This window comes from Anaerotaenia torta, from assembly GCF_050433395.1.
GTDB lineage: Bacteria > Bacillota > Clostridia > Lachnospirales > Lachnospiraceae > Mobilitalea > Mobilitalea torta.
This window is the reverse complement of record NZ_JBNPXH010000018.1, coordinates 1-57,671: the sequence shown is the minus strand read 5'-3', so window position 1 is coordinate 57,671 and position 57,671 is coordinate 1. Positions and strand designations below refer to the sequence as shown.

Here is a 57,671-nt window from a genome sequence, read left to right as displayed (position 1 = left end):
TTACTTCTATGTTTTATTAAATGTGGAAGGGTGGATAATTGATTTCACATTAGTAACAGGTTGAGAATGTGCATAAAATCAAGGAATCAGCAAAAAAATAAAAAAAATATATTTGTTTTATCCACGAATCTATTCAGATTATCCACAATTTTTGTTAACTCCCATATAAGATAAGAAGAAACAGATTGAAATAAGGGTTATAAAACAGGGGAAAGCAAAATATTTACTTGACGAAGCGATTGATTGCGCATATAATAAACGTGATATTCCAAAATGTCATAAGTGTCTCAAGGTAGAGCGACGGTACGGGTAAGAAGGAGGTGCAGCGCAATGAAGATGACATTCCAACCGAAGAAGAGATCCCACGCAAGGGTTCACGGATTTAGAGCAAGAATGGCTACTGCTGGAGGCAGAAAGGTATTATCTGCCAGAAGAGCAAAGGGAAGAAAGCAGTTGTCTGCATAGGTCGCAATTTTGTGACCTTTTCTTCTATTTAGAGGGAATTTATATTTTGAAGGTAATCTAGGATGAAATTTTCGGATTCAATTAAAAGCAATGGAGATTTTAGAGAAATATACAGTACCGGGAAATCATATGCAAACAAATATCTGATTATGTATGTCAAAAGCAATGATACGGATTATAATCGAATTGGAATATCGGTGAGTAAAAAAGTTGGTAATAGTGTTGTTCGGCATAGAATAACAAGATTGATCAGAGAAAGCTATCGACTGTCGGAGGATAGCTTTTTGAGAGGATTGGACATTGTCGTTGTAGCCAGAGAGGGTGCGAGAGACAGAAGCTATAGTGAGATTGAAAGCGCATTGTTACATTTAAGGAAACTCCATAAAATTGGAAATCATTCGGTACTATCTGATCAAATATAGAGAAGTATGGCTGTAGGGGTATAGAAGTGAACAAAGGGATCAAATTTAGGAATTTATTTATTTTTGTAATTAAGCTTTATCGAAAATATATATCGCCTCTTAAAAGAACGCCCAGTTGTATCTATACACCTACCTGCTCTTTATATGCAATTGAAGCATTGGAAAAGTATGGAGTTTTTAAGGGAACATACCTGGCGGTAAGACGGGTATTGCGTTGTCATCCCTTTCATAAGGGAGGGTATGACCCGGTACCATAATCATTGCTGTCGGCAGGACAGCAGCTCTAAGGAGGAAAAATAATTGGTGGTTACATTATTGACGGCAAGCGGCGGACTGCTGAGTCCGATTTCGACGGTGCTGGGCTGGATCATGAATGCAATTTATGAATTTTTTCATTTATTCGGCATTCAGAATATTGCGTTATCCATTATCTTTTTTACGTTTATTGTAAGAACCTTAATGCTTCCTTTAACAATTAAACAGCAGAAATTTACGAAGCTCTCATCCCGTATGAACCCTGAATTGCAGAAGATACAGGCGAAGTATAAGGGAAAGAAGGATGAGGTTTCTTTAAGAAAACAGCAGGAGGAATCACAGGCTTTATATCAGAAGTACGGCGCTAACCCGGCTTCCGGATGCTTGCCGATGCTGATTACCCTGCCGGTGATGTTTGCTCTGTATTCGGTAATTAATAATATTCCGGCTTATGTATCCTCCGTAAAGGATTTATATGATACGGTTGCAGTGGGAATACAGGCTACAGCGGGTTATGCGGAGAAATTGAAGGAAATTATTACCGGTGCAACCAATATAAGAATGGCCGGCAATAATGATCTCTCTACAATTAATTATATTATTGATGTTCTGGCCAAATTCCAGCAGGCCCAGTGGGATGCCCTGAAGGATGTATTTCCGTCCTTACAGGCTGAAATTGCAAGCTCCTATGAGAACATCAAGCATGTGAATAATTTCCTTGGATTAAATATTGCGGAAAAGCCGGGCTGGGCATTTCCGGGGATTATAGTGCCGATTCTTGCTATGGCACTGCAGTTTATACAGGGAAAGCAGATTGAAGTCAAGAATAAACCGGGCAATACGGATCCCTCGGCTAATGCCATGAAGTCCATGAATGTAGTTATGCCGGTGATGTCCGGTATCTTCTGTGTCACCCTGCCTACCGGTATCGGTATCTACTGGATTGCTACAAGCGTATATGCAATTATACAGCAGTTCTTTGTAAATAAATATATGGACAAGGTCGATGTTGACGAGCTGATTGCAAAGAATGTGGCAAAGGCATCAAAGAGAAGAAAAATGATCACTACCGCTGCTTCTGCGCCGAACGCTCCGGAATCCATTCAGAGATTGGCCAGAATGCAGACAAAATCAATTGAAAGCTCCATACAGGACAATGAAAAACAGACAGAAGCCTCTGAACCAGACAAAGGACAGGAGAAATCTTCCGGCAGTAAGGAACAGAATACGGCTTCCTCTCCTAAGAGCATCTCAGATATAGCAAACCTTCTTAAGAATAGGAATGAAAAGGGGGATAAATAGCAATGGATTGGATGGAAATCACCGGTAAAACAGTGGATGAAGCTTTAACAAATGCCATGCTTGCACTTGAAACTACCATTGATCATATGGAGTATGAGGTAATTGAGAAGGAAACAAGCGGTTTTCTTGGAATGTTCGGAAAGCCGGCAAAAATCCGGGCAAGAGTTAAGGCTACGATCGAAGGAACTGCAAAGAAATTTTTGACGGATGTGTTCCGTACCATGGGTATGGAGACTTCCATTGAGGTTACTTATGACGAAGAGAATACTACGGTAGAGGCCAATATTGACGGCGATGATATGGGTGTGTTAATTGGCAAAAGAGGACAAACCCTGGACTCCCTTCAGTATCTGGTAAGCCTGGTAGTGAATAAGAACAGCGAAAATTATATTAAGGTTAAACTGGATACGGAGAATTACAGGGCCAGAAGAAAAGAAACCCTGGAGAATCTTGCAAAGAATATTGCATATAAGGTAAAGAGAACCAGAAAGCCGGTTTCTCTTGAGCCTATGAATCCCTATGAGAGAAGGATTATTCATTCTGCCCTGCAAAATGATAAATATGTGGAGACTTACTCCGAGGGGGAAGAACCTTATCGTAAAGTGGTCATTAATGTGAAGAAATCCTATCGTGACCAGAAGCCGGTAAAATCATCCGGAAATTATCGAAAGGATGATTATTACAAGGGAGTTACCAATAAGAGCTATAATAAGCCCTATAATACCAGCAAGAGCGGTTATAATAAGAATTACAGCGCAGATTACAAGAAGGATTACGAGAAATACAAGGAAAGTAAAAAAGAGGCAGCGGCAAAGGAAGAAGTATAAGCTACTTTGTATGTTGAAAATGGGTGTCTTGAAGGGGAAGCATACTTTAAGGCACCTTTTTATTCGTGGCAGGAGGGGAAGAGTTTATGAGAACGGATACGATTGCAGCTATTGCTACCGGTTTGAGCAATGCGGGCATCAGTATTGTAAGGGTTAGCGGAGATACGGCCTTTCAAATTATAGATCGTATTTATAAACTGAAATCCGGGCATAAGAAATTATCCGAAGAAAAGAGTCATACGATTCATTACGGCTATATCTATGACGGGGAAGAGCCGGTGGACGAAGTGATGGTTGCAATCATGCGCGCTCCTGCTACCTATACCAGAGAGAATACGGTGGAGATCAATTGTCATGGCGGAATTGTGGTTACCCGCAGGATTCTTAAGACGGTATTAAAATACGGAGCCAGGATCGCGGAGCCGGGGGAATTCACAAAGCGGGCCTTCTTAAACGGAAGAATTGATTTATCCCAGGCGGAGGCAGTGTCTGATATTATCTCTGCCAGGAACGAGCTGGCCTTGAAGAATTCTTTCAATCAGTTAAGAGGGAAAGAGAAGCAGCTGATCATAGAATTAAGAGAGAGAATTCTAAGGGATATTGCCTTTATTGAGGCAGCATTGGATGATCCGGAGCATATCAGTCTGGAAGGCTTTGATCGGAATCTCATGAAGAATCTGGACTATGAGTGTAAAAAGATTGAGCTGCTGCTGAAGGAAGCAGGGAATGGCAAGCTGATTAAGGAAGGAATACGAACGGTTATTATCGGAAAACCCAATGCGGGAAAATCAAGCCTGTTAAATACCCTGGTGGGGGAAGAACGGGCAATCGTAACAGATATTGCCGGAACCACCAGGGATACCCTGGAGGAAATGATTTATTTTAATGGTATTATGTTAAATGTCATTGATACGGCAGGCATCCGGGAGACAAAGGATGTCATTGAGCGGATCGGAGTTGAGAAGGCTATCAGGATGGCTTCCGAATCGGATCTTATCCTGTATGTTCTGGATTCCTCCACCGCCCTGGATGAAAATGATGAAGCTATTTTAAATCTGATTCAGGATAAGAAGGCCATTCTTTTGCTAAATAAATCAGATCTGGAGCAGAAGATTTCCATGGAGGAGATTCAAAACAGAACGGCTCATCCGGTGGTTAGTATCTCCGTTAAGGAATCTACCGGATTAAAGGAGTTTGAAAAAACCATCAAGGATATGTTTTTTGGCGGCGAATTGTCCTTTAATGAGGATATTTATATTACCAATGAGAGGCACAGGGAAGCCTTTCTCCAGGCGCTGGAGAGTTTAAAACAGGTAGTTCAGAGTGTGGAGGCAGGGATGCCGGAGGATTTTTACTCCATTGATCTCATGGCGGCTTATGAGGTTTTAGGCAGAATTATAGGTGAAAACGTTGAGGAAGATCTGGTTAATATGATATTCAAGGAATTTTGTATGGGTAAATAATCGGATGCCGGTAAGAGGCAGCAGCTTAAATTTTAATTTTTATGTTTACTAAGAAGGGAATGGAAGGAATATGTCATACGTATACGGAAGCTATGACGTAGCAGTAGTTGGCGCCGGTCATGCGGGCTGTGAGGCGGCATTGGCTGCGGCAAGATTATCTTTAAATACAATTTTATTTACAATCAGCACGGACAGCATTGCGTTAATGCCTTGTAATCCTAATATCGGGGGGACCTCAAAAGGGCATCTGGTGAGAGAAATCGATGCTCTGGGGGGCGAGATGGGCAGGAATATTGATAAAACCTATATTCAGTCTAAGATGCTCAATGTATCCAAGGGACCGGCAGTTCATTCCCTGCGTGCGCAGGCGGATAAGCAGGAATATTCGAATTCCATGCGAAGAGTGCTGGAAAACACACCAAATCTGACTTTAAAACAGGCGGAGGTTGTGAAGATAATTACAGAGGATCATAAGGTTACCGGTGTTATGACTTATTCGGGAGCTGTGTATCCTTGTAAGGCAGTGATTCTGTGTACGGGAACCTATTTGAATGCCAGATGCATTTACGGTGAGACAGTGAATCATACCGGGCCGGGGGGATTACAGGCAGCAACCCATCTGACGGATTCCCTGAAGGAGCTGGGAATTGAGATGTTTCGTTTTAAGACCGGGACTCCCGCAAGAATTGACAAACGGTCTATCGATTTTAGTAAGATGCAGGAGCAGCTTGGAGATGAAAAGGTAATTCCCTTTTCTTTTATTACAAAGCGGGAGGATCTTCAGAAGGAGCAGATATCCTGCTGGCTTACCTATACCAATGAGAAGACCCATGAGATTATCCGTGCCAATATAGACCGATCCCCTCTCTTTAGCGGAGATATCAAAGGAACCGGTGCCAGATACTGTCCCTCCATTGAGGATAAAGTGGTGAAATTCGCCGATAAGGATAGGCACCAGGTATTTATTGAGCCGGAGGGGCTGTATACCAATGAGATGTATATAGCGGGAATGTCCAGCTCCCTGCCGGAGGATGTGCAATGCAGGATGTACCGTTCGGTGCCGGGCTTGGAGAATGCCAGGATTGTGCGGAATGCATATGCCATAGAATATGATTGTATTAATCCCATGCAGCTGAAGCCGTCCCTGGAATTTAAGGCGGTGGAGGGTCTGTTCAGCGGAGGGCAGTTCAACGGAAGCTCCGGATATGAGGAAGCCGCTGCCCAGGGACTGGTTGCCGGTATCAATGCGGCTTTAAAGGTATTAGGCCGGGAGCCATTGATTATCGACCGCTCGGAGGCCTATATCGGAGTGCTGATTGATGATCTTGTGACCAAGGAGACCAATGAACCCTACCGCATGATGACTTCCAGAGCGGAGTATCGCTTGCTGCTGCGCCAGGATAATGCGGATATTCGTCTGACAGAGAAGGGTTATCGAATTGGCTTGATTGATGAGGAGCGTTATCAGCATACCCTGGATAAGATAAATCAGATACAGGAAGAGATTAACCGTCTGGAGAATACAATGGTGGGAGCCAATAGGGAGGTTCAGGAATTATTGCAGCAGTGCGGCAGCACTCCTTTGGGAACGGCAGCCACCATGGCGGAATTAATTCGCAGGCCGGAATTATCCTATGAGCTCTTGCAGCCTATTGACCGGGAAAGAAAAGCTTTGCCGGAGGAAGTGATTGAGCAGGTTAATATTAATATAAAATATGACGGGTACATCCGGCGCCAATTACATCAGATTGAGCAATTTAAAAAGCTGGAAAACCGGATTATTCCCGAAACCATCGACTATACGGCGGTACCCAGCCTGCGGATTGAAGCAAGGCAGAAGCTGATCAAATTCCTGCCCAGATCCATAGGCCAGGCATCCAGAATCTCGGGCGTATCACCGGCGGATATCTCTGTATTGCTGGTCTACCTTACTCAGTTAAACTATCGCAATAAGAAAGAACAAGGAACGGAAGAATAGATACCTAGGAGAAAAGTGGGTCTTTATCACGAATATGGAGGGCGGATATGGAGTATGGGCTTTATCCCGGGATGGAGCGATTCGAGCAAGGCATAAAGGAGATAGGAATTGAGCTGGCAGATCATCAGAAGCAGCAATTTGTTGATTATTATGAAATGTTGATTGAGAAGAACAAGGTAATGAATCTCACTTCAATTACTGAATTTTCTGAAGTGATTACAAAGCATTTCCTGGATAGCCTGATGCTGGTAAAGGCAGTTGATCTGAAGAATCAAAAATTGCTGGATGTGGGAACTGGTGCCGGCTTTCCGGGGCTTCCATTAAAAATCGCATTCCCCGATCTGGAAATTGTCCTGTTGGATTCTCTGAATAAGCGATTGAAGTTTTTATCGGAAGTGATAGAACAATTAAAGCTGCAGAAAATAACGACCCTGCATGGACGTGCCGAGGATTACGGAAAGCATCCGGATTACAGGGAGCAGTTTGATCTGTGTGTGTCGAGGGCCGTTGCAAAACTGTCGTCATTATCTGAATATTGTATTCCTTATGTGAAAAAAGGCGGATTTTTTATTTCATATAAGTCTGGTATAATTAATGAGGAGATTGTTGCATCTGAAAGAGCAATTCATATTTTAGGTTCCAGAATAGAGAAGATAGCAGGATTTGTTTTGCCGGATACGGATATTGAGAGGACTTTGGTGATGGTAAGAAAAGTAAGCCAGACACCAAGGATTTATCCGAGAAGTGCGGGAAAACCATCTAAGGAACCGCTGTAAAAATAAGGAGAAATTATGTTAATACAGGGAAAGTTGCTTTCTTATGGCGATGATTTATCAGAAGCATATTGGATCAGGAAAAAGGTGTTTCTGGAGGAGTATGGGGTACCGGAGGAAAAGGTATTTGATGGCCTTGATGAAATGGCCATGCAGGTTATTGTTTATGAAACGGATTCTGCAGTGCCCGGAAGATCAGACTCTATGGAAAAGGGTACAAGCTCCGGTATGGAGTTCCGGCATTCAGAGAGAAAGAATCCGGTAGCAACGGGAAGGATCCAATTCGATGGTTCAAGGTGTGAGATAGGACAGGTGGCTGTTTTACAGGAATATCGCAGACTTGGATATGGAGATTTTACTGTAAGAATGCTAATAAATAAAGCTTTTACAGCAGGAATTTATAATGTAGAGTGCAGGGCGGGGGAAAAATCCAGGGGGTTTTTTGAGAAAATAGGGTTTTCTGTAATCCACGAGGAGCAGGAAGGAAATCATAGTTTCTATAGGATGGAAATTAACGAAAGCCGGGTAACAAGGGAATGCAGAAAAAATCGGTTGAGTGATGCAAGAATTAGGGGAAAAGACCCAAAAAATCATAAAATATACTAAAAAATACTTTAAAAATTCACTACCATGTTATATGATATTAACATAGATATTTCATGGCCTAAGCATAGAAAGGGTGCATACATTATGTATGAAAGCAATGAAATGAAAGAAAATACAGAAAACAATGCAGCAAAGGAAAACTATGCTTCCAGCCTATTATTAAAAGAAATGATTATTGAAAATGAAGAACGTTTGTATTCTATTAAATCCCAGATAAAGGTTCATCAGCATTTATTGAAGCAAAAAGAAGATGAATTGTCAGAAAGGGAGAGAACGAAGCTTCATAACGTTGATTTGTTTTCTCCTCTTTATAATAAATTGAAGGAAGAAGATGAATTAAAGGGAACAATCCAGCAGATAGAATCAGAAGTTGGAAAATTGATTCGTGAGCAGGACAACCTGATAGATAAGAATAACAAATTAAAGAATGCGGTAGCTGTCATTGATGGGTATGAAGAACTTATCAAGCGGGAGAAGGATGATACTGCGGAGCAGGCAGAACAGGATGTTTCACAGTTCAATGATAAGGGATTGAGTATCTTGGAAGCCCAGGAGGTGGAACGGCAGCGTATAGCCAGGGATTTGCATGATTCTACAGTTCAAAATCTCACAAGTCTGGTTCATAAGGCAGAGCTGTGTATTAAACTGATTGATATTGATCCGATACGGGCAAAGCTTGAACTGAAAGCAATGTCAAATACAATCAAATCGGTAATCAATGATATGAGAGGCATTATCTATAATCTGAAACCCATGTCCCTGGATGACATTGGATTGCTGGTTACCATTGAACGGTTTGCCGGAAGACTGATGGATTTAAATAATATTAATGTCATTGTCCATTCCAATGCGGAAACCATGGAAATACATCCTGTTATAAAGCTAACCCTTTTCAGAATTATACAGGAAGCATGTAATAATGTAATAAAGCATGCCCAAGCTACGGAGATCTGTATTAATATTAATTTTGAAGAACATAGGGTAACAGTTGCAATCATCGATAATGGAACAGGATTTTTAATGAAGGAAGATTCACCGGAAGAAAAAGGACATTCATCCAGCTTTGGCTTGTCCATTATGAAGGAGCGGATTTCATTATTGTCAGGGAAGGTTGAAATTAAGTCAGAGAGGGGACTGGGAACAACAGTAACTGTTTCTGCACCATTAACTATATACGAGGGGGATAAGGATGAACAAACCAGTTAACATTATGATTGCTGATGATCACTCCATGGTGAGAGAAGGGATAAAGCAGCTGCTTGAATTGGACGGAGATATTGTAGTTGTCGCAGAAGCCAGCAATGGTAAGCAATGCATTGAGTTATTAGATGCAAACAAAACCGATGTTCTTTTGCTAGATATTAATATGCCGATGATGAATGGTCTGCAGGTATTGCAGTATATTAAAGAGAATAAGGCGAAGATAAAGGTAAAGGTACTGATTTTAACAATTCATAATGAAGTTGAATATCTGGTACGGGCTGTTGAACTTGGTGTAGACGGATATGTATTAAAAGATTCGGATTCAACTGTATTAAAGAAGGCAATCTTTTGTGTGAATCGGGGAGAGAACTTTATACAGCCGGAACTGGCCCCGGTGTTGAAGCTGAAGTTGGAGGAGAAAGGCAGTCAGGCAGATAACACAGATACTTTGACGAAAAGAGAAATTGAGGTATTAAAGTTATTAGCAGAAGGATTGTTTAATAAAGAGATTGCATATATGCTGTCCATTAGTGAAAAGACGGTAAAGAATCATGTTTCCAATATATTTAAAAAGATAGATGTATCAGATCGGACACAAGCCGCTGTTTATGCGATTAGAAATAATTTTGTCGAATTATATTAAAATAGGCTTCATGGAAGCTTCATGGGAAAAAGATAAAATGGCAGATGAAAGGGAAGGCCTTTCATCTGCTTTATTTACTGTATGAATGTTTCACGTGAAACATTTTCTTTTTATCCTATAGGTAATCGGGATTAAATATGAAAATAGTATAGATATTCGTTTTTAAAAATGTTATAATAAGGGCTATTGGAGGCTATGGAAAAATAGAGATAAAAGTGAGGATTCATATATAGAAGGGCGGGAGTTTATGGCAAGAATAATTGCGATTGCAAATCAGAAGGGCGGGGTAGGAAAAACTACGACTGCAATTAATCTCTCTGCCTGTTTGGCGGAAAAGAGAAAAAAAATACTGGTGATTGATATAGATCCCCAAGGTAACACGTCCAGTGGTTTGGGAATCGAAAAAAACAAACTGAAAAATACGGTTTACCAGATGATTATAAGTGAAGCTTCTTTTGAGGAATGCAGAATTCATACTGGAATTACCAATCTTGATATTCTTCCTTCCAATGTTAATTTGGCCGGTGCAGAGATTGAATTAATCGGTATAAAGGATAGAGAGTTTCTTTTAAAAGCACATATAGATCGGATTCGTGATGAATATGACTTCATTATTATTGATTGTCCCCCTTCTTTGAATACGTTGACAGTAAATGCTATGACTACGGCGGATACCGTATTAGTTCCAATCCAATGCGAGTTTTACGCTTTAGAAGGATTGACGCAGTTAATACATACCATTAATCTGGTAAAGCAAAGGCTAAATCCAATGTTGGAATTAGAAGGTGTTGTCTTCACCATGTTTGATGCCAGAACAAATCTTTCGCTCCAGGTAGTAGAGAATGTGAAGGAAAATTTAAAACAGAATATTTATAAAACAATTATTCCGAGAAATGTTCGTTTGGCAGAAGCACCAAGTCATGGATTGCCAATCAATTTGTACGATCCGAAATCAGCAGGAGCAGATGGGTACAGACAACTGGCTTTGGAGGTCATTGAGAAAGAGGAAGCAGACGCCTTTGCTAAAAATGAAATAAATGAGATTAAGTTTAGGAATGGCAGGAAATAGTCCGGAAGAGAACGAGAGCGAAAGGTGTAGATTTATGAGAAAGGAAGGTTATTAAAATGGCGATGAAAAAGGGACTGGGAAAAGGCCTGGACATCATGATTCCTGAAAAGATTGAGAGAGTCGATGAAAAAATGGATCATGTTTCACGTGAAACATTGATACATATAAACGACATTGAACCAAATAAATTACAGCCCAGAAAGAAATTTGATGAAGATGCCCTGCAGGAATTAGCGGACTCCATTAAACAGTACGGAGTGATCCAGCCGTTAATTCTTCAGAAAAGGGATAAGCTTTATGAAATTATTGCAGGAGAACGAAGATGGAGAGCGGCAAGACTTGCCGGTCTTAAGGAAGTTCCTGCTATTATAAAGGATTATACCTCTCAGGAGATTGTTGAAATAGCATTAATTGAAAACATCCAGAGAGAGGACCTTAATCCGATTGAAGAAGCTCTGGCTTATCAAAGATTAATACAGGAATTTCAGCTGAAACAGGATGAGGTAGCGGAACGTGTCTCTAAAAGCCGTGCTGCGGTAACCAATTCCATGAGACTCCTTAAACTTGAGGAAAGAGTTCAGCAAATGGTTATCGATGATATGATATCCAGCGGTCATGCGCGGGCACTGATACCGATTGAAGATGGGGAGAAGCAATATTATACCGCATGCAGGGTATTTGATGAAAAATTAAGTGTGCGTGAAACAGAAAAGCTGGTAAAGAATATTTTAAGTGATAAACCCAATAAAGAAAGTGCTGCCACCAGAGAGGATGATTTTATTTATCGTGATTTGGAGGATAGAATCAGGAGCATTATTGGCACGAAAGTATCAATTCATAGAAAAAATAATAATAAAGGATCGATTGAAATAGATTACTACTCATCAGAGGAGCTGGAGAGGATAGTAGAGATGTTTCACAGTATGACGAATTAGGAAAGGATACAATACGGAGGATGATTTTATGAATGCAACAAGAGGAATTACAGAAATAATAGAGGGTAACCAGGGCCTAATAGTATTGAGTCTGGCGGGTATATCACTGATACTGCTGACCCTTTTTATTGTAGTATTGGCTATGCAGGGAAAGCTGAATAAAAAATATAAAAAGTTTATGACAGGCTCCACCGGAGAAAATCTAGAAGCTCAGTTCTTGAGTCGTTTTGCAGATCTTGATAGATTAAAATCGGATGCGGAATCATTAAAAGCAGAGCTTGCCAAAGTAAAAGAGAATCTTTTGATTACTTATCAAAAGGTTGGCATAGTAAAATATGATGCTTTCAGAGAAATGGGAGGCAAGCTCAGTTTTGTTTTGGTTTTGTTGGATAGAAATAATAATGGAATTCTTATGAACTCCGTACACAGCAGCAGAGAGGGCTGTTATACCTATCTAAAAGAGATTATAAGAGGAGAATCTTTTCTGGAGCTGTCCGAGGATGAGAAGAAAGCATTGAATCAAGCACTCAACACGAATAATTATATGGAATGATTCGAAGGGATCTATGATAGAATTTGTATGCAAGGACTGCTTTACATAAAAAACAAAAACAATATAGATATAAGTAATCATAGAGAGTGTGGAGGGAAACAGGGATGAGACATGCAGGAACTGTAAGAATTGAGACGGAGCGGCTGATACTTCGCAGATTTCAGTTATCGGATGCTCAGGCTATGTACCATAATTGGGCGAAGGATGACGAGGTGACCAAATATCTCACCTGGCCGAGCCACTCCGATATAGAGATAACTGAGAAAATAATAGAGAGCTGGATAAATAATTACGAGGATGAAAGCTATTACCAGTGGTGCATTGAATTAAAAGCCATCGGTGAGGCGATCGGAAGCATCAGTGTTGTGAATAGAGATGAAAAGGTAGATTCTGTGGAGATCGGATATTGTATCGGGAAAGCTTTCTGGAACCAGGGAATTACATCGGAAGCCCTGGGCGCAGTGGTCAAATTCATGTTTGATGAGATAGGTGTTAAACGGGTTGAAGCAAGACATGATACGAATAACCCCAATTCGGGAAGAGTAATGCTGAAATGCGGTTTCACATATGAAGGAACTAAGAGGAAGGCAGATATCAATAATCAAGGTATTTGTGATGCGGCAATCTATGGAATCCTGAAGGAAGAGTATAATTCTGGGAAAAATTTATGATTAGGAAGAAGGATATCCTGTAAATGTGGAAAAGACCAACGATGAACCGCTGGTCTTTTCTATTATTTACAGTAACTTTTGATTTGCAGTAAGCTCTTATTTCTCCGTCTTAGAAGAATGATCTTTGCCATAATAAGCCTGGAGATAGATCTCTTCCAGTTCCGATACCAGAGGAAGTCTGGGATTGGCAGTAGTACACTGATCGCCGAAGGCAAGATCAGCAAGCATAGGGAGCTTGAGGAGGAATTCCTTCTCGTCAACTCCGTACTCCTGTAAGGTTGCAGGAATTCCAAGGTGCTGATTGAGCGCTTCCACTTCCTTTGCCAACATCTCTACCGCATCCGCATTATTCTTGGGATTCTTGCCCAACTTCTTCATTAACTCAAAGATTTTATCTCCTACGATATAGCTTTCATATTTCGGGAAGGAGGCAACCTTAGTGGGGCATTCCACGCCATTATAGCGGATTACATGGGGCAATAAGATTGCATTTGCACAGCCGTGAGGAATATGATACTCACCGCCCAGCTTATGGGCCAGGGAGTGATTAATTCCAAGGAAGGCGTTGGTGAATGCCATTCCTGCGATGGTGGAGGCATTATGCATCTTTTCTCTGGCAATGGGGCTTTCCGCTCCCTTATCATAGGATTCCCGGAGATACTTGAATACCAGATCAATGGCATGGATTGCCAGAGCGTCGGTGTAATCGGAGGCCAGTATTGAGATATATGCTTCAATGGCATGAGTCAGTACATCCATACCGGTCCAGGCAGTTGATTTCTTCGGAACGCTCATTACGAAATCAGGATCAATAATTGCTACGTCCGGTGTTAATTCATAGTCAGCCAGGGGGTACTTCTTGTTTTCATGCTTATCGGAAATAACCGCAAAGGAAGTAACCTCGGAACCCGTTCCGGAGGTGGTAGGAATGGCTACAAATTGAGTTTTATTTCCAAGGGTAGGGAACTTGTAGGTACGCTTCCGGATGTCCAGGAACTTCAGGGACATGTTCTTGAAATCTGCAGTAGGATTTTCATAGAACAGCCACATACCCTTTGCGGCATCAATTGCAGAGCCGCCGCCTAAAGCGATAATAACATCAGGCTTAAACTTATTCATTTCCTCTACACCTTTAAGGATCGTGTCAAGGCTGGGATCGGGCTCAACCTGGTCAAAGATCTCGGAGTGTACATAATCGCTGCGTTTTCTTAACTGATACAGCACCTTGCTGACATAGCCTAACTGGGTCATGGAAGGATCGGTTACAATGAATGCTCTGCTGATATTGGGCATTTTCGATAAATACGAAGTTGAACCGGACTCAAAATAAATTTTGCCAGGTACCTTGAACCACTGCATATTATTCCTCCTCTTTGCAACACGCTTATAGTTAACCAGATCCACTGCAGATACATTGTGTGTGGTGGAGTTGCCGCCGTAGGAACCGCAGCCAAGGGTCAGAGATGGCATATTGGTATTATATAAATCACCGATTGCACCATGGGTGGAAGGTGAGTTCACAAGAATACGGCCGGTTCTCATTCTGGCGGAGAAGGTGTTAATTACGGTATCATCATTGGAATGAATGACGGAGGAGTGACCAAGGCCGCCCAGCTCAATCATTTTCTCGCAGAGCTGATAGCCCTTTTCCAGGGTCTGCGCCTTAATAACAGCAAGTACGGGAGAAAGCTTCTCCTTGGAAAGAGGATACTCCGGTCCGACGCCATCTAATTCGGTACACAGAATCTTTGTGGCGGCGGGAATGGTAATCCCGGCAAGGGCAGCAATTGCAGCCGGAGACTGACCAACAATGGCCGGGTTCACCGCACCGGTCGCAGCATTGATTACTACCGGCTCCAGAAGCTTAATCTCTTCCTTGGATGCAAAATAGCAGCCGTCCTTCTTCATCAGACTTACCACTTCGTTATATACGGGAGCTTCGATAATAGCAGCCTGCTCGGATGCGCAGATCATACCGTTATCAAAGGATTTGGATAGTACCAGGTCTGTTACGGCACGCTTCAGATTAGCCGTCTTCTCAATGAAGCAGGGCACATTGCCGGGGCCCACGCCCAAGGCCGGCTTACCGCAGGAGTAGGCCTGCTTTACCATACCTGAACCGCCGGTAGCTAAAATCATGGATACATGGGGGTGATTCATTAATTCTCTGGTAGCGTCAATGGAAGGATACTCAATCCACTGAATGCAGTTCTTGGGCGCGCCGGCTTTTACCGCTGCCTCGTAGAGTGTTTTAGCGGCTTCTGTGGAGCACTGCTGCGCGCTGGGATGGAACCCGAAGATAATAGGATTTCTGGTTTTAATACAAGTCAGGCATTTGAACATGGTGGTAGAAGTGGGGTTGGTAACCGGAGTAACGCCGGCAACGATTCCAACGGGCTCGGCTACGATCATGTAATCCTCTTCCTCGTTATCTTCAATGATTCCGACGGTCTTCTGATCCTTAATGGAATGCCATACATACTCCGTGGCAAAGATGTTTTTTGTAATTTTATCCTCGTAAATACCTCTTTTCGTTTCATCGATTGCCATTTTTGCAAGTACCTGCTGCTTGGCAAGACCGGCAAGGGCCATTTCGTGAACTATATTATCAACTGTATCCTGATCAAGGGATTGAAAATCATTTAATGCAGAAAGAGCGTTTTTTACTAATTGATCTACATGCTCTTTGGGGCTGGGTTGTTGTAATTCCTTTGACATAAGTATCCTCCTTTTAGATTGTTAAAAAATTAACATTAGGTTATGAGATGAATATAACAGAAAAAAACGGGTTTGTAAATAGTATTGTTAAATAAATAACAATCAAAGTTTTCATAAATTATCCTCTTAAAATATAAAATTTATACAATAAGCTTCAGTATGCCAAAAAGTTGCTGTAAAAATGCATAATTATCATTATGGATATAATTGAATTTTATGCTATAATTCTTAATGATTTATTAATATGAAGCAATTCCTAAACAGGTTGGAGTGAAATGCCGAAATATAAGATTATACCATGTCCGCAAGCGTCCATGATATGGCACTTCGTGCCAGGATGCGTCCTACGCTTCGGCGCGGTATAGCAGGTACAAGTTCCTGTAGTCATGGTGAACGGTGCAAGAGCGGCACGAATGAGCAAACTGCTTCAGGATGGCAGCGTGGAGGTTAGTTAAAATGAGAATTATCTCTTTGGAATCCGTAAAAGGAGACGAGGTGTTAGCAAGAGATTTATTGAGCTCCGGGGATTCTTTATTATTGCCTGCAGGAACAGTAATAAGGAAGGAATATGTAAAGAGGCTGAAGGAGCTGGAAATTGAATATATTTATATAGAAGATGAACTGTCCGCGGGAGTGGATCTGGCGGGCAGTCTGGAATTTCAGATAAAGGAACAGTGTCAGGAAGCAATAAGGAATATTTTGGTTAAGTATTCCTGTCAGGATGAGAGAGAGCTTCAGGATATCAAGGTTGTGGCGGATGAGATCATTTATGATATTATGAAGGAGCCGGATGTGATCTATAACCTTGTCAGTATTCGGGGAAAGAGTGACCGAGCTTATTCCCATTCACTCAATGTCTGTGCTCTTTCTGTAATTCTGGCTCTTAAGCTGAAGCTTACGAAGACGAAGATAAGAAATATCGCCATAGGATGCTTACTGCATGATATTGGTTTTACCTATATCAGTCCCGAATATTACGGAGTTAATCTGGATCATTGTTCAGAGAAGGAAATGAAAGAAATTAAAAAGCATGTTATCTATGGCTATTCTGCAGTTGAGAAGATGGATTGGCTGTCCAGGGCGGCGAAGGATATTATTATCAACCATCATGAAAGGCTGGACGGCAGCGGCTACCCCTTCCGCATAAAGGGAGAACGCATGAAAATCGGAAGTAAAATAGCCTCTCTCTGTGACGATTTTGACAGCAGGGTCTATGGGAATTATGTAACCAGGATGAAGGTGCATGATGCCATTGATTATATCGTAAGTAAGACGGGGGTTTTATTTGACTTTCAGGTGGTAAAAGCATTTGTTGATTCTGTGGCGGCGTATCCTACAGGCTCGTTAGTGAAAACGAATGAAGGAGAGACAGGAATTGTACTGAGGCAGAATCCACAATGTCCGACGAGACCGGTAATCCGCATTGTGGAAGACCGGGAAGGGCGAAGGCCGACGCAATGGATTGAAAAAGATCTGACAAAGGAGCTGACCTTGTTCATTGAAGATACCGTGGTATAGGTGAGCTCCCGTTTATTTGAACCAATTGTGGATAAATCCGAGAAACGGTGGAATTCAGCCGGGATTTTGCGAAGGGGCGTGGATTACAGCTCTGCCTGCGGCATACAAATCCAATCACATTTCTTCCATACAGTGCATTATGGGAGTACCATGTTCTCCTTCCCGCCGCAGGCAGAGCTGTAATCCGCGGTAGTGGAAGAAACTTCGAATATATGCTACTTGCGAACTGCAGCAAAATATGTTATAAATAATTATTACATGTAATGCGGCAGGGCTACGTAGAATATAATACAGAACCAAACTGTAACTCTGTGATTTGATATTTGCCTTAGCCCGTGTTTGTATCGATAGAATGGAAGGAAGATATGCATAGCTACTTAAAAGCAATTGGATTTAGTAATATTAATAATAGAATGGATTTAGATCAACTAGTTGATCACATTTTAAGAAATTCAGAGAAAAGACATACGGTAAAATTAAAACATACGAACCTTTCCGAAATCACCATGGAATTTGGAGATGGGATAGGAATTACTGTCCGCGGAGAGCTGGATGAGAATAATCAGTTTCATATGGAGCACTATTTCCCCAGTCTGAGCGGCCAGGTTGTCAGTACCCGGGAAGAGGTGGGAATTAATAAAAGAGTGGATTCCGAGGCTTATACGGGAATGTGTGATGATTTCCGGATCGGAGTATCACTGATTTTCTATCTGCAGAACGTAGCTGAATATCTGGAGAAGCGGAATCAGAAGATGCCCATGGGTACTCCCTTTCCGGTTACGCTGGCGGCACTGTCCCTGGAGGGAAGAATCCTCCTTCCCATTGAGATGGATGAGGTTCAGGTACGCAACATTACAGCGGAGACAAAGCATCGCAACAATCTCATCGCCGAGGCAAAGAAGGGAAATCAGGATGCCATTGACAGCCTGACGATTGATGATATTGATACCTATGCCACGATTTCAAGAAGAGCAAAGAAGGAGGATATCTATACCATCGTTGATACATCCTTTATCCCCTTTGGCTCTGAATCGGATAATTACAGTGTGATTGCCACCATTACCGAATGCAATGTACTGATGAATAACTATACCAATGAGGAGGTCTACGATCTGCAGCTGCTGTGCAATGATATCTCCTTCCGCCTGTGTATTCATAAGCAGGATCTTCTTGGTGAGCCCATGGTTGGAAGAAGATTCAAGGGTAATATCTGGATGCAGGGCAGGGTTGGTTTTCTGGAACAGGGGAAGGATTGATCAAAAGAATTCATTTTTCCTTATTGACTTAGGGCCCGGAAAATAGTAGAATAAACATGCTGCCTGAGTGAGTTATGATCAGTGCAGAGATTTGCTCACAATTTCATAGATGTTAAGCTTGTATATCAGCAAGCTTTTCATAATGTTCTCGTAGCTCAGTTGGATAGAGCGATCGCCTCCTAAGCGATAGGTCGGACGTTCAAGTCGTCTCGGGAACGTTGAGAAGGAATGCCGAAAGCCTTGATTTATAGGGTTTTCGGCATTTCTCTTTTACAGAAGAACATTCCCTTTTTGCTAATACCAGATAAAAATTGCTAATACGGCATTTTGACCCCTTAGTTTTTCTGCTAATAAAATTACGCCTATTTACCATTCGTTTATATAACGGTGACATTGACTGAAACACCCTAATGACATTATAATAAGTAGTGTTATCAAGGCGATTATTTGTGTACGACAACATCCCGGATCATAGGGATTGTATTGGTGATGGATATCAAAAATACTTACTCTTGTAAACGAGTCAACCCCAGTTTGGAGGAACGCGATGCTCAAAACAACACCCAAACAGCAAAAATTTTATTTTTCAAATAGGCTAAAAAAACAGATGGATCAAATCGTGCAGCATCCCTTGACCATTGTAGAGGCGCCCAGCGGCTTTGGGAAAACGACGGCTATTCGGGAATATCTGCGCAGTGAGCATCCCGGGGCCATCTCGGTCTGGTATACCTGCTTGGGGAAATCGGCTGCCGCTGCGTGGGCACAGATGTGTGATCTGCTTGCGGGTATCAATCGAAAGGCAGCCGACGAACTGAAAAAACTCAAATATCCGCAAGAGGAAACCCTGCATTATATCAGATCTGCCTTCAAAAAATTAAAGACCAAAAAGGATATCTTTTTTGTGATTGATAACTACCAACGGGCCCAATTCGGACTGCATCGGGAGTTAGTTGAAACGCTTTCCATGCATGAGAACCCCAACGTGCACATCATCCTCATCACGCAGCAGTTGGATTTTATCCGGAAGCTGCCCCTGCATCGTGATAATATCTATAGGATGGACGCCACATCCTTCTTTTTTGACCGGGATGGTATTGCCAGTCTGTTTCGTATGGAGGGTCTCCGGCTTACCGAGAAGGAACTCGATGATATTTATGACCGCACAGAGGGATGGATCGCAGCGATCCGGCTGCAAATGCTCTATTACAAGGAAACCGGCTCCTTCGTTGGCACATCAGGCATTGAGCAGTTGGTGAAAACGGCAATTTGGGACACGCTGAAACCGGGGGAAAAGGATTTTCTGCTGGCGGTATCGGTCTGTGACAGCTTCACAGTGCGGCAGGCAGCCTATATGCTGGATTATGATGTCTTACCCGGCGCGATTGAAGAACGGCTCAAAGCCAGCGGCTTCATTCGTTACTTGCCGGAGCAGCGTGTCTTCATCATCCACAGCCTTTTACTGGATTACCTGCGCAACCGGTTCAACTACCATCTGCCGCAGGAATATCAGCGCAAACTGCTGCACAAAGCCGGTTTGGCTTACGCCGACATGGGAGATTATTGTCTCGCCGCAAAGTTTTTTTATGATGCAAAGGATTACGAAGCCATCCTTTCCCTACCCGTTACCCTCCAGTATATAGACCAACATAAATCTGTACTTGCCGGTTTGCCGGTCAAAACATTTATTCGGGAATGTCCGGACGAATTGTATTGTAAATACCCTTCAAATGCGGCCACCAATGCATATTACTCATTGATGAATGGAGATGTTGAGTCCTACAAACGGCTTTATGATCTGCTTCATACATTGATCCAAAGCAAAACAGAGCTGTCACAGGAAGAAATGCGGATCAGCAGCGAGCTGATTATGCTGAAGGTCTTTGAAAATTTCAACGACATACCAAAAATGCAGGAGTATCTTGGAAGGTTGGCAGAGCTTTGGAAAGACAGACCGGAGATTGGGGAAAACAGCATACCGGGAACCTATTTTTTCCTGACTACGGTTGGGATGCTCTGGCGTGATCCGGGAACGCTAAACGATTTGCTTGATGCCATGGATAAGGAGAAATCACTCCGTCTCACAGGCGCCTGCATACAGGCGGTCAGCCTGCTACAGCTGTTCCGGACAGAGGTCGCGCTGCTCCGGGGTGATGATAACGCAGCGGAGATATTCTGTCACAGGGCTTTGGACGAAGCGCGCGAAAACCGCCAACCCAGCAACAGTATTTATGCGCAGTTCTGCTTCGCCCGCATTTTCATCCTGCGGGGCGACGCAGACAATTTCCTTGTGGCCTTTAAAAGCATTCAAACCTATATTACAACAGAGGAGAGTCCGGCGATACGCCATATGGCGAGCCTGTGCCTTTCCATTATCAGCCTTATGCTTGACATGAAGGATTATGTAGCGCCCTGGCTATATGACATGGACAGCATCCGAAATGCCCTGTATCTTCCCATGCTTCCTTTTGCGGAAATTCTACATTTTGGGCTGCTGTTTATAGACAAGCGCTACCAGGAACTCTATGCTCTCATTCCGCTTGCTATGGAACGGTTAGACCGTCTTTCCGATTTGAATATCCGGTACAGGATTCCGCAGTTGTACCATAATATCTTTCTTGCGGTTGCAAGGTATCGCAATGGAGAGCGGGAGGAAGCGCGGCATTACATAAAAGAGGCGCTTGACATTGCCCTTCCGGATGAAATCTATCTTCCCTTTGCCGACCATGCGTGTATGCGTGATCTGCTTCCGGCAGGAGATCGCTTCACCGCGCTTCGCGCTATCTGCGAACGGCAGCAAAACGGCGTCAATATCATCCGAAAAGAATTTCTTCGCAGCCAATCCCCCTTGACACCCAGAGAAAGGGAAATTGCCCTGCTTGCTAAAGAGCGGCTTACCACGAAGGAGATTGCGGCGAAACTTTACATATCCGTCGCAACCGTCAGTTGGACTCTGACCAATGTATACAGTAAGCTAGGAATTCATTCAAAAAGCGAACTGATGTCTGTCGAATTTTAGTGAAATGGGTAAAACCCATCAGAAATACATGGGGACAAAAACAAGAATCCACTGTATGATTTTTTCATACAGTGGATTCTTGTTTTTGCAGTGTTTTCTGCTCAAACTGCAAAATACATGTAAATAAAGCAAAAGAAAAGAGGGGTAAAACATGTCACAGATTCAGTTTTCCGAGTTGGATGGGATGGACGAAGATGCTATGGGAGGGAAATACCTGACTTTTTCCCTTGGAGAAAACGACTTGTATGGCATGGAAATCCGGTACATCACGGAGATCATCAGTATACCGTCTGTTACACAAGTACCCGAAATGCCGGAGTATATAAAAGGAATTACCAATCTGCGCGGACAGGTCATTCCGGTTATGGACGCCCGGCTGCGCTTCGGAAAGACGGAGAAGCCCTACGACGAGAGAACCTGCATCATTGTGGTTGATACTGGTGCGTTCTCCATCGGCCTGGTTGTGGACAGCGTTGATGAGGTGCTTTCCATACAGGAAGAAGATGTCGCTGCTCTCCCGGATTTAGGTAAGGGCGGTCATGGCTACATGAAGAGCATCGGGAAAGCCGGAGGGAAAATCACGCTGCTGCTGGATGCGCAAAAACTTCTGTCAGACGACGAACTGACCCAAGTAAACACAGTCTTGTAGCACGCAAAGCTGCCATAAAGCCACTGAATAAAGTATAGGAGGATTAGGGAAATGCTCAAATGGTATGAGAACTTGAGGATCGGCTTTAAAATTATCATCGGATTTTTGATTGTGGCATTGATTGCAGGGATCATCGGCGGTGTCGGAATCATCAGCATAGAACGGGTAGAGGGGTCCTACCGGACTGCATTTCAGGATACGGCCGAAGCACTGGAATCTCTTGAAAAAATCAGTGCCGCTAACCAGAGAATCCGGGCCAACCTCTATAAGCTGCTGGCGTCGGAGACGCGGAGCGAGAAGCAGGAGGCCGTCGACGGAATGTCCAGAGCTGACGCCGACCTGAAGGAAGGCATTGAGGGATACTGGAGGGTTCTGGAAAATTATGATGCTGCGGATATTATAGAGGAGAATGCGCTGCTCAACGAGCTGGAATCCGATACCACGGCTTACCGCCAAAAGCGTGACGAGTTTACCAACGAAATCGCGATGAACCCGGAGCGCAGAGCGGAGGCCCTTGCCTATTTGAACGGCAAAATAGCGCCTCTCCGCGAGGAGGTGGACAGCGACGTTCAAGGCCTTGTCGAGTATAACAACGCGTATGCGGAAAAGCTGATTGTCTCGAACGATCGTGTGGTAATAACCGCTGAAATCATCATGGTCGTCTGCATTGTGGTGGGCGTTCTGTTGGCAATACTGATTGGCACGTACCTGGCGCGGAGCCTGTCCAGACGCATCGCGAGGCTTGTAGAGGTCATGGGCAAGCTATCCAAGGGAGATTTTGAGATGAAAATTTCACTTGATTCGCAAGACGAAATCGGAGTCTTGTCAAAGGCGGCCCACGATATGTCTGCCACTGTAAAGACCATTATACAAGATCTTGGCGGTGGTCTTGGAGCATTTTCCAGCGGTAACTTTGCGGTGGCATCCAACTTGGAGCACTACTACATAAATGGCTACCGGCCCCTTTTTGACGGCATGCTCGTACTGCGAGACAGTTTAAGCGATACGCTGAGGAGCATCCATTCGGCAGCGGAGCAGGTGGCGATTGGCTCCGACCAGGTTTCCGGCGGAGCTCAGGCTCTTGCGGCAGGCTCCACCGAGCAGGCCGCTTCCGTGGAAGAACTGAGCGCCACAGTGGAACACATCGCAGAACAGGCACAGGGAAACTCAGCTATGATTGCGGCCGCGTCCAAATCCATACAGAAGTCCGATGAAGGCGTTACTGCTGGAAATCAGCACATGGAACAGCTTACGCAGGCTATGGCCGAGATTGGATCCTCCTCAAATCAGATTGCAAATATTACAAAGTTGATTGAGGATATCGCATTCCAGACCAACATTTTGTCACTCAATGCCGCCATCGAAGCTGCCCGGGCCGGAAATGCCGGAAAAGGCTTTGCCGTGGTGGCCGAGGAGGTGCGTACCCTTGCCGCAAGATCCGGCGAAGCCGCCAAGCAGACGGCGGAGCTGATTGAGCATTCCGTCGCCACGGTCGCCAAAGGGACGGAAATCACAGGCCAGACCGCACAAATCCTAAGAGATGTAGGAGCCAGCGCCGTTGAAGTGACGGAGAGCTTTGGAAGAATCGAGCAGTCCATCCAGAAGCAAACGGTTGCTTTCGAGCAGATCAGGGAGGGCCTTTCTCAAATATCTTCTGTTGTGCAGACCAACGCGGCCACCGCCGAGGAAAATTCCGCCACCAGCGAGGAGATGGCTGCCCAGGCCGCCATGCTGCGCCAGGAGGTTGAGCGGTTCCGGCTGTGGGAGGGAGACCAGCCCTCCCCTCACAAAGCGGATGATGCGTCCGGCGAAAGCGGGATGCTGCTGCCCGGAGCGGATTTCAGGAAAAAGGCTCTGAGCAGCGGTATAAATCTGGGGAAATATTGATTCTGTAAAAGGTTCGGGCGATTCCCTTTGGGCATGTTTTTTGCGGGGAGGCGGGCCATTGCGCTCACCTCCCCACATCACGAAAGTATTCAAAAAGTCATAGACAGAAATGGAAAGCCATGACTGTGGACGAAGCCATTCGGGAGATGAAAAGGAATGCGGGAACGCAGTTTGATCCCGACATAGCAAGGCTTTTTGTCAAAATCATCGAAAGTGGGAGTTGATAATCGGCCCTGCTAAGAGGCATACGGAGACGATCGGCCACGAAAGTGAGTAGCGATGTCAATATAGCGGAAGAAAGTGCGGTATCGGGGGAAAGGACAGTTTTGATCGGGAAAGGAGCGTTTCCATGGATATATATGTAGCGCGTCAACCTGTTTTTGATAGAAATATGCATGTGTATGGTTATGAGCTCCTTTACCGTAAAAGCATGAATAATTTTTACGAGGGAACGGATGACAATCAATCGACATTTGAACTGATCAGCAACGCCTTTTTGACCATGCATCTCTCTAAACTCACAGGGGGAAGCAAGGCGTTTATTAACTTCCCCAAGGATATGCTGCTGCAAAACATCCCCGCACTTTTACCGGCTAAATCCATTGTCGTTGAGGTTTTGGAACGGGTTGAGATTGATGAAGATGTGGTTGCCGCCTGCAAAAGGCTCAGAGAAAAAGGTTATATCATAGCTCTTGACGATTTTATTTTTGACGAAAGATACCTTCCCCTGTTGGACGTTGCCCATATCATTAAGGTAGAATTTCCTGCTGTAGGCTACGACGAGCAGCGACGGCTCATAAGAAAATATAAAAATAGGATTCGATTTCTTGCCGAAAAGGTGGAGACAAGGGAAGAATATCAGCGTGCACGTGATATAGGGTATGATTATTTTCAAGGATATTTTTTCTGCAAACCTGTTGTTATGAAAGAAAGGGAGATCCCCCCACTCAATGCAAACCTGATAAAAATCCTGGAGATATTAAACCATGACGATCCGGAATATCGGGAGCTTGCTGAAGTAATCGAAACCGATTTGGGACTTACTTATAAGCTGCTGAGATTAGCTAATTCCGTCTATTTTGGATCGAAGTATAACATACGCGGTATTCGACAGGCGCTGGTTCAAATCGGGCTTTTGGAGATCAAAAAATGGGTATATCTTCTGATTATGACAGACAGGCAGGATATTGAAAACAGAGAGTTGATCAGAAATTGTTTAATACGGGCAAAATTTATGGAGCTGATAGCAGAGAAAACAGGCAATGGCGGCAGTCAATTTGATTATTTCCTTGCGGGTATGTTTTCCTCTATTGACGTGCTTATGAACAAGGATATGGCGGATGTGTTAAATGAAATATTGCTGCCGGATTCTATAAAGGAAGCTCTGCTGGGACAAGAGACCCCGATCAAGCGCACCCTGGATATAGCAATCAACTACGAGTTGCTGAAGCTGGATGCCATGAAGCTGGACGCCAATATCCTTGGTGAGAATTTTGATGGGGACGCTGTGGAATATCTTGTCAATATATATATGGAATCGATTACATGGGTCATGCATTTAGGTTACTAAATTCAAGCTTTTTCCATAAGTCCTCCATTGCACATATTAGGGAACAAATATGTGCGTACTTGTTACCTTGTTTCTTGCATTATATAATAAACTAGATAGAAAAGCGATCTGCTTTACTGCAAAATCACTTGTAAGGGTGATTATCCAATGAAAATTATAGCTGTAAACGGAAGTCCTCGCACAGACTGGAATACGCATACCCTATTGAACCTCTGTCAGCCTCTTATCACAGAAGGGGGCATACCGTATTTTTTCTTAAACATCTTGCTTAAATAGAATTCATCATAAAAACCGAAATTCAGCGCTATGGTTTTTAATCTCTCATCAGGATGCTGTGTGAGAAAGGAATACACCATTTTCAGTTTAAGATTCATTTGATACTGATAGGCAGAAACGCCAAAGGCTTCGTGAAACCGTTTATTTAATGTTTTTGAGGATATCTGGAGATAGTTGGTCAGCTCTTCAATGGAATGAAAATGCTCCGGCTCGGATTCCATTTTCCGAATGGCCCTTGCTATAATGGAAGGCGGGAGAGTGATAGAGATTCCTGATTTCACCAGTATTTGAGTTGGACAGCCGAGTTTTTATTGACAGAGGGAAGACAAACAAGATACAATAGTACCCAAAGAAATTTTAAGGAGGCGTTTATTTATGAATTTTTGTTGGGTTACTCTGCATGTTGGGAACTTTGAGAAATCTATGCAGTTTTATCATGAAATATTGGGGCTGCCGGTCAACAGCCGGCACGGCGGTAACGGAGTTGAGATTGCAATGCTGGGAGAGGAAGGTCAGGCCAAGATAGAGCTTCTATACAGTCCGGAGAACTCAGAGAAACATCTGCAATCTGATATTTCCATCGGTATCGCGGTAAAGTCATTGGAGGAGGCGATGGATTATTTGAGCAGTAAGCAGATTCCTATTCTGCGCGGTCCGATTGCTCCCAATCCACATACCAGATTCTTATTTATTCAAGACCCGGATGGCTATGAGGTTCAGCTGGTAGAGATGAAGTAGACGGAAGGGGATAATATGTATCTGGTAAAGGACAAGAGCAGGATTGCCCATCTTTATGAAGGCTGGCATGAGACCATGATATGGTCCTGCCTGCAGGACTGCATGGGATATGCTTATGCGGATGATTTGGAGAAGCCGAAATCAGCCAATATTATCGTAAATGATTTCTGTTTTTTGGCAGGGGAGCCTTCCCGGGATGTTGTCCGGTATCGGCCGGAAGAATACCAGTCTGATTTTATTATTATGACACCGCAGAATGAGGCCTGGGCAGCGTTGATTGAGGAGGAACACAAAGAAAAAGCAGGCAGAAGAAACCGCTATGCAATTAAAAAAGAGGCAGATGTATTTAATCAAGAAGCTCTGCGGCAGATTGTGGCAGGACTGCCCCAAGGCTATTTCCTGAGGATGATTGACAGGGAGCTGTATCAAAGGATATTATCCATGAGCTGGGCGGAAGATTTATGCTCTCACTTTGACAATTACGAAGCATATGAAAAGCATGGCTTAGGAGTAGTAATATTAAAGGACGGCGAGATTGTCTCGGGAGCATCCTCCTATTCCTGGTATCATGGAGGGATTGAGATTGAAATTGATACAAGGAAAGATCAGCGGCGCAGGGGACTGGCCCTGGTCTGCGGAGCGAGGCTGATCCTGGAGTGCCTGGCACGGGGCCTCTATCCCAGCTGGGATGCGCATAATCCGGGCTCGGTGGCATTGGCGGAAAAGCTGGGCTACCATTTTGAAAAAGAATATCCGGTATATGAGATACATCATTATTAATATGGAATAATAAAAGCGTTATGGTATATCGACACAGGTCGGCTGCCGTAACGCTTTTTTAATGCAATAAGGCAGAAAATAATATTATTATGCCGGGTTTACATGAAATTTACAAAATCTATACAGAATCATGATATCAGAGAATTTATAATCATGATAATTTTATATTGTAAAAAACAAAGAAAAAATCAAAGAGAAGAAAGAATGAGGAGTGAAGGATATGTTAAATTTAAGAAAAAAAGGGATACTATTTTTAGCGATACTCTTAGTAATAGGAACACTGGCTGCTTGCTCCAATAAGGATGGGAAAGTTGCTGATCCGGGTGCGGACAAGGACAAGACGACAGATATAAGTTCAGATACAGGTAAGGATACCCCCGGCGGCTCTGCTAAGGAGAAGCTCAGCGGTACCATTACCATGGCCGGATCCACCTCCATGGAGAAGCTGGCGAAGATTGCTTCCGAGGCTTTCATGGAAAAGTATCCTGATGTGATGGTGTCCGCAGAGTTCATCGGTTCCTCCGCAGGGATCGAGGCGGTGCTGGCAGGGACGGTTAACATCGGCAACGCTTCCAGGAGCTTAAAGGATACGGAAAAAAGCTCCGGCGTTGTAGAAAATATTGTTGCAATTGATGGTATTGCAATAATTCTCGACAAGAATAACAAGGTAACCAATCTGACGAAGGATCAGCTGATCCAGATCTTCACCGGAGAGGTGAATAACTGGAGCCAGCTGGGAGGAGACAGTCAGCCCATTGTAGTGGTAGGAAGAGAGGCCGGATCCGGAACCAGGGGAGCCTTCGAAGAACTGTTAAAGATTGAAGAGCAGTGCAAATATGCTAACGAGATTAACAGCACCGGCGGTGTTATGGCAAAGATTGCGTCTACCCCGGGAGCCATCGGATATGTATCCCTTGATATCGTGGATGATACGGTTGCCGCAGCGAAGATTGACGAGGTGGAGCCTACCGAGGAGAATATCAAAGCAGGAAGCTATCTGCTCAGCCGCCCCTTTGTAATGGCTACTAAGGGAGAGATCTCCGCACAGAGCAAGGAAGTCCAGGTATTCTTTGATTATCTTAATTCCGACGAAGGGAAAGAGCTGATTAAGAGTATCGGATTGATTACCATAGATTAATGAATTCTGTAAAGCAGCTCGCTTTGGAAAACAGCATAAAACATGTTGTTTTCCAGAGTGATTTTGCTGTTTCAATAGGCAGTATAACGGAGGTATGTATGAGTGAGAAGAGCTTTTCCATTCTTGGGGGATATAATACGAAGAATACAGTAGAAAAAGCAGCGTCAATTGTGTTTGTCATCTGCGCTTTTTTTGCTGTGCTGGCGGTGTTTTCAATTTCCTTATATATGATTATCAGCGGAACTCCGGCCATTTTTGAAGTCGGGCTGATCGATATCCTATTTCGTTCCACATGGGCGCCAACGGCATCGGAGCCGAGCTACGGGATTCTGTATGTCATTCTTACTTCGATTGTAGGAACCTCACTGGCAATCCTTATTGGTGTTCCTATTGGTGTTATGACCGCGGTATTCCTTGCGGAAACCGCCCCGAAGAGACTGGCAGGCATTGTGAAGCCTGCAGTGGAACTCCTTGCAGGAATTCCCTCCGTAGTGTACGGCTTACTTGGAATCCTGCTTTTGAATCCCCTTGTGTATAAACTGGAAATGGCCATTTACCGGGATGATCCGAGTCACCAGTTTACCGGGGGCTCGAATTTGATCTCCGCGGTATTGGTGCTTGCCATTATGATATTGCCTACGGTAATTAACATCAGTGAATCGGCCCTGAAGGCGGTGCCGGGGCATTATAAGCAGGCGTCCCTGGCATTGGGGGCAACCCGTATCCAGACCATCTTCAAGGTATTGCTGCCGGCAGCAAGGTCGGGAGTGGTTACCGCCATCGTGCTGGGAGTTGGAAGGGCAATCGGAGAAGCCATGGCCATCAGCCTGGTTGCCGGAAATGGTGCGAACCTTCCGCTGCCTTTTAATTCGGTGCGTTTCTTAACCACCGCGGTGGTCAGTGAAATGTCCTATGCGGCAGATATCCATAAGAGAGTGTTATTTACCATTGGGTTAGTACTGTTTACCTTTATTATGATTATTAACCTGGTATTGAACAAGGTGATGAAGGGAGGGAAGAAGAATGCCGACAGCTGAGAGTATATTTGAAAAGAGGCGCCGTCCCCTGGATTTGATCGCTTACGTGATTATTTACGTCTGTGCATCCATTTCCATCCTGTTGCTGGCCGGAATCGTAGGTTATGTTGCCTGCCGCGGAATATCCTCCATTGATCTGGCTTTTCTCACCTCCGTGCCCAGCGCCATCCGAGGAACTTTTGGAATTGCCGGAAATATTGTAAATACCTTGTATGTAATTGTTCTCACCCTGCTGATCGCAGTTCCTTTCGGTGTCGGGGCGGCTATCTACCTGAATGAATATGCCAAGCCGGGAAAGCTGGTAGGCTTGATTGAATTTACCACGGAGACTCTGTCGGGAATTCCCTCGATTATATTCGGCCTCTTCGGCTATGTGTTCTTCGGCACCACCCTGAAGCTGGGCTATTCCATACTGACCGGAGCCTTGACCCTGTCCCTGATGGTACTGCCCCTGATTACAAGAAATACACAGGAAGCGTTGAAGACAGTACCCTCCAGCTATCGCAGCGGAGCGCTGGGCATCGGTGCAACCAAATGGTATATGATCCGGACCATTCTTCTTCCCTCTGCCATGCCTGGAATTATTACCGGTGTCATTCTTTCCATCGGAAGAATTGTGGGTGAGTCGGCTGCCCTGCTGTTCACCGCCGGCAGCGGCTATCTTCTGCCAAAGCTGGGGGAATACGGGGAAGGACTGTTCCAAAAGGTTCTCCAGCCCGGAGGCACCCTGACCATACAGCTTTATCTGAGTATGGAAAAGGCACAGTATAAGGAAGCCTTTGGCATTGCATTGGTGTTATTAGTTATTGTATTCGGCATTAATATGCTTACAAAGTATTTATCAAACCGTTTTAATGTAAATCGTTAAAGGTGGGGAGGAATGGAGAAGATATGTTAAAAGATAAAATCAGTACAGAGAAGCTCAATCTGTATTATGGAACAAACCACGCCCTTAAGGGCGTGGATATGAAGATAAAGGAAAAGGCGATTACCGCTTTTATCGGACCTTCCGGATGCGGTAAATCCACCTTTCTAAAGACACTGAACCGGATGAATGACCTGATCGACGGTGTCAGAATTGAAGGGTTGGTTACCCTGGACGGGGAGAATATCTATGATCCCAGAGTGGACACCACTCTGCTGCGCAAGAAAATCGGCATGGTATTCCAGCAGCCCAACCCCTTTCCCATGTCCATCTATGATAATGTGGCTTACGGACCCAGAATTCATGGCGTCAAGTCCAAGGCGAAGCTGGATCAGATCGTGGAGGAGAGCCTGAAGGGAGCGGCCCTGTATGAGGAGGTCAAGGACCGCCTGAGGAAATCCGCCCTGGGTCTGTCGGGAGGACAGCAGCAGAGGCTTTGTATCGCGCGCGCCCTTGCCGTAGAGCCGGAGGTCATCCTCATGGATGAGCCCACTTCGGCACTGGATCCCATCTCAACCCTGAAGATTGAGGATCTGATGTCCGAGCTGAAGGAAAAGTATACAGTTGCAATTGTTACCCATAATATGCAGCAGGCGGCAAGAATCTCGGATTATACCGCGTTCTTCCTGGTAGGGGAGGTCATTGAGATGGCTCCTACGGATACCCTGTTTACCAGACCGGCAGACAAGAGGACAGAGGATTATATCACCGGAAGATTCGGCTGATGAGGAGAAATTGACAGGAGGAACGGGATTTAATATAATAAAGGAAAAAATATAGAATAAAAAGGGGGCAATTCCTATGACAGCCAGACTTAGTTTTGAGCATGAGCTCCAGGTATTAAAGGAAAACCTGATTGAAATGGGCCAGCTCATTGAAAATGCGATAGAAAAGACTTTAATTGCTTTTGAGACCCAGAATGAGGACTTGGCAAAGGAAATCATACAGGAAGACAGAAATGTAAATGATATAGAAAAGACCATTGAGGCAAGATGCCTCTCCTTAATCCTGAAGCAGCAGCCGGTTGCCAGGGATCTTCGCATTGTTACCACCGCACTGAAGGTAGTAACGGATATGGAGAGAATTGGAGATCATGCGGCGGATATCGCGGAGTTAATTATCCGGGAGAGGCGGGAACCGGTTTATGATCTGGTAAAGCATATACCTGAGATGGGCAAGGTATCCAAGAAGATGGTACACGATGCGGTAGCGGCCTTTACCAGTGTAAATGTGACGGAGGCCAGAGAGATTATGAAAAGAGATGACGTGGTAGATGATTTATTTGACAAGGTAAAGGAAGAGGTAGCCATGCTTCTTCGTACCACCTCGGAGCATGTGGACCAGTGTGTTGATATTTTAATGATCGCAAAGTATTTTGAACGAATTGGGGATCATGCGGTGAACATCTGTGAATGGACGGAATTTCATGAGACGGGATCGGTGAATAATATTAGAATTTTGTAGAAAGAGCTGGTAAAAAATTTGTGCTGTGCATAAATTCTTCCGGCTTTGAAGGAGGCATGGTTATCCGTATGGAAAAAATCTATGTAATTGAGGACGATGAGAATATTAGAGAGCTTCTTAAAATAGCGCTGGAGGGGTTTGGCTACAAGATCAAAGCCTATGAGGCGGCTGAGCCGGCCTTATTGGAGATGAAGGAGGACCCCCCGGATCTGGCAATATTTGATCTGATGCTGCCGGGTATGGATGGATTGGCGGCAATCCGTATGCTGAGACAGGATATCCAGCTTAAGAATGTCCCGGTGATCTGTCTTACGGCAAAGGATAAGGAGTTGGATAAGGTGATGGGCCTGGATGTAGGGGCAGATGATTATATAACCAAGCCATTTGGGGTTCTGGAGCTGGCGGCTCGAATCCGATCCCTTCTGCGCAGATCCAGAAACGAGGATGTGAGTGATATTATTGTGGTGGATTCCCTTAAGATCAATCCTCAGACCAGGGAGGTAACCAATCATGGAGTGCCTGTTGAGCTGACCTATAAGGAGTATGAGCTGCTGATGTACCTGATTGAGCACGATGTACGGGTAGTGAGCAGGGATGAGCTGCTGAATCAGATCTGGGGCTATGAATATGACGGGGAATCCAGAACCCTGGACATCCATATCAGGACCTTAAGGCAGAAGCTGGGTTCCATCGGAACGGAGCATATCAAAACGGTAAGGAGTGTGGGCTACCGGTTTTCGAAAGCTAAGGATTGAGCACAGGGAAAACAGGATGCAGCCGCAGAAATATAGTAATTGGCGAGGATAGTATGAAGAAAGCAATTTTCCAGAGGTTTATTATGATTGTATCACTGGCGCTGGTTCTGTGCGGCAGTATTTTTGGTGTGGCCATAAGCTGGATTATCATAGCCAGAACAGAGGAAAATATGCTTTATACCGTGAGAATTATGGATCATGGTCTGGAATATGATGAGAATCTAAAGACCCAGGTGGATGAGCTGAAGCTGGTTAAGGGCAATGAAATGACACGCTTTACCGTGATTGACCTCCAGGGCAGGGTGGTGGCGGACAGCGAGGTGTCTGACAGCGCCGAGATGGAGAACCACAGTGACCGGGAGGAGGTGGCGGAAGCGCTGGCCTCCGGGATCGGATATTCCAGGCGCAGATCTGAGACGTTGGATATATCCATGCTGTATGTCGCCAGTATTTCGTATAACGGGGATTATATCGTCCGTATGGCGGTCCCCTTTTCCGGGGCGGAGCAGTATACCGGCCTTCTGATCCCTGCCATTCTTATCAGCATCGGCATTACCCTGCTGCTCTCTGTGGTGGTTGCCAACCGGTTTGCTGATTCTGTCACAAGACCCTTGAAGGAAATCGCAGGAGAACTGAATAAGCTATCCCAGGAAAAGCCGGAATTTCATTTTAAAAAATACGACTACGAAGAAATGAATGTAATTGCGGATACGACCATGAAGATGTCCCAGGCCGTAAAGGAATCCATGGACCGGATTGAATTTGAACGTATGGTGCGCCAGGAGTTTTTCTCCAATGCATCCCATGAATTAAAGACACCTCTGACCTCGATCCGGGGATACCTGGAGCTGCTGGAGAATAATCTGGTAACGGATGAGAACAGCAAGAGGGATTTTCTTATCAGAATAAAAAAAGAAACCTCCAATATGACCAATCTGATTAATGATATTCTGATGATATCAAGGCTTGAGACAAAGGAGGCGGAGGTTACCTTATCCGATGTACGCCTGGCACCGCTTGTAAAGGAGGTGTGCGCTTCTCTGGAGCCGCTGGCCAGGGAATACCAGGTCAGCATCGAGAGCAACTGCCGCCCGCTGATGATCTATGCCAATATGCAGCAGATGCGGGAATTGCTGAATAACCTCATGGTGAATGCCATCAAATACAATAAGCCCATGGGGAAGGTGTGGATCACCGTATCCTCGGAGCAGAAGGACATTATCATCACGGTTGAGGATACCGGAGTAGGGATACCGGAGGATGCAAGGCAGAGAATTTTTGAGCGCTTTTACCGGGTGGATAAGGGCCGCAGTAAGAAAGTAGGAGGAACCGGTCTGGGACTTTCTATTGTGAAGCATATTGTTAATTATTACGGAGGCTCCGTGGAGTTAGAGAGCAGGGTGATGGAAGGGTCCAAATTCACAGTCCGCCTTCCGAAGGAACCCGTGAAAGCGTTAGGGCAGGCTGAGCGGTAACAAGAAGCAATTATTTATAGATAAACAACAGGCCCTTCTTTCTTTCGGGAGAGGGGCCTGTTGTGAACAGTGCGCCCGGCGGGCGCATGTTTCAATTATCAGGTTCTTTTTATGTAGGCCTGTTATTTTACGATAGCACCGACATAGGAGCTGCGGAAGGTAACGCCTCCTGCGTTGGGGAATAAAGGAGTTCTGCCTTCCTTGACCAGGCTGCCGTCGTCCACAACGGAAGCCACTTCTTTTCCGTCAATTTTAACCTGGATTGTAACCTGGGTATCCTCCTCATTATTCTGCAGGGTAACCTCAAAATCATGGGGCTTGCCGTCGGCCATGGGCCAGCTGAACTCTCCGAATGCATCGTCATATCCGGAACGTCCAAGGAAGAAGGTGCTCATATCACCCCAGGAGATAAGGGAATAGCCGGTTTGACCATCGGTAAAGCCTTTGTCTGCCAGGCTGGAGCGGAACAGGCACAGGAATTCGGAATCCCACCAGGTGCCTTCCTCCATGGATACCTTTGCAAAATCAGTAAACTGAAGATTGAATTTAATGGTGCCGTTCTTTGCTTCCTCGGTTAATCTTACCGCAGCCGCCTTACCGGACTCTGCGGAACCAAAATCCAGTCCGCTTGCCGTAAGGGTATAAGCACCGCCGTCATCCTCCCATTTGGAGGCGTCCGCCAGATAATCGGTAACGGTGATTTCCTTATTCTCAGGAGCCGTAGAGGACTGTGCACTGCCAATTTCTACTCCCTTTGAATCAAATCCGCTGACCACTGCTCCTAAGTATTTGGCGCGTAAGGTAATTCCGCCTGCTTCCGGATATAAATTCGGTCTTTCCTTTTTTATCTGTGTTCCATCATCTACAACGGAAACGATACTTACTCCGTCAACCACAACCGTCAGCTGAACCTGGGTATTGTCTGCATTGTTTACTGCGGTAAATTCAATCTGATGAGGTTTCCCGTCGGCCAGAGGCCAGTCATAGGTCCCGAGGAAATCATCATATCCGGAACGTCCCAGGGCAAATTTGCTCATATCACCCCAGGAGGTGATGCAGTAACCTGCCTGCCCGTCAATTCCTTCTACGAAGGCGGAGCCTGCCAGGTTGGAACGAAGCAGACACAGGAATTCAGAATCCCACCAGGTTCCTGCTTCTTCTGTAAGATCCTTGGCAATGTCCGTAAGCTGCAAGGTGAACTTCGCCGTTACATTCTGAACCTTTTCCGTGAGCCGTACCGCGGCAAAATCTCCGTAATATGCATTGTTAAAAATCAAGGCACCGTCTTTGATGGAATAATCGCCTCCGTCATCCTCCCAGAGAGAGGCATCCGCCAGATAAGTACCCAGGTCAATTGCGGTTGCTTCCGCGAAGGTATTATCCTGGGAGGGAGTGTCTTGGGGCTCCTTTGTAGGCTCCGGAACCGGCGTGCTGGTTGCGCTGGGCTCTGACTGACCGGGATCCGTTGTCTCCGTCTTCTTTGTACATGCGGCTAACAGGAATACCGTTGTTAATAACATGCCCAGTACTGCTATAAATCTAATTTTTTTCATAATATATGCTCCTTCCTTTCATAATTGATCAGGGCATCAAAGATATCTGAATAACCTAATCAATGATTTTCAGTCTCTAATTCTTTGGCTTCCCTTGCCTGTAACGGTTCGGATCCGCATCCCGCCGGTTAGGAAGCTTCCCGCTTCCTCCTGGTAGAAGCCTGTCATGCCGTAAGGAAAGGACTCGTCCTGCGCACTTAAGATAGCCTCACCGTTAATACTCAATGTAAGCTTATTTCCTTCTGCACAGGCCTTCAATTGATAGGATGTTCCGGGCTGCCAGTCATAATCTGTTTTAGCAAGTATAGTCCGTTCATGATGCAGGCGGCTGATCACTGCTTCCCCCTGCTGTCCAAAGCCCAGAAGGTAACCGCATTCTGCACCCATTCCCCGCAGGAGCAAGCCCTTTTTCGCACCCTCCAGAGGAAGGATATCCGCTTCAACCGTAATATCCTTGGCATAATAATTACCGGTAAAGGCCTGGCATTCCTGGTCTGAAGTGATCAGAAGCCGCCCCTCCTTCAGCCCAGCCTCACACTGGTTGAGGGAAAAGGGTGTTACCTGGGCGAATTCACGGGCCTGCAATGCCATATCGATGGAATAATCGGCGTCTCCCCGGATTGTAAGATCATCCAGGAAAATGCGCCCGAACACACGGCTTTTCGTCTCCTTTGGCGTCTGTATCCGAAATCCCACTTCTGCGGTCTGATCCCCCTTTGTATCCGGTATCTCAAATTCAATCCGGTTCCAGGTGTCTTTTATCAGCAGTGTTTCTTTCAGCTCAAGGATTTCATCCTTCATAGCGGTTCTTATATAGGGGATTACCTCTATGGGACCTTCCAGCCAAAGCTCCGGATACAGCTCCATGGAAACCTTCTGTCCGCTGTATACCGTGGGAGAGAACACAGGCTTATATCTTTCATCATCAAAATCTTCTCTGCGGTAGAAGGGCTTGTAGTAAACCCGGCATTGATCCTCCGGCAGAATCCGGTCGATGAGGAGCTCCAGGCTGCCCTGTCCCCGGAATGCCCGTTCCGTGCTGTGGCGCTTCATAAACCGGATTTCATTGGATAACCGGATGCCATGGGTGGCCCCGGGCAGTTCAAAATCGAAGAGAATATCTCCGTCCTCCGGCCTTTCGATCTCCTTCGGAAGCTCCTCATCCCGAAGCCGGTATGCAATATCCGCCAGATCCTTAACATAGGTGGGAACATCCATGATGTTCAGATATCCTGAGATACCCGAGGTGATAATCACGTCATTGATGGGCTCCCGGTAAGCCTTTTTGATTCCCTTCAGTCCGCACAGTACCCCGGCTATGCTGCCCACGTTGCCGGCGTTGCAGTCCGTATCCCATCCGCACATGGAGGCGATCTCTATGGTTCTGTTAAAATCCCCCTGTCCGTACAGCAGAGCCAGGACACATACCCCGGCATTGGGGATGATATGGCACACTCCACCGTATTTGTCGTAACCCCAGTTCTCCATGAGATATCTCATGCAGTCCTGCCAGTGCTCCGGGTGCTCCCGGTGAAATGCACGGGTTGCCTTGACCACTCCCGCATAGGTGCTGTCCGGGGGAATCTGCTTCAGTCCCGCCTCCAGGATATCCTCAATGCGATCCGAGACAAAGGCCTCTGCGATGCAGGCCGCGATAAATGCCGCCCCATACAGGCCGTTGCCGTCATGGGATACACTGGCGGCCTTCACGGCATATTCCGCCGCCTTCTTTGGATTCCCCGGCCAGATGAAGCCCCAGGTATCGATGAAAATCTGGCCGCCGATCTGCTCCGCGGTTATCAGGCCGTTCTGCCTGATGCTTCCCGATTCCGGGGCCCGGATGCCGTTCTTCAGATTTTGATATGCCGTATGCTCCGTGCTGACCCCGTAGCCGCCCCACCAGAACATGCCGATACCGTTTCTGGTGTAATTCAGCCATGCATTCCCCAGCTGCTCCGCTGTCAGCTCCTTCTTCACGCCGTGATCCGTCAGGCCCCGGAGAAAATAAACCGGCCCGTTCACATCGTCGTCTGCCGCAAAGTTTTTATATTGCTTTAAATAACCGGTAATTTCCCCATAGACAGCGGCTATTCTGTCAAAATCCCAGGGTACCGGCTCCACCGGCGCACCCAGCCGTATTCCGGCATTCATTCCAAGAAAACCGGCATATAGCTTATCAAGAAAATTATCTACCATTTTGTCTACCAATCCTTTATCTGATCAAATCACTTAGTTGCTGTGCCACTCCCCGGATGGTCAGATCCTTTGTAAAATGCAGGCAGGTTCCGGTGGGATGGCCTGTCTTATCGATCCATCCCTCGGGAATGGAAGCGGCGCCTCCTCTTGCACCCAGCAGGGCGCCGACAATGGCCGTTAAGGTATCCGCATCCCGTCCGAAGTTGCCTCCTAAGAACATACCGTAACGGAAATCTCCCTTCGCCAGTAAAAAGACACCGAAGGCCTGCACCACGGTTTCTGCAACCGCGGCTTTGTACTCGCAGCGCAGCTCATCATGAAGGGGCATCCAGCATTTGAAAAAGTCATACCCACCATCCTCCAGGATCTTCAGCATTAATTCAAAATTATGCCGGAGCCAGGTTCCTTCCGGAACATACCTTAAGGCAATCCCGATGATTTCCTCGTCCGTTGCATCCACCATGGCCGCTGCTACGGCTGCCGCCACGGCCTGGGCTGCCCAGACACCTTCGTGGCTGTGACTGACCTCGGCATCTGTTTTGGCAAGCGCTGCCGCCCTCTCAATATCTCCGGCGCAGAGGATGCCCACCGGAGGGATACGCATTGCGGCACCGTCACTCATGGCATATGCGCTATACAGTCCGGTATGGGGTGCATGCAGGCCTTTTTTCAGATTGTTGGCGGCCTCCCGCTCACTGGCTCCGCCCCTGGGGAATTCATCCTGGGTAAGAATATATCTTTTCCATCCCTCTTCAAAATCCTCCGAGGAGGGATCTCCCTTATGATCAATCAGCATCTTTGCCGTAAATAAGGCGAATTCCGTATCATCGGTACTCCAGGACTTTCCCTTGCTGAAATCAGCCATCATGCCGTAGTCCAGATTATTCTCCGGTTTTCTTCCGGCATCGCCGAAGGAGTCCCCGATTGCCACACCGGCCAGTCCGCCTAAAACCTTATTCTCCAGAAGTTCTCTATTGCCTGTTAATTCGCTTCGAGTTATCATAGTAATTCCTTTCTTTTTCTGTTTATTCCGCCTGTTTTCTGTTCTGCAGATTCTGAGCCAGGAGCCATTCATATAAATCCGGTCTGGCATAAGCCGTTGTCCAGGAGTCATGGGACAGATAGGGATATACGGTCAGCTTAAAGTATTCATGCTCCTGGCGGTACAGCTCCTCCACAATCCGGTTGACATTATCAAAGGAGACCGTATCATCCGCTGCACCGTGGAACATCCATATAGGCATGTCGAGTATTCCCGAAAAATCATAGGTATTGGTTCTTCCGCAGACAACAGCTGCCGCCGCGAAGGCATCCGGCATTGCCAGAGCCTGTTTCCAGGTGCATCTGCCGCCCATGGATAATCCGGTCAGGTACATCCGGTCCGTATCAATATGATACTTTTCGGCATTCTCCCATACAAAGGCCTCTAGCTTCGGCTCCTCCACATCGGTATCGGCCCAATGGGAAGCTGCCGGGCATTGGGGCGCGATCATAATCGCGTCAAGGCGCCCTGTTTCCTTGATATACTTTGGCACACCGTAGCTTAAAAGCTTTGTTAAGTCCTCGCCCTTTTCCCCGATGCCGTGGAAGAAGTAAATTACCGGCCATTTTGTTTCGGAATCCTGGGGGTCATATCCCTCCGGAAGATATAAGACATAGTTGTAATATTCACTATCCCCGTAGAGGAGCCGGAATACGCTGTTATCCGCCGGATGCTTTTCCTGCACATTCTCCCGGTTGCCGACCAGGGTTTCCATGGACAGCTTTGTGCTCCGGTAGGTGTATGTGATCTCCGTCAGCCGTCCCTTGATGTCTCCGGTCAGCGTCTTGGCCAGCTCCTGAAACTTTGGCCCCTTGGGAATTCTTCCGCTCTCCCGGTCCGGGAACAACTGGGTAAATGCATCCTCTGTTTCTTTTTGCTTCTGATCCGCAGTTGGCTCCGGCGCCGCTGATACCGTCAAATCCACCTTCTTATCTCCCTCCTCCGCTTTTTCCTTTGCACATCCGATTAATATGCCTGTGAAACAGAATAAGACAACAGCCATAATGATATGTTTTTTCACTTGCAACCTCCTGCATTGCGAAATTATTTCAGTAACCATCTCAGCGTTTTTCATGGATCTGGCGGTTAATCTGATCTTCCCAGGCTTCAATACCATAGGCATTGACCTTGGCCACGGTTTCATGATATAAAGCCTCGCATTTTTCCGCTGAATCTGCCATAATAATCAGATTGATCTGGTCCTTGATGATCGAGGCGCATTTTGCGCTGGCAATTGCGGCATCCGTTTCCGCTTCCATGATGATATCCACTTCCGAGAAATCTTCCCAGAAGGTACCCTTCCAATCCTCATGCCAGTTATAAACCGGATCCTTTTTTATGAGAGCATCCCTGGCATCGGTTCCTTCATCGGAAGAATAGTAGGGAGCATAGCGGGAGAAGGCCGACTGCCCGTCGCGGGTAAAGGTGGGGAAGTTAATAACTGAGTACAGGGAACGGATACCCCGGAGCTTGTTATAATCCGGGCTGGCGGACATCTTTTCGTCGATTTCAGGGGAAATATCCCGAAGTCCGTCTTCGTTTATAATGTAGTCCTCGTTCTGGATTCCCCATCCATGTAAAACCAGGCCCTCGTCAGAATACAGATACTCCAGCAATCTTGCGATCCGGTTGGCATAGGGGGAGCTTTTCATGATCATAAAGGCTTTGGAGCCGGTATAGGCGGAATTGTATTGATAGATCTGTTTCACGCCCTCCGCACGGAGCTGCTGGGGGATGTAGCTGATTTTATTGGTCTTTTCATTGGCTCCCAGCGCTTTATTAACCTCATAGATGGGATAATAATTTCCGATAAAGGAAAAGATTCTTGCTTTATTCATCTGCCTGACAAATTGGTCGTAGCTTTGTACGGTGGCATCCTCAAAGATATATCCCTCCCGGTATAGCTCATTGAGGTAAAGAAGCCATTCCAGCGAGTCCTCCGCTTTCAGGCCATAGGTATAATTCTCACCGTCCTTTGTAACATAAAGTCCGCCCTTATAATTACACTTATATCCATACATGGACAAACCGGCCCACAGGATATCTCCGGCGCTGTCCTTATCCATGGAGATGGCATAGAAGCCGTCTTCCGGAGAATACTGTGCGCGGAACGCGTCCAGCGCCTCACGGTAGGCATCGAAGGTTTTTATTTCCTTACCGTATATTTCATTGACCAGGGGATATTGTACATACAGGCAGCTGTGCCAGGGGAATTCCTCCTGGGCACGGTTGGGATTCGTCGCATCCTCCGGATGGATTTCTCCCTCCCGCAGAAGATCCGCATTTTCCGTAAGATAGAGAAGCCTTCCGTCCTCTTCCTTGAAAAGATCAATCAAGCCGGAGTTCATCTCATAAACCGCAGGTGCGTAGGTCTGAAGCAGCGGTGCCAGATCAATCATATCCCCGGTGTCCAGGTAGTCATAGAAGGTGCTGTCTCTCTTGATTACCAGTACATCCGGATATTCCCGGGATGCCATCAGCATCTGCAGCTGGTCGGATTCGATCCCCTGAATATTCACCGTGGTACCGGTGGCCTTTGCGATCTCAGCCAGTACGGCGCTGTCGCTGGGGGAAGGATCCTTCATGTCCGCAACCATAATCTGGATGGTGATGGGATTCTGCTGATCCAGCTTAATCAGCTCCTCCCAGGACATGGATTCTTCATTGTCATAGGTTACGCCGGCTTTCTTCGCAACCTTGCTGCATCCTGCCAGCAGCAGGACACTCATTGTGAGCATCAGGATAATCCATACCATACGCCCTCTTACTTTTTTCATCACATTCTCCTCCTAACATCTTTATTGCTGCCGGCTCCTATCCCTTCATGGAGCCTACCATGATTCCCTTCATGAAATACTTTTGCAGGAAGGGATAAACACAGATAATGGGAACAACGGTAACAATGGTGATTGCCATCCGGAGGGACAAGGGATCTGCCGTTACCGCTTCCCCATGGAAGATCTCAAACATGGTGGCACGGTCAATCATTTTCTCCCCCTCCGCTTTCTTAATCATCTCCATACAAATGTACTGCAGGGTTCTCAGCTTCGTATCGGTGGTGTAATACAGGGTGTCCTTATAGGAGTTCCATTGGGTTACTGCCGCGTATAATCCTACGGTTGCGTAAATCGGCTTTGATACGGGCATCAGAATGCGGAAAAATACCTTTAAATCATGGGCGCCGTCTACCTTGGCAGCCTCCAGGAGCTCCGCCGGCACGGACCGGAAATAGGTCCGGAACAGCACCACATACCATAGATTAATAATAAAAGGAATGATATAAACAAGGAAATTATTGTACAGCCCCAGATTTAAGTACAGCACATAGGTGGGGATCAACCCGCCGCCGCCAAAAAACATGGCGAAGAAGAATATGGCCTTGAGAGGCTTATAAATCAGGAAATCACTTCTGGTAAAGAGATAGGCAAACATGGAGGATACCAGTACGGTCAGGGAGGTTCCGATCACCGTTCTGGCTACGCTCACCAGAGTTGCCAGAAATAATTCACCCTCCTGGAAGATCAGCCGGTAGCTTTCTGTGGAGAAAACCCGCGGATAAAGCCAGACTCCGCCCAGCTCCGTATCCGCCGGGTGATTCAAGGATATGGCCAGCACATAGAGGAAAGGATACAGCATGGTAATTCCAACGACGGACAGAATAACTATGATAATGCCTTCAAAAACCATATCCCCCTTGCTCTTGACAGACCTGCTGTTATGACTTTTACCTTCTTTTCGTTTCATTTCTTACCTCATTTCTGCATATACAAAATCCGGTTTTTATCGCATAATCACTTGAAATGGTCCATGTTACCACAGAGAGAACTCGGTTGTTTTCTGTGCCAGCTTGTTGGTCAGATAGACCAGCAGGAAGCCCAGGACGGTTTGAATTAAGCTGACGGCGGTGGAATAGGAGTACATTCCCATGGATAATCCCATTTTATAAATGTAGGTTTCAATAACCTCCGCAACCCCGCTGGTGGTGGCATTCCCCAGCATATAGGAGGCATCGAAGCTGGCGGAGAACAGTCCGGACATGTTGGTAATCCAGAGCACCATCACCGTGGGCATCAGATTCGGAATGGTAATATAAAAGATTCTTCGTATTCTTCCGCATCCGTCAATGGACGCCGCCTCATACTGACCCTGATCGATTCCGGCCAAAGCGGCCAGATAGATGATGGCGCCCCATCCCACCTCTTTCCACACCCTGACAAAGGTTGCAAGGAGCCAGAACAGGGAGGGCTCCTGCCAGAACTTATAGGCGGTCTCCACCACACCCATGGATTTCAGAGCATCATTGACAGGTCCGTTGCCGCCCAGAAGGGTAAGGAAAATGTTAGCTACTACCACAAAGGATACAAAGTGGGGCAGATAGGTCAGTGTCTGGATGGTTCTCTTAAAGGCTTTATGGGACACCTCGTTAATCAGCAGGGCCAGGATGATAGGAAAGGTATTAATGGCGATCAGGTTCAGGGAGCTCATAGCCAGGGTGTTCCTGACGATCTTACCCAGATCCGGATCCGTAAAAAATTCCTTGAAATAATGCAGTCCTGCAAAATCGCTGCCCAGGATTCCCCGGGAGGGCTTATATTTTACAAAAGCCATTAGCCATCCGTATAAGGGCATATAGAAAAAGATTGCTATGTAGATCAGGCAGGGAATGGCGATCAGGAACAGGTACTTCTGGTTTTGTATGGTGAGGCGCAGGCCTTTTGCGGGTCTTGCTGCCTGCCGTTGTTTTTTCTCTTTACTGCGCAAATGGAATCCTCCTTTCTTCCCGGCTCAGTCAGCTCAAAATTGCTTCATCAAAGGAAATGGCCATCAAAGGCGCATGCTGCTGGGCTCCATAGACATCCCGGTCACCGGAGGTCCCGGAGGAGATCTCCCGGTTGAAGGTCACCTTAATTCCCAGGGCCTGATCAAAGAAAACCAGCTCCGTTATGTCCTCCTCCTTAATCTGATAAGCGGAGGCGATGCTTTCCCTGGAGATCAGCCGGGCTTTTTTCACCGCCTCATAATCCTTTTCCGAAGAAAAAAGGATATCCAGGGTAATGGAGAAGGGGCCCGCATTTTTACTGCGAATGATTTTGGCGATATCATATAAGCGTTTCATTGCCGCTCCCCCTTTTCATAGGCCAGATATGTAATGGGAAAGATGGACTTTCCGTCGGGTATTTTCATCAGATGGTATACGGAAAATTCATAGACCGGTCCGAAGGAAATATCACTGGGGGCAAAGGGAAAGGCCAGATTTCCCGCGGTAGTCTTTCTTCCCTCGTAATCACAGTGCAGGAAGGTGGAACGCATACAGGCGCAGATGGCATCTGCAATCTCCTGGGTCCGGGCCAGAGCTTCAAAAACCACACAGACCTCATGACCGCGGAAGGTCTCCGGCTCCCGGCTTCCCATCACACCATTGATTCCGTAATTATAGTAATTCATCCGGTATTCCTCTTCCGGAATTTCCTTTAGATAGTGAACCACGCTTTGCTTGACCTTTGCTTCGATTTCATCCAGGCGGGAAATCAGCAAGGGATCCCGGATGGCTCCGATGACAAAAGTGCGGTATGCAACCTGTCTTGCGCCCTCCAGCTTCACCTTATACGGTTCATCGGGTATAAACAGGCTTCCCCGTACCCGGACGGTCTCTTCATCCTCCTGGGTAAAGGTACATCCGGTTAAATCCAGGGTGAAGCCGGGCCCATGCAGGATGCATGGATTCTCTTTCTCATAGAAGGTATGGGCCGCGACACTGGTGACATTACAGCGGCGCACCGGATTTAACGCGCGGACAGTGAAGGAATCTTCATATAATATTCCCAGGATACAGTCCTTTGTGGTGCCGGGCTCGGCGCATAAGGCCCCGCATTCCAGAACCTTTCCCATATGGTAGCTCAGCCCCGGATCAAATCCCCCCCGGATGCCCACCGCGGCAAAGATGGACGGATCATAGGCTCTTCCGCATACAATGATATCCGTGCCCTGATTAAGCGCTTCGATAATGGGTTCGTGGCCCATCTGGGCTACGATGGGATCCGTTGTGTCCACAATCTCCTCCGTCAGTTCCGGAATATTGGTTCCCATGGGGTAGATATCATGGATTTGGATTGCTTTCTTAACCAAATTCCCATCCACATCCGCGTGGATGACGGCCAGCCTGGCACAGATGGTTTCTTCTCTCAGAATCTCCTCTATAATATCCATGGTCCATTGTACATGTATCTTTGCGCCGGCGCCGCCGACGGAGCCGATAATGACAGGAATATGATGTTTGATTCCATTTATGATAAGGATGGACAAATCCTTCTTGGCGGCCATTCTGCTTACAATGCTGACACCCGCACCCAGCTTGTGGGGGCCGGCATCCGTGGAACCTGCATCGACCACGATTGCATCCGGATTCATGGCCATGCCATTGAAAAAGGATTCCTCCGGAAAGCCATATCCCAGTATTCCACAGGGAGATAAAATGCTACATTTCTTCACTTTTACACCAGCCTTTTGTATTTTAGTCTATTTGTTTAACAATTGCATTGTATCACTCCGGGATAGCCCTGTCAATATAAATTTATGTTGGTTTTGTACACTATTTATTTCAAATTTATTTTTATGTTGTTGATTATTTAATATTATTGGAAAGGAATGTACAAGCTTTCCTTCCGGATAGGTCTTATATTATCCTTGACAAAAATATGTAATGATTGTATGATCTAATTGTTAAACAAGAGTGGAAGAATGCTTATTTAGGAAGGAACGAAGGTTAATATGAAATTTCCTGCAATAGTGAATGAACGACTATCGGACAAGGTTGTCAATGTGATAACGGAACAGATTAAATCGGGACAGCTAAAACCCGGTGACAAGCTTCCCAGCGAGCCGGATCTGGCCAATGCCCTGCAGGTAAGCCGTGGTATCCTGCGGGAAGCGCTGACCACCCTTCAGGCCAGAAATATTATCTACCGGAAGCCCAAGGAAGGTACCTTTATCAAAACAGGCGCCCCGGACCTTTTGAATGAGAGCTGGGCCATCTCAATGAAGCAGGCCACCTATCTGGACCTGATTGAGGTGCGGGAATGCATGGAAAAAAGAATCGTGGAGAAGGTCATTGACCTGGCGACAGAGGAACAGATCAATGAACTTTATGATTTGATTCAGACAGAGACTACAGCAGAGATGGAGCATTCCGCCGACTATTATTTTCATTACCGGCTGGCTGAATTCTCACAGAATACCATCTTTGTCAGCTTTATTGATACTTATTATGATATTTTCAATGAAATCACATCGATTTCATCCAGAAAGAATCTGCGCAAGGAAAGCATCAATCAGGAGCATCTGGCCATTGTCAATGCCATCAAGGCCAGGGATAAACGGGAGGCAAAGGCCAGCATCCGTTATCATTTGAATATGGTGAAGGAATCTCTGAAGCCTTAATACTTGGGAAAGAGCAGCTTATGGCATCGATACGGGAAGAGAGGATAAAATGCGGATATTGAATTTTGGGTCATTAAATCTGGATCATGTATACTCGGTAGATCATTTTGTAAACCCTGGGGAGACCATCTCCTCCCATAAGCTGGAGATCCATTGCGGAGGAAAGGGTCTGAATCATTCCATCGCTCTTGCAAAAGCAGGACTTACGGTACACCATGCGGGGAAAATCGGCTCCGACGGCAGAAGTTTATTAGAATTCCTGGAGGACTACGGGGTAAATACCGACCATATACAGATCTCCAAATTACGAACCGGCTGTGCAATCATACAAGTGGATAAAAACGGCCAGAATGCCATTCTGTTGTACGGAGGGGCCAACCATGATATGGATGAATCCCTGATCCGCTCTGTCATAGGCGGTTTTGATAAGGGGGACTATCTTCTGCTGCAGAATGAAATCAATCACCTGGGCTTGATCATGGAACAGGCTCATAAGATCGGAATGAAAATCATATTTAACCCATCCCCGGCAGATGACCTTCTGAAGGAATTACCCCTGGAATATGTATCCCTCTTTCTTATTAATGAGATAGAAGGGGAGATCATAAGCGGATATCAGGAGCCGGAGGCTATCCTGGAGGAAATTCGCCGCAGATACCCGGAAAGCGGGGTTTTGCTGACCATGGGAGAAAAGGGAGCGTATTATCAGGACGGGGAGGGAACCTGGCGATGCAATAGCTTCAAGGCAGAGGCGGTTGATACCACTGCTGCCGGTGATACCTTTACCGGTTATTTTCTGGCCGGTTTACTCAATAACCTGCCCATGGAACAGACTCTGAGGCAGGCCTCTATGGCTGCGTCCATTGCGGTATCCAGAGCGGGTGCCGCCGTATCCATCCCTTATCGAAGAGAAGTCCTGAAGCGGTTGAGCGAAGAAGCTCTGTAGAGGGTATACAAAAAATTTAGCCCCGGAAGTAAACTCTTTTAAAAAAAATGACGATATATAGTAAAATTGGACTATTTTGGGGGCGCATGGAAAATGAAGAGATTAGGGACTACTTTTTTTTGCTTATTTTTTCTGGGGGCAGTTGTAACAGAGGCGTATTTTATTCAGAGAGGCAACGGGGATTATATCAGTGTAATCGGAATAGGAATTGTATTGATGATTTCCGGATATCTCCTTCTGGATTCTATCCGCAGTAAGCTGGCAGAACAGGGAAAGAGTATAAGGAATTATTTGGACGGGATGTACCGGGAAGAGATCCGGCGAAGAGAGGAACAGCTGACGGAGCTGATTCATATTCAGAAGGCAGCCTATGGGATGACCAAGAAGAATATGACGGCAATAACGGCCCAGCTGGAGGAAATGCAAAAGCGGGTAGAGACGCTGGAGCTGCTGCAAAGAAAAGAGCTGGAAGGTCAGAAAAACATTCTTAATATGGAAATCAATCATAATAAGATGAATACCAAACAGCTGATAAAAGCGGTGAAGGAGACCGGAGATCAGACAGAGACAAGGGAATTGCTTCAAAGAATTGCAGAGAGCATCTCTTCCCTGCAAAGGATCTCTTACCAGGGTGATATGCAGGAGAAGCAAAAGATAGGGGAATACACACAGGCTCAGGAGGAGACGGCTGCCATTGCATATGAAGGCTGGCTGTCAGAAGAGCCTGCAGCCGCGGAGGAAATGGCTGCGAAAGAATCGATTGCGGAAGGCTGGGATGATTGGGAAGAAAAAAACCCGGAGACCGCTGCATCCATTCAGGAGAAAACGGAATCCGGGAAAGAGGAAGAAGCCGCAGGAGCAGGCGAAATCATGACGGAACAGGCCTCGGCAGCGGAAAGCGCCTCCTTACATGGCGATCCCAATAAAGCGTTGTCCGCGGATGAAATAGCCCAGCTGTTTGCTTCCTTTGGCCAATAGTCTACAAATTCAGAAAATCATCATCCCGGTATGCTTTGCGGCGTGCGCGCTTCTTATAATAAGCGCTTCTGCGTTTGAGCCGGGGACGTTCCACCAGGATAAAATAGGCTACAACGATTAATACAAACAGCCCTATGATACCTCCGAGAATAATCGGGCGAAGGCTTTTCTCAGCCTTCTCCGGCACGGGATCCTCAGGGGAGGAAGTAGGGTGGTTTTCTTCGGCAGGGGGTGGACTCTGGGCCAGCCGGAGTGATTCCGTACTGTGATACAGGATGTCCGCTCCGCCCACATATTTCCCCTGATAGGTATAGGAAATCTTCCCGATGACTTTATTAGAGTCCGGGTCCGCAGTCTGTTCCGAGGGAGGATAGAAGGTAATCTCCTTGACGGCATCCGGTGCAAAAGCGCTGTTTGGTAAAATCAAATATCCGTTTTTATCTGTAATGATGGGAGAGGCCGTCTTGCTCAACAGGGGATTATACCGGGTGAACATGGGGGATTCATCCAATACCTGGGCTGTCTCCTGATCTCCGATGGGGTAAACGGAGAAGTTATCAAAGCCAAAATCAAATAATTTCTGGGTATCGGTATACTGATGCGCGCTGGTATCATCCCTCATAATGACGCAGATTAATTCCAGATTCCCGCGCTTGGCTACGGATACCAAAGTATATTTAGATTTGGAGGTGTAGCCTGTCTTGCCCCCGATGCAGTCATCGTAATGGTAGGTCTGCTTCAGGATGAATTTATGATGGTTAGCGCAGTACCTGGTCTCAGACTGGATATTAGTGGGGGGAATCCGATAGGTCCTGGTTCCGAAAATCTTGCGGAAGGTTTCATTTTTCATAGCTTCCCTGGTGATCAGGGCCATATCATAAGCGGAAGTATAATGATTCTCATTATGAAGGCCATGAGAGTTGACAAAATTCGTATTTTTGCAGCCCAGATCCCGGGCGCGCTCCGTCATCATCCTGGCGAATTCATCCATGGTGCCGCCCACATGCTCGGCCATGGCATAAGCTACCTCATTGGCGGATTCCAGAAGAAGGGCATAGAGGCATTGCTGCATGGTAAGCTGTTCGCCCACATCAATTCCGATGCGGCTGCTGTCCACATCGATATCAAAAACAGATTTTTTTGAAAAGGTAACGATATCGCCCAGGTTGGAATTCTCAATGGCCAGCAGGGCCGTCATAATCTTGGTAATACTGGCGGGGTAATGAACCTCGTCCATGTTCTTCTCATAAAGGATAAGTCCGGTGGAGGCCTCCATTACAATTGCAGATTCTGCAAAAACCTGGGGCCCTTCCGGCCAGCTTTTGCCGGCTTCTACGGAAGAAGCCTTCGCAGAAGCTGCAAAGAACAAGGGTGACAGAAATATAAGAATTAAGCTCGTAAGAGCAGTTATTTGCCGTTTCATAAAAACCTCCTGGAGTAACGTGGATTTATCACAGGGACGAATTTCAGCGGGCGTGAACCCGGAGCTTTCATACGATAGCAGATAATATTTTACTATAAGGGATGTCCGGTGTAAATATCAAAGCGGATGTTTAGCGTATGAAATTAGTCCACTTTCTTGAAACTGGGTCAGGTTCAGGAAGAACAGCCTTGCTGTAATCCTTGATCTTTAACATCCAGGACATATTATTGGCCAAATTCCTCAGCACGCTCATGCCCTCATCGTCCTGGGTCACCTCGCCGGGAGCTCCGCCGTGGATCACATTCCAATAGTAGGAGGGAGCGATGAGCATCTCTGAGATCAGAAAATAGTTGTTCAGCTGATCAAAGGTGGTGATACCGCCGCTGCGGCGGGGAACCGCGATAGAGGCGCCGATTTTTAAGCGCAGCCGACCGTGGTTGGGGTAGAATAACCGATCGAGGAAGCTTTTCATGGTGCCGGCAATGCCGGCGTAGTAGACGGGGCTTCCCAATAGGATGCCGTCGGAAGCATATATTTTATCCACCAGTGCACGAAGTTCCTCGTCGGAGAAGACACAATAGCCTCCCCGGCAGCGGTTACAGCCGATACATCCCTTTATCTCCAGATTGCCCACATGAAGAATCTCCGTTTCGATCTCCTGCTTCTCCAGCTCATCACATACGGTTTTTAATGCGGTATAAGTATTTCCTCTTGGTCTGGGGCTTCCGTTAATTGCGACTACCTTCATTCTTCCGTTCTCCTTTCATGCGGATTATTCCCTAATATCACAATCCATAGTATACAATGTCTGTCGACATTATAGCATGAACACAAGTGTTCACGCTAGGTACTGCGTGCCATGATGCGCACGCCCGCTGGTCGGCGCAGTATAATGTCTGTCGACATTATAGCATGAACACAGGTGTTCACGCTAGGCACTGCGTGCCATGATGCGCACGCCCGCTGGTCGGCGCAGTATAATGTCTGTCGACATTATACTATATGAGCCAGTGTTTTCAAAGGAGTTTTTTTACCGAAAGGAACAATTGACGAAGCGGTAGATTACTTTTATAATAGGAGACGCGAAGGACTCCGTATCATTCGCAGTATTTCATCAGAATGGAGAAGGAACATGAGACTTAGGAATATAAGAGGTTCGAGAGAAATGGTTGCGGCCAATGAGGCGGTAGTCCATGAACCGGAGCGGCAAAAGGGCCGGTGGAAAAGTCTCTTTGGCAATGACCGCCCGCTGCATGTGGAAATTGGTATGGGAAAAGGAAAATTTATTATGGAGCTTGCTGCGGCCAATCCCCAGATTAATTATATCGGTATTGAGAAATATTCCAGCGTATTGCTTCGGGCCCTGGAGAAAAGGGCGGAGATGGAGCTGCCGAATCTGTATTTTATACGCTTCGACGCGGAATATCTGGGTGAGATCTTTGACAGGGAGGAGATAGACCGGATCTATCTGAATTTTTCCGATCCCTGGCCGAAGGACCGCCATGCGAAGCGCAGGCTGACCAGCAGAGAGTTCCTGGCCAAATACGACCGTTGCCTGAAGCAAGAAGGAGAAGTGATCTTTAAGACGGATAATCGTATGCTTTTTGATTTTTCTGTGGAAGAGGCGGCGGCCGCGGGATGGAAGCTGAAGGAAGTCACTTATGATCTGCATCACAGTGAGTATGTGGAAGGAAATATCATGACGGAATATGAGGAGCGTTTTTCTGCCGAGGGGAATCCAATTCACAGATTGGTGGCTTACCGGGGGATTAATTCTGCCGATGGTTCATAGAATGTTATAAATAAGCAGGCAGGGTGATGCTATGAGCAAGGGCTGGAGGTCCCAGGTTGCTAAGGTTACCGGAACCAATCCGAAGATCGACCGGAAGATTCTCAGAATAAAGAAGTCCTGGGATGAAGTGGCGGGCATATTGAATAAAGGTACCAAGAAGAAAAAGAAAAAGTAGCCTTTCATACTTGTTTTTTTGTAGATACTGATATAATATATCCTTGTAACCACATAATAATAGCAATTGTTGAGATACTAGTTAATTATAGGATGAATTCTTAACCGGAAGGCTGGGAAAGCAGCGCTGTATACCAGGACAAAGACACCGGCTGAGATAAGGAATGGAGGAAAACAAATGGCATTTCAATTTACAGATGCGAATTTTCAAAAAGAGGCATTAGAGTCAGATATTCCGGTATTGGTGGATTTTTATGCCGATTGGTGCGGTCCCTGCAAGATGGTTGCGCCGATTGTAGCTGAATTGGCTGATGAATATAAGGGAACCTTCAAGATTGGAAAGCTGAATGTGGATCAGGAGCAGGCGACTGCGGAAAAGTATCGTATCATGACAATTCCCACGCTGATGTTCATTAAGAACGGCGAGCCGGTGGATAAAATCATCGGGCTGGTGTCGAAGCAGGAACTTCAGGCAAAGCTGGATGCTCACAAATAAGATGATAATCGGTGTAAATGGGAAGAAAAGCTTGTGGAATCAACAATTTTCTTCCCATTTCATCGAAGGTTGCAAGGGATTTGACAGCAGTTTTTTGATTTTTTAAAAAAAATAAAAAAAACACTTGCAATTTGTTTCTGGATTATATATAATAACACTTGCGTCCGGTGATGAAGACAAAACAAGGACAAGCACATGAGCATCTCTAGCTCAGTTGGTAGAGCACCTGACTCTTAATCAGGGTGTCCAGGGTTCGAGCCCCTGGAGATGCACTTACAAAGTATCTATTTTGCAGACATAGGAGCTGTGGGGTAGGTGCTTTTTTCTTGTCCTGGTTTTGGTAAGTCGATAGTCGCTCAAACCCATATAAAATCTGGACTTCTTGAGAGTTTGTTCCGTAGTAAAAAATGAAATTTATTATTCCGCCACAACAACGTTTTTTTTATTTCCGTTGGGCGGCAATGTATTATTTATGTTGATGTAACCTATAACTGCTTTTTGCAGCTGAATCGAGCTGCAATATAGTAAACGCCGTACAAAAGCATGAAGAATATGATTGAAATACTAATTGTCTGAAAAATCCAAAGTTTTATTTTCAAAAATTGGGAAACTATACATGCCATACTCGCTATGCTGCATATTATTTGCCACAGATACTATAAGGCTAACACCAATGATTATTGCAGGAAGAATCGGGAGAACGAATAATATAAATAGTTGGCGTGTTCCGAGCTTTAATATTTGCTTCTCTGTCATTCCCAACTGGCTTAATATGTTACTCTGTTGCTTTTTCTTGTCGTAGTCGCTTAGAACTTGCGTCGCAAGTATAGCCGCGCCTACTATTCTCGTGTTAAGTATTTTTTAAATTTATTAAGCGATTCATGAATTGAAAAAAGGGCCCATCGCAATGGACGGGCCCGGGGGAGCTAAAACTAATTTCCAAGATTACAGTATTTTAAAATCTGATTTAACAAATCATTGAAATTGCATGAGCTAAATTTAAAACACATAATGTCTGCCTCCTTATGAAGATTACTATCTCTTAGGAACAATTGAATTGTAACATATGCGTAACACAAATGTAATATTTAAATGATGGTTATCCGGTTATCATATGGACGTACTTGAAGATTAAGGAAAAGGAGCGTATCGTATGCCGGCCCTAATGTCAATGATACGGGGTTAATGACGAATATAGAGTTTTTATGTAACAATATGGCGATGTCGCTCATAGTATGTTATTGAACTAAGTTATAAAAGAAGTTATAGTAAGACATCTGTTTATTTAGAGAGGAAGTGTATTTAATATGTCTATGCCTAATTTTCCGGCAATCAGCCCGCCGATTACAAGGGAGGATGCTGTGAATCAGATATTATCCTCTATTGCCATGGAGGAACTGGCTTTAAGCCATATCATCAATGCAGAGGGGGAGAAGCTCCAGTATGTACTGGGAACCCTGCCCGGTATCAGCGGACCGCCGGCAACTGTGGAGGACATACTTGCGGCCAATGATAGCGTAAGATCAATGTTGGATACGATTGGCCAGAATCAACTGCTGTGTAAGAATAAGATGCAGAGTGCGCTGGCAACCTCAGAACAGGGAATTACCGGTCCTACCGGAGCAACTGGTCCTGCTGGAATAGCTGGTCTTACGGGAGCCACCGGTCCCACTGGCCCGACGGGCGATACTGGGGCTACGGGTACAATGGCGGACAGCACAGGATGCTTTGCCATCAGGCAGCTGGCTAATCTGCTGGAGCAGATAGCGGTCCTATATCCCGCTACTACCATGACCTTGTTTGTAGACCAACTGGCTACGTTGTCAGGGGTAGCTATTGGAGTATATACTGCTCCCAGCGCCGATGAGCCGGGACTGTTAATCATACAGAACGGCTCGGATTACGGATATGTATCGTTAAGCAGAATCGCCGCGATATATCTTGGTGCGGGTTCGGTGTATGATCCGGGCATCGCCTATCTGACGCCTCCCGATCCCTACTCTCCAGGCTGTGATACGGACTATATCCTTGCTGTACAGTCATCCATGTCGGTAGGGGATCAGATTTCCTTTGGTGCCGCAACAAATACCACCGGAAGCGGTGAGGTGTATATCAATGAACCGGGTATACTGGTGCTCAGTGACGGATTGGGGAATACCCCCATATTTATATTCACCCCTCAGATAAGGTATATGGTTAAGGATTCACTACCGTTGGCCAGAATACCGGGCGAAAGGAAAACGGTTAAAAAGGTCACGATCCAAAACGGTTGAGATTGATTGGTCTCAAACACCGGCTCATTATTATTTCCAATATTTCTTGACTCCGCCGTCACTTGCTATGATTTGTCCTGTTATCCATTTCGCGTAAGAACTATGTAAAAAAAGCACCAAATCGGCGGCATCGTCAGGCGTTCCCCAACGCCCTGACGGAAAGCGCTTTGCCATATCATCGTATGCATCGCCAAAACAATAACCCGTGTCGTTCGGCCCGGGGTTTATGCAATTAACCTGGATGTTTCTATCTCCAAGCAAGTATGACGATTGACGGCATAAGCAAATAATAGCTTCTTTCGATATACAATAAGCGATTTCATTTGGCATAGGACTTAAATACTGACCGCTTGTAAAAAGTGTAATTGCGTTGTCCTTCGAGGTATCAATTTGATTAACAAACGATTGAATCATCATCATGGAGGCGCGAACATTTACAAGCAGATGAGAGTCTATGTCCTTTGCTGTCCATTGGCCGATTTCGCTCCACATAGAATAAGCATGGTTTAAAACTAAGCCATCAAGCCCACCTAATTTTTGAAGGGCTTCCGCTACAACTTGTTCTGCGTTCCCTTCTTTTTCTAAATCCGATGATGTGAGTGATGTTACATTAAGTCCCGAACTACTTAAATTTTTTGCTATTTCTTCCGTGCCGTTTTTGGCGTTTCCGCCTTGGTATTTCCCATTATCTCCAATATGTTTGTCAAAAGCGGCGTATATACCGCGTCATTTCTTGTGGCTGCAGCCACCTGCGTGATTGCGCTGGTTTTGGTGCTGCTGCAAAAAACGGTAAGGGGTTGAAAAAAATAAAACCCGGTGTCAGGCACCGCCATAACCCATGGTAGTTGTAGTCGCAAAAGCCCACAATTCATTTTGAGTGATAGAAGAGCTGGGGCGGAGGTAAAACGGAAGGCCTGTGATTTTGTGATTCAGATAATTTTGTAGGAACCCCTATAGAGACCCCGGTCATTGCTGGCCGGGGTCATAATTATTTTGGAGGATTGCAAACGCTGCAAGGCGTGTACATGGATTTTGCAGAAGATAGATCAATGGATATCTTGCTTTTGTTCAGATACCGACAGCCGCTCCTATGATATTTTGAACCGGTTTTAGTTACATATACGGTAATGCTCTTTTCATTCTGTTTTTCGTCTGAGGATACCGTCTTAGTGGGAGTTGGTGTTGGGGCCGGGCTGGGCGAAGGAGCAGCTACTGCGTTATCGGCATTACTGTCCACAACCGTCACGGTACAGGAGTACTTTTTCTTGTTGACAGTAGCGGTAACCGTAGCTTGTCCCGGTGATTTTGCAGTAATTTCCCCATTGCTGCTAACAGATGCAACCGTCTTTTTACTCGTGCTCCAGGCTGCTTTGTCATCTGTACCGCTTAACTTCAGAACAAGTGTTGAGTCGACCTCCATGGTAGCCTTTGCCTTGCTGATTTTAATTGTGGCAGCACCTGCTGATATAGGCATGGATAAAGACAGGCACATGACAAATATTAATAATGATGATACAATTCTCTTCATGATCTCCCTCCTTAAGATATATCACTATTACAACACTTACCATTATAACAAATAATTGGAGGTATATCTATCATAAATCACTATCTGGTGCCTGACACCTGAATTGACAGTTGGAAGAAAGCGGACTATTATTTAATTAAATACATAGATAGGGGGAAGGTACATGGCTATTATTGAATGCCCTGAATGTGGCGCAAGCATATCCGATAAAGCGACGAACTGTATAAAATGCGGTTATCCATTAAGCAGTAATAGTAAAGTTATTATTTATGGGTATACACAAGTATTTGTAATCAATCCGAGCGTAGAAATACGAATCAATGGAGAATTTGTTGGGGATTTAGCAAGGGATAACGTGCTGGAGGTACCAATCAGTGAAGATGTCAGGATAGATTTTAAATGTGGACTGCGCAAAAATTATATTATGGCAGAAGCGGGAAAGATTACAAAGATAAAAATAACATGGAACAGAATTACGGGGCAACTCGTACCCAAAATACTTGATTAAGGCGACAGATTATTGTTGAACTACCAATGTTCATTATTTATATGCACATCATTATCGGTACTATACTTCTAGAGCTTTATATATAAGGCACTTCAAATCGTCTCCTGTTTAAAATAAAACGATCCGGTCAAGATATCTCCCTAAAGAAATAAGGGGTTTTAGCCGATGATATAGATAACGGAAAGTTTCTATTCATTACATATACGAAAATATACGGGCACAAGGATGAAGGATAGATTAATTAATACAAATCATAAGGAGAGATTATTATGGCAGGGATATCTAATATTTTCGGCAACCAATATAATACCAACCGCAATTCAGGTTTATTTTCAAACACGTCGGGCGCCAATTCTCCCATGAGCGGCATCAATTTATCGGATTATGCCAGCATCAGGAGCGGAAGCTATCAGAGGCTGCTGAAGGCTTATTATTCCAAGCAGGATGTGAAAAAGGAGGACGGGTCCTCGGCCCCGGCTTCCGGTGATACGGCGCAGAGCCTTGCTCTTACCAGGAGCAGCGCGGATGCTCTTAAGAAATCCGCGGACGCTTTGAACACGGCATCTCTTTGGGAAAAGAAAAGGATAACGGCGAAGGGCGAGGATGGAAAGGAAACCGTTACCGAGGATTATGACTGGGCCGCTATTACCAAGGCGGTGAAAAGCTTTGTTAAGGATTACAACGACATGGTGGAGCAGGCGGGAGATTCCGATACGAAGGGCGTTCTCAGACATGCGGCCTGGATGACCGGCATGACGAAGGAAAATGCTAAGCTGCTCTCTGAGGCAGGGATTACCGTTGGCAAGGACAATAAGCTGGAATTGGATGAGAATGATTTAAAGAAGGCCAATATCAGCACCTTAAAATTCTTTAGGTTAGAATCGATGATGGTGTAAACGAAAAAGCAGCTTTTGCTTGCCAGTAACTGCCCTTTCGTTTACATCATTTTCGATTTGAC

The 57,671-nt window shown here is 45.6% G+C and carries 55 protein-coding genes and 2 tRNA genes; 41 read left to right on the top strand and 16 right to left on the bottom strand.

Going from position 1 to position 57,671, the window contains the following annotated elements:
* Positions 1 to 330 precede the first annotated feature (330 nt).
* The 15 genes from rpmH (at position 331) to HNQ56_RS22855 (ending at position 13,165) form a co-directional block, all read left to right on the top strand.
* Positions 331 to 465 (top strand): 50S ribosomal protein L34, encoded by a 135-nt coding sequence (rpmH, locus tag HNQ56_RS22925; protein WP_429150736.1) that lies wholly within the window; start codon positions 331 to 333, stop codon positions 463 to 465.
* A 62-nt stretch (positions 466 to 527) separates the two neighbouring features.
* On the top strand, positions 528 to 887 hold the full coding sequence (gene rnpA, locus HNQ56_RS22920) for a ribonuclease P protein component (protein ID WP_429150735.1): 360 nt from the start codon (positions 528 to 530) through the stop codon (positions 885 to 887).
* 38 nt (positions 888 to 925) lie between these two features.
* Positions 926 to 1,144 (top strand): membrane protein insertion efficiency factor YidD, encoded by a 219-nt coding sequence (gene yidD, locus HNQ56_RS22915; RefSeq protein ID WP_429150766.1) that lies wholly within the window; start codon positions 926 to 928, stop codon positions 1,142 to 1,144.
* A gap of 46 nt (positions 1,145 to 1,190) precedes the next feature.
* Positions 1,191 to 2,444, top strand: coding sequence for a YidC/Oxa1 family membrane protein insertase (locus HNQ56_RS22910; protein ID WP_429150764.1), 1,254 nt, complete (start codon positions 1,191 to 1,193; stop codon positions 2,442 to 2,444).
* A 2-nt stretch (positions 2,445 to 2,446) separates the two neighbouring features.
* Entirely contained in the window at positions 2,447 to 3,271 is an 825-nt protein-coding gene (jag, locus tag HNQ56_RS22905) for an RNA-binding cell elongation regulator Jag/EloR (RefSeq protein ID WP_429150733.1), read from the top strand.
* A gap of 86 nt (positions 3,272 to 3,357) precedes the next feature.
* Positions 3,358 to 4,734: a tRNA uridine-5-carboxymethylaminomethyl(34) synthesis GTPase MnmE gene (mnmE, locus tag HNQ56_RS22900; protein ID WP_429150731.1), complete on the top strand. Its 1,377-nt coding sequence runs from the start codon at positions 3,358 to 3,360 to the stop codon at positions 4,732 to 4,734.
* Between the two features lie 70 nt (positions 4,735 to 4,804).
* Positions 4,805 to 6,712 carry a tRNA uridine-5-carboxymethylaminomethyl(34) synthesis enzyme MnmG gene (mnmG, locus tag HNQ56_RS22895; RefSeq protein WP_429150729.1) on the top strand — a complete coding sequence of 636 codons (1,908 nt, stop codon included), beginning with the start codon at positions 4,805 to 4,807 and terminating at the stop codon, positions 6,710 to 6,712.
* 47 nt (positions 6,713 to 6,759) lie between these two features.
* Positions 6,760 to 7,488 (top strand): 16S rRNA (guanine(527)-N(7))-methyltransferase RsmG, encoded by a 729-nt coding sequence (gene rsmG / locus HNQ56_RS22890; RefSeq protein ID WP_429150727.1) that lies wholly within the window; start codon positions 6,760 to 6,762, stop codon positions 7,486 to 7,488.
* Positions 7,489 to 7,503: 15 nt separating this feature from the next.
* A complete protein-coding gene (locus tag HNQ56_RS22885) occupies positions 7,504 to 8,091 on the top strand; it encodes a GNAT family N-acetyltransferase (RefSeq protein ID WP_429150725.1) in 588 nt (195 codons plus the stop codon).
* Positions 8,092 to 8,193: 102 nt separating this feature from the next.
* The gene (locus HNQ56_RS22880) at positions 8,194 to 9,297 is read left to right on the top strand and encodes a sensor histidine kinase (protein WP_429150723.1); all 1,104 of its coding nucleotides are present in this window, start codon (positions 8,194 to 8,196) and stop codon (positions 9,295 to 9,297) included.
* Complete coding sequence (locus tag HNQ56_RS22875) at positions 9,281 to 9,937, top strand: response regulator (RefSeq protein ID WP_429150721.1); 657 nt, start codon at positions 9,281 to 9,283, stop codon at positions 9,935 to 9,937. Before HNQ56_RS22880 ends, HNQ56_RS22875 begins: the two co-directional genes overlap by 17 nt.
* A 247-nt stretch (positions 9,938 to 10,184) precedes the next feature.
* A complete protein-coding gene (locus tag HNQ56_RS22870; RefSeq protein ID WP_429150719.1) occupies positions 10,185 to 11,006 on the top strand; it encodes a ParA family protein in 822 nt (273 codons plus the stop codon).
* Positions 11,007 to 11,062: 56 nt separating this feature from the next.
* A complete protein-coding gene (locus HNQ56_RS22865; protein WP_429150717.1) occupies positions 11,063 to 11,941 on the top strand; it encodes a ParB/RepB/Spo0J family partition protein in 879 nt (292 codons plus the stop codon).
* Positions 11,942 to 11,969: 28 nt separating this feature from the next.
* Entirely contained in the window at positions 11,970 to 12,494 is a 525-nt protein-coding gene (locus tag HNQ56_RS22860; RefSeq protein ID WP_429150715.1) for a DUF4446 family protein, read from the top strand.
* 104 nt (positions 12,495 to 12,598) lie between these two features.
* Entirely contained in the window at positions 12,599 to 13,165 is a 567-nt protein-coding gene (locus tag HNQ56_RS22855; RefSeq protein WP_429150713.1) for a GNAT family N-acetyltransferase, read from the top strand.
* A 96-nt stretch (positions 13,166 to 13,261) separates the two neighbouring features.
* On the opposite strand, the gene adhE is transcribed toward HNQ56_RS22855, so the two are convergent.
* Positions 13,262 to 15,883, bottom strand: coding sequence for a bifunctional acetaldehyde-CoA/alcohol dehydrogenase (gene adhE / locus HNQ56_RS22850; protein ID WP_429150711.1), 2,622 nt, complete (start codon positions 15,881 to 15,883; stop codon positions 13,262 to 13,264).
* Positions 15,884 to 16,339: 456 nt separating this feature from the next.
* On the opposite strand from adhE, the gene HNQ56_RS22845 reads away from it, so the two are divergent.
* The 7 genes from HNQ56_RS22845 (at position 16,340) to HNQ56_RS22815 (ending at position 25,779) form a co-directional block, all read left to right on the top strand.
* A complete protein-coding gene (locus HNQ56_RS22845) occupies positions 16,340 to 17,401 on the top strand; it encodes an HD-GYP domain-containing protein (protein WP_429150709.1) in 1,062 nt (353 codons plus the stop codon).
* A 365-nt stretch (positions 17,402 to 17,766) separates the two neighbouring features.
* Positions 17,767 to 18,657 carry a DUF3881 family protein gene (locus HNQ56_RS22840; RefSeq protein ID WP_429150707.1) on the top strand — a complete coding sequence of 297 codons (891 nt, stop codon included), beginning with the start codon at positions 17,767 to 17,769 and terminating at the stop codon, positions 18,655 to 18,657.
* 144 nt (positions 18,658 to 18,801) lie between these two features.
* Positions 18,802 to 18,875: transfer RNA gene (locus HNQ56_RS22835), tRNA-Arg, on the top strand.
* A 389-nt stretch (positions 18,876 to 19,264) separates the two neighbouring features.
* On the top strand, positions 19,265 to 21,673 hold the full coding sequence (locus tag HNQ56_RS22830) for a LuxR C-terminal-related transcriptional regulator (protein WP_429150705.1): 2,409 nt from the start codon (positions 19,265 to 19,267) through the stop codon (positions 21,671 to 21,673).
* A gap of 151 nt (positions 21,674 to 21,824) precedes the next feature.
* Positions 21,825 to 22,322 (top strand): chemotaxis protein CheW, encoded by a 498-nt coding sequence (locus HNQ56_RS22825; protein WP_429150703.1) that lies wholly within the window; start codon positions 21,825 to 21,827, stop codon positions 22,320 to 22,322.
* Positions 22,323 to 22,373: 51 nt separating this feature from the next.
* A complete protein-coding gene (locus HNQ56_RS22820) occupies positions 22,374 to 24,209 on the top strand; it encodes a methyl-accepting chemotaxis protein (RefSeq protein WP_429150701.1) in 1,836 nt (611 codons plus the stop codon).
* A gap of 349 nt (positions 24,210 to 24,558) precedes the next feature.
* Positions 24,559 to 25,779 (top strand): EAL and HDOD domain-containing protein, encoded by a 1,221-nt coding sequence (locus HNQ56_RS22815; protein ID WP_429150699.1) that lies wholly within the window; start codon positions 24,559 to 24,561, stop codon positions 25,777 to 25,779.
* A gap of 215 nt (positions 25,780 to 25,994) precedes the next feature.
* Here HNQ56_RS22815 and HNQ56_RS22810 read toward each other — a convergent pair whose 3' ends face one another.
* Positions 25,995 to 26,336 carry a helix-turn-helix domain-containing protein gene (locus HNQ56_RS22810; RefSeq protein ID WP_429150696.1) on the bottom strand — a complete coding sequence of 114 codons (342 nt, stop codon included), beginning with the start codon at positions 26,334 to 26,336 and terminating at the stop codon, positions 25,995 to 25,997.
* Positions 26,337 to 26,430: 94 nt separating this feature from the next.
* On the opposite strand from HNQ56_RS22810, the gene HNQ56_RS22805 reads away from it, so the two are divergent.
* From HNQ56_RS22805 to HNQ56_RS22765, 9 genes are all read left to right on the top strand, one after another.
* Positions 26,431 to 26,793: a VOC family protein gene (locus tag HNQ56_RS22805; RefSeq protein WP_429150694.1), complete on the top strand. Its 363-nt coding sequence runs from the start codon at positions 26,431 to 26,433 to the stop codon at positions 26,791 to 26,793.
* A 15-nt stretch (positions 26,794 to 26,808) separates the two neighbouring features.
* On the top strand, positions 26,809 to 27,573 hold the full coding sequence (locus HNQ56_RS22800; RefSeq protein WP_429150692.1) for a GNAT family N-acetyltransferase: 765 nt from the start codon (positions 26,809 to 26,811) through the stop codon (positions 27,571 to 27,573).
* Positions 27,574 to 27,793: 220 nt separating this feature from the next.
* The gene (locus tag HNQ56_RS22795; protein WP_429150690.1) at positions 27,794 to 28,711 is read left to right on the top strand and encodes a phosphate ABC transporter substrate-binding protein; all 918 of its coding nucleotides are present in this window, start codon (positions 27,794 to 27,796) and stop codon (positions 28,709 to 28,711) included.
* A gap of 98 nt (positions 28,712 to 28,809) precedes the next feature.
* Positions 28,810 to 29,748 carry a phosphate ABC transporter permease subunit PstC gene (gene pstC, locus HNQ56_RS22790; RefSeq protein WP_429150688.1) on the top strand — a complete coding sequence of 313 codons (939 nt, stop codon included), beginning with the start codon at positions 28,810 to 28,812 and terminating at the stop codon, positions 29,746 to 29,748.
* Entirely contained in the window at positions 29,735 to 30,616 is an 882-nt protein-coding gene (pstA, locus tag HNQ56_RS22785; protein WP_429150687.1) for a phosphate ABC transporter permease PstA, read from the top strand. The genes pstC and pstA overlap by 14 nt, the downstream gene beginning before the upstream one ends.
* 23 nt (positions 30,617 to 30,639) lie before the next feature.
* Positions 30,640 to 31,398 carry a phosphate ABC transporter ATP-binding protein PstB gene (gene pstB / locus HNQ56_RS22780; protein WP_429150685.1) on the top strand — a complete coding sequence of 253 codons (759 nt, stop codon included), beginning with the start codon at positions 30,640 to 30,642 and terminating at the stop codon, positions 31,396 to 31,398.
* 76 nt (positions 31,399 to 31,474) lie between these two features.
* Positions 31,475 to 32,137, top strand: coding sequence for a phosphate signaling complex protein PhoU (gene phoU / locus HNQ56_RS22775; RefSeq protein ID WP_429150683.1), 663 nt, complete (start codon positions 31,475 to 31,477; stop codon positions 32,135 to 32,137).
* A 68-nt stretch (positions 32,138 to 32,205) separates the two neighbouring features.
* The gene (locus tag HNQ56_RS22770; RefSeq protein ID WP_429150681.1) at positions 32,206 to 32,892 is read left to right on the top strand and encodes a winged helix-turn-helix domain-containing protein; all 687 of its coding nucleotides are present in this window, start codon (positions 32,206 to 32,208) and stop codon (positions 32,890 to 32,892) included.
* A gap of 53 nt (positions 32,893 to 32,945) precedes the next feature.
* Positions 32,946 to 34,367 carry a sensor histidine kinase gene (locus tag HNQ56_RS22765; RefSeq protein ID WP_429150679.1) on the top strand — a complete coding sequence of 474 codons (1,422 nt, stop codon included), beginning with the start codon at positions 32,946 to 32,948 and terminating at the stop codon, positions 34,365 to 34,367.
* Positions 34,368 to 34,489: 122 nt separating this feature from the next.
* Here the strand turns inward: HNQ56_RS22765 and HNQ56_RS22760 are convergent, their stop codons facing one another.
* From HNQ56_RS22760 to HNQ56_RS22720, 9 genes are all read right to left on the bottom strand, one after another.
* The gene (locus HNQ56_RS22760) at positions 34,490 to 35,920 is read right to left on the bottom strand and encodes a hypothetical protein (protein WP_429150677.1); all 1,431 of its coding nucleotides are present in this window, start codon (positions 35,918 to 35,920) and stop codon (positions 34,490 to 34,492) included.
* Positions 35,921 to 35,989: 69 nt separating this feature from the next.
* Positions 35,990 to 38,128, bottom strand: coding sequence for an ADP-ribosylglycohydrolase family protein (locus tag HNQ56_RS22755; protein ID WP_429150675.1), 2,139 nt, complete (start codon positions 38,126 to 38,128; stop codon positions 35,990 to 35,992).
* A gap of 4 nt (positions 38,129 to 38,132) precedes the next feature.
* The gene (locus tag HNQ56_RS22750; protein ID WP_429150673.1) at positions 38,133 to 39,119 is read right to left on the bottom strand and encodes an ADP-ribosylglycohydrolase family protein; all 987 of its coding nucleotides are present in this window, start codon (positions 39,117 to 39,119) and stop codon (positions 38,133 to 38,135) included.
* Positions 39,120 to 39,141: 22 nt separating this feature from the next.
* Positions 39,142 to 40,179: a carboxylesterase family protein gene (locus HNQ56_RS22745; protein ID WP_429150671.1), complete on the bottom strand. Its 1,038-nt coding sequence runs from the start codon at positions 40,177 to 40,179 to the stop codon at positions 39,142 to 39,144.
* A 40-nt stretch (positions 40,180 to 40,219) separates the two neighbouring features.
* Positions 40,220 to 41,935: a type 2 periplasmic-binding domain-containing protein gene (locus tag HNQ56_RS22740; RefSeq protein ID WP_429150669.1), complete on the bottom strand. Its 1,716-nt coding sequence runs from the start codon at positions 41,933 to 41,935 to the stop codon at positions 40,220 to 40,222.
* Positions 41,936 to 41,972: 37 nt separating this feature from the next.
* Positions 41,973 to 42,902: a carbohydrate ABC transporter permease gene (locus tag HNQ56_RS22735; protein ID WP_429150667.1), complete on the bottom strand. Its 930-nt coding sequence runs from the start codon at positions 42,900 to 42,902 to the stop codon at positions 41,973 to 41,975.
* A 66-nt stretch (positions 42,903 to 42,968) separates the two neighbouring features.
* Positions 42,969 to 43,919 (bottom strand): ABC transporter permease, encoded by a 951-nt coding sequence (locus tag HNQ56_RS22730; RefSeq protein ID WP_429150665.1) that lies wholly within the window; start codon positions 43,917 to 43,919, stop codon positions 42,969 to 42,971.
* Positions 43,920 to 43,947: 28 nt separating this feature from the next.
* Positions 43,948 to 44,274 carry a DUF4387 domain-containing protein gene (locus HNQ56_RS22725; protein WP_429150663.1) on the bottom strand — a complete coding sequence of 109 codons (327 nt, stop codon included), beginning with the start codon at positions 44,272 to 44,274 and terminating at the stop codon, positions 43,948 to 43,950.
* Positions 44,271 to 45,647: an acyclic terpene utilization AtuA family protein gene (locus tag HNQ56_RS22720; RefSeq protein ID WP_429150661.1), complete on the bottom strand. Its 1,377-nt coding sequence runs from the start codon at positions 45,645 to 45,647 to the stop codon at positions 44,271 to 44,273. Before HNQ56_RS22720 ends, HNQ56_RS22725 begins: the two co-directional genes overlap by 4 nt.
* 297 nt (positions 45,648 to 45,944) lie before the next feature.
* Between HNQ56_RS22720 and HNQ56_RS22715 the strand changes: the two genes are divergently transcribed.
* The 3 genes from HNQ56_RS22715 (at position 45,945) to HNQ56_RS22705 (ending at position 48,519) form a co-directional block, all read left to right on the top strand.
* On the top strand, positions 45,945 to 46,595 hold the full coding sequence (locus HNQ56_RS22715) for a FadR/GntR family transcriptional regulator (protein WP_429150659.1): 651 nt from the start codon (positions 45,945 to 45,947) through the stop codon (positions 46,593 to 46,595).
* 49 nt (positions 46,596 to 46,644) lie between these two features.
* Positions 46,645 to 47,541 (top strand): ribokinase, encoded by an 897-nt coding sequence (locus HNQ56_RS22710; RefSeq protein WP_429150657.1) that lies wholly within the window; start codon positions 46,645 to 46,647, stop codon positions 47,539 to 47,541.
* Between the two features lie 93 nt (positions 47,542 to 47,634).
* The gene (locus tag HNQ56_RS22705; protein ID WP_429150655.1) at positions 47,635 to 48,519 is read left to right on the top strand and encodes a hypothetical protein; all 885 of its coding nucleotides are present in this window, start codon (positions 47,635 to 47,637) and stop codon (positions 48,517 to 48,519) included.
* 1 nt (position 48,520) lies between these two features.
* Here the strand turns inward: HNQ56_RS22705 and HNQ56_RS22700 are convergent, their stop codons facing one another.
* A complete protein-coding gene (locus tag HNQ56_RS22700) occupies positions 48,521 to 49,942 on the bottom strand; it encodes a D-alanyl-D-alanine carboxypeptidase family protein (protein WP_429150653.1) in 1,422 nt (473 codons plus the stop codon).
* A gap of 130 nt (positions 49,943 to 50,072) precedes the next feature.
* On the bottom strand, positions 50,073 to 50,690 hold the full coding sequence (locus HNQ56_RS22695) for a flavodoxin family protein (protein ID WP_429150651.1): 618 nt from the start codon (positions 50,688 to 50,690) through the stop codon (positions 50,073 to 50,075).
* 384 nt (positions 50,691 to 51,074) lie between these two features.
* Here HNQ56_RS22695 and trmB point away from each other — a divergent pair, with 384 nt between their 5' ends.
* The 4 genes from trmB (at position 51,075) to HNQ56_RS22675 (ending at position 52,676) form a co-directional block, all read left to right on the top strand.
* Positions 51,075 to 51,734, top strand: a complete 660-nt coding sequence (gene trmB / locus HNQ56_RS22690; RefSeq protein WP_429150649.1) for a tRNA (guanosine(46)-N7)-methyltransferase TrmB — start codon at positions 51,075 to 51,077, stop codon at positions 51,732 to 51,734.
* 31 nt (positions 51,735 to 51,765) lie between these two features.
* Positions 51,766 to 51,909 carry a hypothetical protein gene (locus HNQ56_RS22685; RefSeq protein ID WP_429150648.1) on the top strand — a complete coding sequence of 48 codons (144 nt, stop codon included), beginning with the start codon at positions 51,766 to 51,768 and terminating at the stop codon, positions 51,907 to 51,909.
* A 177-nt stretch (positions 51,910 to 52,086) separates the two neighbouring features.
* Positions 52,087 to 52,404: a thioredoxin gene (trxA, locus tag HNQ56_RS22680; RefSeq protein ID WP_429150646.1), complete on the top strand. Its 318-nt coding sequence runs from the start codon at positions 52,087 to 52,089 to the stop codon at positions 52,402 to 52,404.
* A gap of 199 nt (positions 52,405 to 52,603) precedes the next feature.
* A tRNA-Lys gene (locus HNQ56_RS22675) sits at positions 52,604 to 52,676 on the top strand.
* Between the two features lie 292 nt (positions 52,677 to 52,968).
* Here HNQ56_RS22675 and HNQ56_RS22670 read toward each other — a convergent pair.
* Positions 52,969 to 53,247, bottom strand: coding sequence for an FtsX-like permease family protein (locus HNQ56_RS22670; RefSeq protein WP_429150762.1), 279 nt, complete (start codon positions 53,245 to 53,247; stop codon positions 52,969 to 52,971).
* 470 nt (positions 53,248 to 53,717) lie between these two features.
* Here HNQ56_RS22670 and HNQ56_RS22665 point away from each other — a divergent pair, with 470 nt between their 5' ends.
* Positions 53,718 to 54,677 carry a collagen-like triple helix repeat-containing protein gene (locus tag HNQ56_RS22665; RefSeq protein ID WP_429150644.1) on the top strand — a complete coding sequence of 320 codons (960 nt, stop codon included), beginning with the start codon at positions 53,718 to 53,720 and terminating at the stop codon, positions 54,675 to 54,677.
* A gap of 30 nt (positions 54,678 to 54,707) precedes the next feature.
* Here the strand turns inward: HNQ56_RS22665 and HNQ56_RS22660 are convergent, their stop codons facing one another.
* On the bottom strand, positions 54,708 to 55,373 hold the full coding sequence (locus HNQ56_RS22660; RefSeq protein WP_429150761.1) for an SDR family oxidoreductase: 666 nt from the start codon (positions 55,371 to 55,373) through the stop codon (positions 54,708 to 54,710).
* 292 nt (positions 55,374 to 55,665) lie between these two features.
* Positions 55,666 to 56,205 (bottom strand): Ig-like domain-containing protein, encoded by a 540-nt coding sequence (locus HNQ56_RS22655; RefSeq protein ID WP_429150642.1) that lies wholly within the window; start codon positions 56,203 to 56,205, stop codon positions 55,666 to 55,668.
* Between the two features lie 163 nt (positions 56,206 to 56,368).
* Between HNQ56_RS22655 and HNQ56_RS22650 the strand changes: the two genes are divergently transcribed.
* Positions 56,369 to 56,713, top strand: a complete 345-nt coding sequence (locus HNQ56_RS22650) for a zinc ribbon domain-containing protein (RefSeq protein WP_429150641.1) — start codon at positions 56,369 to 56,371, stop codon at positions 56,711 to 56,713.
* A gap of 269 nt (positions 56,714 to 56,982) precedes the next feature.
* Positions 56,983 to 57,609 carry a hypothetical protein gene (locus HNQ56_RS22645; RefSeq protein WP_429150640.1) on the top strand — a complete coding sequence of 209 codons (627 nt, stop codon included), beginning with the start codon at positions 56,983 to 56,985 and terminating at the stop codon, positions 57,607 to 57,609.
* The last annotated feature ends 62 nt before the right edge of the window (positions 57,610 to 57,671 follow it).

Bases quoted from the DNA above. Each gene is read 5' to 3' on its own strand.
- rpmH (WP_429150736.1), top strand. From the start codon at position 331: ATGAAGATGACATTCCAACCGAAGAAGAGATCCCACGCAAGGGTTCAC.
- rnpA (WP_429150735.1), top strand. From the start codon at position 528: ATGAAATTTTCGGATTCAATTAAAAGCAATGGAGATTTTAGAGAAATA.
- jag (WP_429150733.1), top strand. From the start codon at position 2,447: ATGGATTGGATGGAAATCACCGGTAAAACAGTGGATGAAGCTTTAACA.
- mnmE (WP_429150731.1), top strand. From the start codon at position 3,358: ATGAGAACGGATACGATTGCAGCTATTGCTACCGGTTTGAGCAATGCG.
- mnmG (WP_429150729.1), top strand. From the start codon at position 4,805: ATGTCATACGTATACGGAAGCTATGACGTAGCAGTAGTTGGCGCCGGT.
- rsmG (WP_429150727.1), top strand. From the start codon at position 6,760: ATGGAGTATGGGCTTTATCCCGGGATGGAGCGATTCGAGCAAGGCATA.
- HNQ56_RS22885 (WP_429150725.1), top strand. From the start codon at position 7,504: ATGTTAATACAGGGAAAGTTGCTTTCTTATGGCGATGATTTATCAGAA.
- HNQ56_RS22880 (WP_429150723.1), top strand. From the start codon at position 8,194: ATGAAAGAAAATACAGAAAACAATGCAGCAAAGGAAAACTATGCTTCC.
- HNQ56_RS22875 (WP_429150721.1), top strand. From the start codon at position 9,281: ATGAACAAACCAGTTAACATTATGATTGCTGATGATCACTCCATGGTG.
- HNQ56_RS22870 (WP_429150719.1), top strand. From the start codon at position 10,185: ATGGCAAGAATAATTGCGATTGCAAATCAGAAGGGCGGGGTAGGAAAA.
- HNQ56_RS22865 (WP_429150717.1), top strand. From the start codon at position 11,063: ATGGCGATGAAAAAGGGACTGGGAAAAGGCCTGGACATCATGATTCCT.
- HNQ56_RS22860 (WP_429150715.1), top strand. From the start codon at position 11,970: ATGAATGCAACAAGAGGAATTACAGAAATAATAGAGGGTAACCAGGGC.
- HNQ56_RS22855 (WP_429150713.1), top strand. From the start codon at position 12,599: ATGAGACATGCAGGAACTGTAAGAATTGAGACGGAGCGGCTGATACTT.
- adhE (WP_429150711.1), bottom strand. From the start codon at position 15,883: ATGTCAAAGGAATTACAACAACCCAGCCCCAAAGAGCATGTAGATCAA.
- HNQ56_RS22845 (WP_429150709.1), top strand. From the start codon at position 16,340: ATGAGAATTATCTCTTTGGAATCCGTAAAAGGAGACGAGGTGTTAGCA.
- HNQ56_RS22840 (WP_429150707.1), top strand. From the start codon at position 17,767: ATGCATAGCTACTTAAAAGCAATTGGATTTAGTAATATTAATAATAGA.
- HNQ56_RS22830 (WP_429150705.1), top strand. From the start codon at position 19,265: ATGGATCAAATCGTGCAGCATCCCTTGACCATTGTAGAGGCGCCCAGC.
- HNQ56_RS22825 (WP_429150703.1), top strand. From the start codon at position 21,825: ATGTCACAGATTCAGTTTTCCGAGTTGGATGGGATGGACGAAGATGCT.
- HNQ56_RS22820 (WP_429150701.1), top strand. From the start codon at position 22,374: ATGCTCAAATGGTATGAGAACTTGAGGATCGGCTTTAAAATTATCATC.
- HNQ56_RS22815 (WP_429150699.1), top strand. From the start codon at position 24,559: ATGGATATATATGTAGCGCGTCAACCTGTTTTTGATAGAAATATGCAT.
- HNQ56_RS22805 (WP_429150694.1), top strand. From the start codon at position 26,431: ATGAATTTTTGTTGGGTTACTCTGCATGTTGGGAACTTTGAGAAATCT.
- HNQ56_RS22800 (WP_429150692.1), top strand. From the start codon at position 26,809: ATGTATCTGGTAAAGGACAAGAGCAGGATTGCCCATCTTTATGAAGGC.
- HNQ56_RS22795 (WP_429150690.1), top strand. From the start codon at position 27,794: ATGTTAAATTTAAGAAAAAAAGGGATACTATTTTTAGCGATACTCTTA.
- pstC (WP_429150688.1), top strand. From the start codon at position 28,810: ATGAGTGAGAAGAGCTTTTCCATTCTTGGGGGATATAATACGAAGAAT.
- pstA (WP_429150687.1), top strand. From the start codon at position 29,735: ATGCCGACAGCTGAGAGTATATTTGAAAAGAGGCGCCGTCCCCTGGAT.
- pstB (WP_429150685.1), top strand. From the start codon at position 30,640: ATGTTAAAAGATAAAATCAGTACAGAGAAGCTCAATCTGTATTATGGA.
- phoU (WP_429150683.1), top strand. From the start codon at position 31,475: ATGACAGCCAGACTTAGTTTTGAGCATGAGCTCCAGGTATTAAAGGAA.
- HNQ56_RS22770 (WP_429150681.1), top strand. From the start codon at position 32,206: ATGGAAAAAATCTATGTAATTGAGGACGATGAGAATATTAGAGAGCTT.
- HNQ56_RS22765 (WP_429150679.1), top strand. From the start codon at position 32,946: ATGAAGAAAGCAATTTTCCAGAGGTTTATTATGATTGTATCACTGGCG.
- HNQ56_RS22760 (WP_429150677.1), bottom strand. From the start codon at position 35,920: ATGAAAAAAATTAGATTTATAGCAGTACTGGGCATGTTATTAACAACG.
- HNQ56_RS22750 (WP_429150673.1), bottom strand. From the start codon at position 39,119: ATGATAACTCGAAGCGAATTAACAGGCAATAGAGAACTTCTGGAGAAT.
- HNQ56_RS22740 (WP_429150669.1), bottom strand. From the start codon at position 41,935: ATGAAAAAAGTAAGAGGGCGTATGGTATGGATTATCCTGATGCTCACA.
- HNQ56_RS22735 (WP_429150667.1), bottom strand. From the start codon at position 42,902: ATGAAACGAAAAGAAGGTAAAAGTCATAACAGCAGGTCTGTCAAGAGC.
- HNQ56_RS22725 (WP_429150663.1), bottom strand. From the start codon at position 44,274: ATGAAACGCTTATATGATATCGCCAAAATCATTCGCAGTAAAAATGCG.
- HNQ56_RS22710 (WP_429150657.1), top strand. From the start codon at position 46,645: ATGCGGATATTGAATTTTGGGTCATTAAATCTGGATCATGTATACTCG.
- HNQ56_RS22705 (WP_429150655.1), top strand. From the start codon at position 47,635: ATGAAGAGATTAGGGACTACTTTTTTTTGCTTATTTTTTCTGGGGGCA.
- HNQ56_RS22700 (WP_429150653.1), bottom strand. From the start codon at position 49,942: ATGAAACGGCAAATAACTGCTCTTACGAGCTTAATTCTTATATTTCTG.
- HNQ56_RS22695 (WP_429150651.1), bottom strand. From the start codon at position 50,690: ATGAAGGTAGTCGCAATTAACGGAAGCCCCAGACCAAGAGGAAATACT.
- trmB (WP_429150649.1), top strand. From the start codon at position 51,075: ATGAGACTTAGGAATATAAGAGGTTCGAGAGAAATGGTTGCGGCCAAT.
- HNQ56_RS22685 (WP_429150648.1), top strand. From the start codon at position 51,766: ATGAGCAAGGGCTGGAGGTCCCAGGTTGCTAAGGTTACCGGAACCAAT.
- trxA (WP_429150646.1), top strand. From the start codon at position 52,087: ATGGCATTTCAATTTACAGATGCGAATTTTCAAAAAGAGGCATTAGAG.
- HNQ56_RS22665 (WP_429150644.1), top strand. From the start codon at position 53,718: ATGCCTAATTTTCCGGCAATCAGCCCGCCGATTACAAGGGAGGATGCT.
- HNQ56_RS22655 (WP_429150642.1), bottom strand. From the start codon at position 56,205: ATGAAGAGAATTGTATCATCATTATTAATATTTGTCATGTGCCTGTCT.
- HNQ56_RS22650 (WP_429150641.1), top strand. From the start codon at position 56,369: ATGGCTATTATTGAATGCCCTGAATGTGGCGCAAGCATATCCGATAAA.
- HNQ56_RS22645 (WP_429150640.1), top strand. From the start codon at position 56,983: ATGGCAGGGATATCTAATATTTTCGGCAACCAATATAATACCAACCGC.